The sequence below is a fragment of the Sphingobacterium nematocida genome (genome assembly GCF_900168125.1).
Taxonomy (GTDB): Bacteria; Bacteroidota; Bacteroidia; order Sphingobacteriales; family Sphingobacteriaceae; genus Sphingobacterium; species Sphingobacterium nematocida.
The window spans coordinates 115,344-173,014 of the sequence record NZ_FUZF01000009.1 but is presented as its reverse complement, the minus strand read 5'-3'; the positions used below and the strand labels follow the sequence as shown (position 1 = coordinate 173,014).

56 protein-coding genes, 1 tRNA gene and 1 other RNA gene (2 of these 58 cut by a window edge) are annotated in these 57,671 nt (G+C 39.5%); 26 read left to right on the top strand and 32 right to left on the bottom strand.

Going from position 1 to position 57,671, the window contains the following annotated elements:
- Positions 1 to 36 carry part of the coding region annotated (locus tag B5X76_RS11460) for a transposase (RefSeq protein ID WP_139375283.1) on the top strand (this coding region is incomplete at its 5' end). Its footprint begins 258 nt before the window's first position, so 36 of the 294 annotated nt are shown.
- A 246-nt stretch (positions 37 to 282) separates the two neighbouring features.
- On the opposite strand, the gene B5X76_RS11455 is transcribed toward B5X76_RS11460, so the two are convergent.
- Positions 283 to 2,124 carry a carbon starvation CstA family protein gene (locus B5X76_RS11455; protein WP_176141046.1) on the bottom strand — a complete coding sequence of 614 codons (1,842 nt, stop codon included), beginning with the start codon at positions 2,122 to 2,124 and terminating at the stop codon, positions 283 to 285.
- A gap of 193 nt (positions 2,125 to 2,317) precedes the next feature.
- Between B5X76_RS11455 and B5X76_RS11450 the strand changes: the two genes are divergently transcribed.
- Together B5X76_RS11450 and B5X76_RS11445 are read left to right on the top strand one after the other, a co-directional pair.
- Positions 2,318 to 4,096, top strand: coding sequence for an AMP-dependent synthetase/ligase (locus B5X76_RS11450; protein WP_079643250.1), 1,779 nt, complete (start codon positions 2,318 to 2,320; stop codon positions 4,094 to 4,096).
- Between the two features lie 10 nt (positions 4,097 to 4,106).
- Entirely contained in the window at positions 4,107 to 4,472 is a 366-nt protein-coding gene (locus B5X76_RS11445; protein ID WP_079643249.1) for a diacylglycerol kinase family protein, read from the top strand.
- Positions 4,473 to 4,562: 90 nt separating this feature from the next.
- On the opposite strand, the gene B5X76_RS11440 is transcribed toward B5X76_RS11445, so the two are convergent.
- On the bottom strand, positions 4,563 to 5,276 hold the full coding sequence (locus B5X76_RS11440) for a DsbA family oxidoreductase (RefSeq protein ID WP_217699650.1): 714 nt from the start codon (positions 5,274 to 5,276) through the stop codon (positions 4,563 to 4,565).
- Positions 5,277 to 5,499: 223 nt separating this feature from the next.
- Between B5X76_RS11440 and B5X76_RS11435 the strand changes: the two genes are divergently transcribed.
- From B5X76_RS11435 to B5X76_RS21975, 3 genes are read left to right on the top strand one after another with little or no spacing between them, the layout of a single operon-like run.
- The gene (locus B5X76_RS11435; RefSeq protein ID WP_079643248.1) at positions 5,500 to 6,909 is read left to right on the top strand and encodes an MBL fold metallo-hydrolase; all 1,410 of its coding nucleotides are present in this window, start codon (positions 5,500 to 5,502) and stop codon (positions 6,907 to 6,909) included.
- Positions 6,910 to 6,914: 5 nt separating this feature from the next.
- Positions 6,915 to 7,511, top strand: a complete 597-nt coding sequence (locus tag B5X76_RS11430) for a methyltransferase domain-containing protein (RefSeq protein WP_079643247.1) — start codon at positions 6,915 to 6,917, stop codon at positions 7,509 to 7,511.
- Entirely contained in the window at positions 7,508 to 7,699 is a 192-nt protein-coding gene (locus tag B5X76_RS21975; RefSeq protein ID WP_176141045.1) for a hypothetical protein, read from the top strand. The genes B5X76_RS11430 and B5X76_RS21975 overlap by 4 nt, the downstream gene beginning before the upstream one ends.
- 103 nt (positions 7,700 to 7,802) lie before the next feature.
- On the opposite strand, the gene B5X76_RS11425 is transcribed toward B5X76_RS21975, so the two are convergent.
- The 5 genes from B5X76_RS11425 to B5X76_RS11405 form a co-directional block, all read right to left on the bottom strand.
- Positions 7,803 to 8,180 carry a hypothetical protein gene (locus B5X76_RS11425; RefSeq protein WP_079643246.1) on the bottom strand — a complete coding sequence of 126 codons (378 nt, stop codon included), beginning with the start codon at positions 8,178 to 8,180 and terminating at the stop codon, positions 7,803 to 7,805.
- A gap of 4 nt (positions 8,181 to 8,184) precedes the next feature.
- Positions 8,185 to 9,774 (bottom strand): SusD/RagB family nutrient-binding outer membrane lipoprotein, encoded by a 1,590-nt coding sequence (locus B5X76_RS11420; protein ID WP_079643245.1) that lies wholly within the window; start codon positions 9,772 to 9,774, stop codon positions 8,185 to 8,187.
- Positions 9,775 to 9,788: 14 nt separating this feature from the next.
- Positions 9,789 to 13,076, bottom strand: a complete 3,288-nt coding sequence (locus B5X76_RS11415; protein ID WP_245801027.1) for a SusC/RagA family TonB-linked outer membrane protein — start codon at positions 13,074 to 13,076, stop codon at positions 9,789 to 9,791.
- A 173-nt stretch (positions 13,077 to 13,249) separates the two neighbouring features.
- Complete coding sequence (locus B5X76_RS11410) at positions 13,250 to 14,344, bottom strand: FecR family protein (RefSeq protein ID WP_079643244.1); 1,095 nt, start codon at positions 14,342 to 14,344, stop codon at positions 13,250 to 13,252.
- 93 nt (positions 14,345 to 14,437) lie between these two features.
- The gene (locus tag B5X76_RS11405) at positions 14,438 to 14,995 is read right to left on the bottom strand and encodes an RNA polymerase sigma factor (protein WP_079643243.1); all 558 of its coding nucleotides are present in this window, start codon (positions 14,993 to 14,995) and stop codon (positions 14,438 to 14,440) included.
- Between the two features lie 361 nt (positions 14,996 to 15,356).
- On the opposite strand from B5X76_RS11405, the gene B5X76_RS11400 reads away from it, so the two are divergent.
- The 3 genes from B5X76_RS11400 (at position 15,357) to B5X76_RS11395 (ending at position 16,733) form a co-directional block, all read left to right on the top strand.
- Positions 15,357 to 15,842 (top strand): thermonuclease family protein, encoded by a 486-nt coding sequence (locus B5X76_RS11400; RefSeq protein ID WP_079643242.1) that lies wholly within the window; start codon positions 15,357 to 15,359, stop codon positions 15,840 to 15,842.
- A gap of 75 nt (positions 15,843 to 15,917) precedes the next feature.
- Complete coding sequence (locus B5X76_RS21685) at positions 15,918 to 16,118, top strand: hypothetical protein (RefSeq protein ID WP_139375282.1); 201 nt, start codon at positions 15,918 to 15,920, stop codon at positions 16,116 to 16,118.
- A 228-nt stretch (positions 16,119 to 16,346) separates the two neighbouring features.
- Positions 16,347 to 16,733, top strand: a complete 387-nt coding sequence (locus tag B5X76_RS11395) for an HU family DNA-binding protein (protein ID WP_079643241.1) — start codon at positions 16,347 to 16,349, stop codon at positions 16,731 to 16,733.
- A 226-nt stretch (positions 16,734 to 16,959) separates the two neighbouring features.
- Here B5X76_RS11395 and mnmE read toward each other — a convergent pair whose 3' ends face one another.
- Positions 16,960 to 18,339 carry a tRNA uridine-5-carboxymethylaminomethyl(34) synthesis GTPase MnmE gene (gene mnmE, locus B5X76_RS11390; RefSeq protein ID WP_079643240.1) on the bottom strand — a complete coding sequence of 460 codons (1,380 nt, stop codon included), beginning with the start codon at positions 18,337 to 18,339 and terminating at the stop codon, positions 16,960 to 16,962.
- Positions 18,340 to 18,576: 237 nt separating this feature from the next.
- Here mnmE and B5X76_RS11385 point away from each other — a divergent pair, with 237 nt between their 5' ends.
- On the top strand, positions 18,577 to 21,075 hold the full coding sequence (locus B5X76_RS11385) for a hypothetical protein (protein WP_079643239.1): 2,499 nt from the start codon (positions 18,577 to 18,579) through the stop codon (positions 21,073 to 21,075).
- A 70-nt stretch (positions 21,076 to 21,145) separates the two neighbouring features.
- On the opposite strand, the gene B5X76_RS11380 is transcribed toward B5X76_RS11385, so the two are convergent.
- Positions 21,146 to 22,006 (bottom strand): aminotransferase class IV, encoded by an 861-nt coding sequence (locus B5X76_RS11380; protein ID WP_079643238.1) that lies wholly within the window; start codon positions 22,004 to 22,006, stop codon positions 21,146 to 21,148.
- Between the two features lie 43 nt (positions 22,007 to 22,049).
- Positions 22,050 to 23,087: an RluA family pseudouridine synthase gene (locus tag B5X76_RS11375; protein ID WP_079643237.1), complete on the bottom strand. Its 1,038-nt coding sequence runs from the start codon at positions 23,085 to 23,087 to the stop codon at positions 22,050 to 22,052.
- A gap of 91 nt (positions 23,088 to 23,178) precedes the next feature.
- Between B5X76_RS11375 and B5X76_RS11370 the strand changes: the two genes are divergently transcribed.
- Positions 23,179 to 24,054, top strand: coding sequence for a 1-aminocyclopropane-1-carboxylate deaminase/D-cysteine desulfhydrase (locus B5X76_RS11370; protein WP_079643236.1), 876 nt, complete (start codon positions 23,179 to 23,181; stop codon positions 24,052 to 24,054).
- A 48-nt stretch (positions 24,055 to 24,102) separates the two neighbouring features.
- Here the strand turns inward: B5X76_RS11370 and B5X76_RS11365 are convergent, their stop codons facing one another.
- A complete protein-coding gene (locus tag B5X76_RS11365; protein WP_079643235.1) occupies positions 24,103 to 24,846 on the bottom strand; it encodes a hypothetical protein in 744 nt (247 codons plus the stop codon).
- A gap of 64 nt (positions 24,847 to 24,910) precedes the next feature.
- Complete coding sequence (locus B5X76_RS11360) at positions 24,911 to 25,192, bottom strand: GNAT family N-acetyltransferase (protein ID WP_079643234.1); 282 nt, start codon at positions 25,190 to 25,192, stop codon at positions 24,911 to 24,913.
- Between the two features lie 172 nt (positions 25,193 to 25,364).
- Here B5X76_RS11360 and B5X76_RS11355 point away from each other — a divergent pair, with 172 nt between their 5' ends.
- Together B5X76_RS11355 and B5X76_RS11350 are read left to right on the top strand one after the other, a co-directional pair.
- Complete coding sequence (locus B5X76_RS11355) at positions 25,365 to 26,657, top strand: BamA/TamA family outer membrane protein (RefSeq protein ID WP_079643233.1); 1,293 nt, start codon at positions 25,365 to 25,367, stop codon at positions 26,655 to 26,657.
- On the top strand, positions 26,644 to 28,719 hold the full coding sequence (locus B5X76_RS11350; RefSeq protein WP_079643232.1) for a TonB-dependent receptor: 2,076 nt from the start codon (positions 26,644 to 26,646) through the stop codon (positions 28,717 to 28,719). The genes B5X76_RS11355 and B5X76_RS11350 overlap by 14 nt, the downstream gene beginning before the upstream one ends.
- Here the strand turns inward: B5X76_RS11350 and B5X76_RS11345 are convergent.
- Genes B5X76_RS11345 through B5X76_RS11335 form a run of 3 tightly spaced genes read right to left on the bottom strand, consistent with a single transcriptional unit; the run spans position 28,709 to position 29,926 of the window.
- On the bottom strand, positions 28,709 to 29,059 hold the full coding sequence (locus B5X76_RS11345) for a hypothetical protein (RefSeq protein WP_079643231.1): 351 nt from the start codon (positions 29,057 to 29,059) through the stop codon (positions 28,709 to 28,711). The genes B5X76_RS11350 and B5X76_RS11345 overlap by 11 nt on opposite strands.
- Complete coding sequence (locus tag B5X76_RS11340) at positions 29,049 to 29,600, bottom strand: RNA polymerase sigma factor (RefSeq protein WP_079643230.1); 552 nt, start codon at positions 29,598 to 29,600, stop codon at positions 29,049 to 29,051. Before B5X76_RS11340 ends, B5X76_RS11345 begins: the two co-directional genes overlap by 11 nt.
- Before the next feature lie 2 nt (positions 29,601 to 29,602).
- On the bottom strand, positions 29,603 to 29,926 hold the full coding sequence (locus tag B5X76_RS11335) for a hypothetical protein (RefSeq protein ID WP_139375281.1): 324 nt from the start codon (positions 29,924 to 29,926) through the stop codon (positions 29,603 to 29,605).
- A gap of 115 nt (positions 29,927 to 30,041) precedes the next feature.
- On the opposite strand from B5X76_RS11335, the gene B5X76_RS11330 reads away from it, so the two are divergent.
- Genes B5X76_RS11330 through B5X76_RS11315 form a run of 4 tightly spaced genes read left to right on the top strand, consistent with a single transcriptional unit; the run spans position 30,042 to position 34,549 of the window.
- A complete protein-coding gene (locus tag B5X76_RS11330; protein WP_079643228.1) occupies positions 30,042 to 30,824 on the top strand; it encodes an N-formylglutamate amidohydrolase in 783 nt (260 codons plus the stop codon).
- Complete coding sequence (locus tag B5X76_RS11325; protein ID WP_079643227.1) at positions 30,814 to 32,643, top strand: flavohemoglobin expression-modulating QEGLA motif protein; 1,830 nt, start codon at positions 30,814 to 30,816, stop codon at positions 32,641 to 32,643. The genes B5X76_RS11330 and B5X76_RS11325 overlap by 11 nt, the downstream gene beginning before the upstream one ends.
- A gap of 12 nt (positions 32,644 to 32,655) precedes the next feature.
- On the top strand, positions 32,656 to 33,660 hold the full coding sequence (locus B5X76_RS11320) for an ATP-grasp domain-containing protein (protein WP_079643226.1): 1,005 nt from the start codon (positions 32,656 to 32,658) through the stop codon (positions 33,658 to 33,660).
- A 55-nt stretch (positions 33,661 to 33,715) separates the two neighbouring features.
- A complete protein-coding gene (locus B5X76_RS11315; protein ID WP_079643225.1) occupies positions 33,716 to 34,549 on the top strand; it encodes an MBL fold metallo-hydrolase in 834 nt (277 codons plus the stop codon).
- Between the two features lie 75 nt (positions 34,550 to 34,624).
- Here the strand turns inward: B5X76_RS11315 and B5X76_RS11310 are convergent, their stop codons facing one another.
- Genes B5X76_RS11310 through B5X76_RS11300 form a run of 3 tightly spaced genes read right to left on the bottom strand, consistent with a single transcriptional unit; the run spans position 34,625 to position 36,823 of the window.
- Entirely contained in the window at positions 34,625 to 35,059 is a 435-nt protein-coding gene (locus B5X76_RS11310; protein ID WP_079643224.1) for an FKBP-type peptidyl-prolyl cis-trans isomerase, read from the bottom strand.
- Position 35,060: 1 nt separating this feature from the next.
- Positions 35,061 to 36,059 (bottom strand): tetratricopeptide repeat protein, encoded by a 999-nt coding sequence (locus B5X76_RS11305; RefSeq protein ID WP_079643223.1) that lies wholly within the window; start codon positions 36,057 to 36,059, stop codon positions 35,061 to 35,063.
- A 17-nt stretch (positions 36,060 to 36,076) separates the two neighbouring features.
- Positions 36,077 to 36,823 carry a C40 family peptidase gene (locus tag B5X76_RS11300; protein ID WP_079643222.1) on the bottom strand — a complete coding sequence of 249 codons (747 nt, stop codon included), beginning with the start codon at positions 36,821 to 36,823 and terminating at the stop codon, positions 36,077 to 36,079.
- 79 nt (positions 36,824 to 36,902) lie between these two features.
- Here B5X76_RS11300 and B5X76_RS11295 point away from each other — a divergent pair, with 79 nt between their 5' ends.
- Complete coding sequence (locus B5X76_RS11295) at positions 36,903 to 37,370, top strand: universal stress protein (RefSeq protein WP_079643221.1); 468 nt, start codon at positions 36,903 to 36,905, stop codon at positions 37,368 to 37,370.
- 14 nt (positions 37,371 to 37,384) lie between these two features.
- On the opposite strand, the gene B5X76_RS11290 is transcribed toward B5X76_RS11295, so the two are convergent.
- The 3 genes from B5X76_RS11290 to guaA are packed head-to-tail and all read right to left on the bottom strand — an operon-like array spanning position 37,385 to position 41,393.
- Positions 37,385 to 38,566: an RsmB/NOP family class I SAM-dependent RNA methyltransferase gene (locus B5X76_RS11290; protein ID WP_079643220.1), complete on the bottom strand. Its 1,182-nt coding sequence runs from the start codon at positions 38,564 to 38,566 to the stop codon at positions 37,385 to 37,387.
- A 6-nt stretch (positions 38,567 to 38,572) separates the two neighbouring features.
- Positions 38,573 to 39,838, bottom strand: coding sequence for an ABC transporter substrate-binding protein (locus B5X76_RS11285; RefSeq protein WP_079643256.1), 1,266 nt, complete (start codon positions 39,836 to 39,838; stop codon positions 38,573 to 38,575).
- Positions 39,839 to 39,842: 4 nt separating this feature from the next.
- Positions 39,843 to 41,393 carry a glutamine-hydrolyzing GMP synthase gene (gene guaA, locus B5X76_RS11280; RefSeq protein WP_079643219.1) on the bottom strand — a complete coding sequence of 517 codons (1,551 nt, stop codon included), beginning with the start codon at positions 41,391 to 41,393 and terminating at the stop codon, positions 39,843 to 39,845.
- A 168-nt stretch (positions 41,394 to 41,561) separates the two neighbouring features.
- Here guaA and B5X76_RS11275 point away from each other — a divergent pair, with 168 nt between their 5' ends.
- Positions 41,562 to 44,054, top strand: a complete 2,493-nt coding sequence (locus B5X76_RS11275) for a DUF5686 and carboxypeptidase regulatory-like domain-containing protein (protein ID WP_079643218.1) — start codon at positions 41,562 to 41,564, stop codon at positions 44,052 to 44,054.
- Between the two features lies 1 nt (position 44,055).
- On the opposite strand, the gene B5X76_RS11270 is transcribed toward B5X76_RS11275, so the two are convergent.
- Entirely contained in the window at positions 44,056 to 44,862 is an 807-nt protein-coding gene (locus B5X76_RS11270; protein ID WP_079643255.1) for a S1/P1 nuclease, read from the bottom strand.
- Between the two features lie 10 nt (positions 44,863 to 44,872).
- On the bottom strand, positions 44,873 to 45,334 hold the full coding sequence (locus tag B5X76_RS11265; protein ID WP_079643217.1) for a DUF4268 domain-containing protein: 462 nt from the start codon (positions 45,332 to 45,334) through the stop codon (positions 44,873 to 44,875).
- A gap of 69 nt (positions 45,335 to 45,403) precedes the next feature.
- Between B5X76_RS11265 and B5X76_RS11260 the strand changes: the two genes are divergently transcribed.
- Positions 45,404 to 45,937, top strand: a complete 534-nt coding sequence (locus tag B5X76_RS11260) for a lipocalin family protein (protein WP_079643216.1) — start codon at positions 45,404 to 45,406, stop codon at positions 45,935 to 45,937.
- An 18-nt stretch (positions 45,938 to 45,955) separates the two neighbouring features.
- On the opposite strand, the gene B5X76_RS11255 is transcribed toward B5X76_RS11260, so the two are convergent.
- Positions 45,956 to 46,258, bottom strand: a complete 303-nt coding sequence (locus B5X76_RS11255) for a hypothetical protein (RefSeq protein WP_079643215.1) — start codon at positions 46,256 to 46,258, stop codon at positions 45,956 to 45,958.
- Positions 46,259 to 46,381: 123 nt separating this feature from the next.
- On the bottom strand, positions 46,382 to 47,647 hold the full coding sequence (locus B5X76_RS11250) for an OmpA family protein (RefSeq protein ID WP_079643214.1): 1,266 nt from the start codon (positions 47,645 to 47,647) through the stop codon (positions 46,382 to 46,384).
- Between the two features lie 138 nt (positions 47,648 to 47,785).
- On the opposite strand from B5X76_RS11250, the gene B5X76_RS11245 reads away from it, so the two are divergent.
- The gene (locus tag B5X76_RS11245) at positions 47,786 to 49,195 is read left to right on the top strand and encodes an alkaline phosphatase (RefSeq protein WP_079643213.1); all 1,410 of its coding nucleotides are present in this window, start codon (positions 47,786 to 47,788) and stop codon (positions 49,193 to 49,195) included.
- A 61-nt stretch (positions 49,196 to 49,256) separates the two neighbouring features.
- On the opposite strand, the gene B5X76_RS11240 is transcribed toward B5X76_RS11245, so the two are convergent.
- The gene (locus tag B5X76_RS11240) at positions 49,257 to 49,652 is read right to left on the bottom strand and encodes a single-stranded DNA-binding protein (RefSeq protein WP_139375280.1); all 396 of its coding nucleotides are present in this window, start codon (positions 49,650 to 49,652) and stop codon (positions 49,257 to 49,259) included.
- Positions 49,653 to 49,831: 179 nt separating this feature from the next.
- Here B5X76_RS11240 and B5X76_RS11235 point away from each other — a divergent pair, with 179 nt between their 5' ends.
- Positions 49,832 to 50,194, top strand: coding sequence for a hypothetical protein (locus tag B5X76_RS11235; RefSeq protein ID WP_079643211.1), 363 nt, complete (start codon positions 49,832 to 49,834; stop codon positions 50,192 to 50,194).
- An 11-nt stretch (positions 50,195 to 50,205) separates the two neighbouring features.
- Here the strand turns inward: B5X76_RS11235 and B5X76_RS11230 are convergent, their stop codons facing one another.
- The 3 genes from B5X76_RS11230 to B5X76_RS11220 all read right to left on the bottom strand — a co-directional run bounded on the left by B5X76_RS11230 (position 50,206) and on the right by B5X76_RS11220 (position 52,075).
- On the bottom strand, positions 50,206 to 50,892 hold the full coding sequence (locus B5X76_RS11230) for a hypothetical protein (RefSeq protein ID WP_079643254.1): 687 nt from the start codon (positions 50,890 to 50,892) through the stop codon (positions 50,206 to 50,208).
- Between the two features lie 200 nt (positions 50,893 to 51,092).
- On the bottom strand, positions 51,093 to 51,902 hold the full coding sequence (locus B5X76_RS11225; RefSeq protein WP_079643210.1) for a hypothetical protein: 810 nt from the start codon (positions 51,900 to 51,902) through the stop codon (positions 51,093 to 51,095).
- A gap of 99 nt (positions 51,903 to 52,001) precedes the next feature.
- A tRNA-Pro gene (locus tag B5X76_RS11220) sits at positions 52,002 to 52,075 on the bottom strand.
- A gap of 337 nt (positions 52,076 to 52,412) precedes the next feature.
- On the opposite strand from B5X76_RS11220, the gene B5X76_RS11215 reads away from it, so the two are divergent.
- Entirely contained in the window at positions 52,413 to 53,411 is a 999-nt protein-coding gene (locus B5X76_RS11215) for a beta-ketoacyl-ACP synthase III (protein ID WP_079643209.1), read from the top strand.
- A 45-nt stretch (positions 53,412 to 53,456) separates the two neighbouring features.
- On the opposite strand, the gene B5X76_RS11210 is transcribed toward B5X76_RS11215, so the two are convergent.
- Entirely contained in the window at positions 53,457 to 54,518 is a 1,062-nt protein-coding gene (locus B5X76_RS11210) for an endonuclease/exonuclease/phosphatase family protein (RefSeq protein ID WP_079643208.1), read from the bottom strand.
- Between the two features lie 149 nt (positions 54,519 to 54,667).
- Here B5X76_RS11210 and B5X76_RS11205 point away from each other — a divergent pair, with 149 nt between their 5' ends.
- On the top strand, positions 54,668 to 55,255 hold the full coding sequence (locus tag B5X76_RS11205) for an LOG family protein (protein WP_079643253.1): 588 nt from the start codon (positions 54,668 to 54,670) through the stop codon (positions 55,253 to 55,255).
- A gap of 68 nt (positions 55,256 to 55,323) precedes the next feature.
- Positions 55,324 to 55,533: a DUF6965 family protein gene (locus B5X76_RS11200; protein ID WP_079643207.1), complete on the top strand. Its 210-nt coding sequence runs from the start codon at positions 55,324 to 55,326 to the stop codon at positions 55,531 to 55,533.
- Between the two features lie 267 nt (positions 55,534 to 55,800).
- Here the strand turns inward: B5X76_RS11200 and B5X76_RS11195 are convergent, their stop codons facing one another.
- Entirely contained in the window at positions 55,801 to 56,871 is a 1,071-nt protein-coding gene (locus B5X76_RS11195; RefSeq protein ID WP_079643206.1) for a hypothetical protein, read from the bottom strand.
- A 136-nt stretch (positions 56,872 to 57,007) separates the two neighbouring features.
- Between B5X76_RS11195 and ssrA the strand changes: the two genes are divergently transcribed.
- Positions 57,008 to 57,375: a transfer-messenger RNA gene (ssrA, locus tag B5X76_RS11190) on the top strand.
- 79 nt (positions 57,376 to 57,454) lie between these two features.
- Here the strand turns inward: ssrA and B5X76_RS11185 are convergent.
- Positions 57,455 to 57,671, bottom strand: partial view of a DUF2911 domain-containing protein gene (locus B5X76_RS11185; protein WP_079643205.1) — the final stretch only. 296 nt of this gene lie beyond the right edge of the window; 217 of the gene's 513 nt are visible here — the last part of the coding sequence; the start codon falls outside the window, past its right edge; the stop codon is at positions 57,455 to 57,457.

The following is a 57,671-nucleotide window of genomic DNA, read 5'->3' as shown; positions in this document are numbered from 1 at the left end:
TTTGGGGATAGGCTCAAACTTGATAGAGGCTTTTAGATTTTGGTTAATTATCCAATGACACAGTTTGAGTTACACTCCCAAATATGTAGAAATATAACTACACAGATAGGTCTTTTAGTGTTATTTTGCTGTGTTTCAGTCTTGTTGTCGTTAGTGATGTAATCTTTTGGCACAAGTTTTGATTATCTAATATTAGATTGTAAAATACATTTTATTAATCACTTATAATTACAATATACTTCCTAAGCCCAATAATATGTGCGATATTATTGGGCTTTTCCTTTATCTATCTACGATTTCTTTTACCTTTTCGTTATAAAAATCGGTGTAATTAGCGGGTATCCTGAGCAATTTGTACCACTTTACGAATGCTCCTACAAATACAATTAGCATAAGAACCATCGCAAATACAGCTAATCCAGCCAACAAGTATTGCATATTGGGTAAATAAGTATTAAAAACTTGTTCATAGCCCGCCCAGAACGTAATAACTGCCATAAATATTCCCGGTATAGCTGTACATAATGCATACTTCCCCCTATCCATGCGGATGAGCATTGTTGTACAGACGATAAGACCACATGCGGCCAAAAGTTGATTACTAATGCCGAATAGCGGCCAAATACTACTTACATTTCCTGTATACACCAGATACCCCCAAGCAAAAGTGAATAAAAAGCTACTGATAAGGATTCCCGGTATCCAATTCTTGTCCTTAAATTGTGGCATAACATTTCCTAGCATCTCTTGAAGAAAAAAACGCCCGACACGTGTTCCGGCATCTATTGCCGTCAGAATAAAAACAGCCTCAAACATAATAGCAAAGTTGTACCAGTACGCCATTACATCGTCCATAAAAGGAATATTGTCAAAAATATGAGCCATACCAACCGCTAGTGACACCGCTCCCCCTGTTCGGCCATGTAGATCCACACCAATTTTCTCTATAAAATGATCCAGGTCTACGGTTATTAATTCAGGATGCTGTGTGATAAAACTTTCGTAAGCAGCAATAGGCGTATTTATTGCAAAATAGTCTCCGGGCATCAGCGTACACGCAGCGATTAACGCCATTAATGCGACAAAACCTTCGACAAGCATGGCTCCATATCCCACAAAAAGAATTTCTCGTTCATTTGCCAGCATTTTGGGGGTCGTTCCGGTAGCAATAACCGCATGAAAGCCAGAAATAGCTCCACAAGCAATTACAATAAAAATAAAGGGCAATACAGGGCCGCCGATGATTGGTCCCCCTCCAAACACAAAATCTGTGATAGCAGGCATCTGTAGGGTCGGCTGTACAAATACTATCCCTACTGCAAGCATTAATATGGTTCCGATTTTTAAATAGGTAGATAGATAATCTCTGGGGACCAATAATAACCACATAGGGAGTACCGAGGCTAGAAATCCATATACAGCAATAGCTATCGATATGGTATTAATATTCCAATGAAATAGATTACTTATCTGTTCATATTGCATTAAGTTATGTCCGCCGATGATACCAACAATCAGCAATAGGCCCCCAATTATGCTTGCCAGCGTTACAGAATCTTTACGATATCTCATAATTAAGCCCATTAAAATTGCAATTGGCATAGTGATGATTACTGTAAAAAGTGACCAAGATGCTTCGTGCATCGCACTTATACAAGCTAAAGAAAGACCTGCAAGTGTCAGTATGAGGATGAATAGCACAGCGATTCCTGTAATGGTTCCTGTTGTTTTGCCAATTTCCTTGTAGGCTATAGAAGCTAAACTCTCTCCCTTGTGTCTTATGGAGGCAAAAAGAACGATCATGTCGTGTACACCTCCTGCTAAAACGCAACCAATTAAAATCCAAAGCGTCCCAGGTAAATAGCCAAACTGAGCCGCTAAAACGGGCCCCACTAGTGGACCAGCGGCTGCTATAGCGGCAAAATGATGGCCAAATAGTACATTTCTGTTGGTAGAAACATAATCTTGACCGTCGGCAAATTCATGCGCTGGGGTAATATTTTTGTTGTTTAAGCGTAGTACTTTATTAGCCATAAAAATACCATAAAAGCGATATGCTATAGCGAATATTAGTAACGAAACGAAAATTAAGGTCAAGGCATTTATGCCATTTAGAAAGTCCATAGATTTAATATTTGATTACGATAGGGTAAAAATATAAATTAAATCAAAATCAAGATAATAATTATTAAAATAAATTAAAAATGTTTTTATTTCATTTTTGTTTGTGGAGCTGTCTATTTATTAACTTTGCTACACAATAATAAATTCAATGTGCATTAGTATTTTTTGTCTTGCGACATATGCTATTTAAAGTATGATAGAAAAACAGAATTTAAGACTATTTGATCTGGCTAGACGTCAGATTGAGTTGTATCCCAATTTGCCCATGTTTGGACACAAACATGACGGTCAGTGGCACTATCTCAGTACGCAAGATTTTTTGATCGAAGTGGATAAATTATCACTGGGATTGTTAGAGCTCGGTGTTGTAGCCGGAGAAAAAGTAGGACTCATTGCGGATAGTAGTGTGGAGTGGCACATGATGGATTTTGCTATACAGCAGATAGGTGCTGTTGTGGTGGCGATGTATCCCAATATCACCGACACAGATTATCAGTATATATTCAATGATGCTGAGGTTAAGCTTTGTGTAGTCGGAAATAAAGCATTATATAATCGGATTAGCAATCTAAAAACAAGTATTTACAGCTTAAAGTATATCTTTTGTATTGCCGAAGCTCCAGATGTTAGAAACTGGGCCGAGTTAAAAGGATTAGGTTTGCATAAAGACGTCAATCTTCTGGATAGCTATCGAGATCAGATTTTACCGACAGATTTAGCGACTTTGATTTATACCTCTGGTACGACTGGGAAGCCCAAAGGTGTAATGTTGTCTCACGATAATATTATCTTCAATGTTTTGTCAGCTAGAGATATTACACCTTGTCAGGCCTTTGATCGTGGTCTTACTTTTCTTCCTCCCTGTCATGCCTATGAGCGGATGGTTATTTACACCTATATGTATATTGGTATTACAATTCATATTGCTGAGTCGTTAGAAAAAATAGGACAAAATCTTGGCGAAGTGAAGCCTCACATTATGACCGCTGTACCTCGTATATTGGAAAAGGTTTATGAGAAAATAATGAGGACAGGTCATGAGCTGTCTGGAATCAAACGTAAAATATTTGACTGGGCAGTAGATATTGCTGATATGTACGACCCGAATCCGGCCAAGAGAAGCTCTATTTATAATTTTAAGTTATCCCTAGCGCGCAAACTAGTATTAAGCAAATGGTATGATGCCTTGGGTGGGCATCTCATCACTGTAGCATCTGGATCCGCTTCTTTGCATAACAAACTCGCACGCATGTTTTTGGCCGCTGGCATCCCTATATACGAAGGTTACGGAATGACCGAAGCCTCTCCTCTTATTGCGGTGAATCATTATATTAATGGCATACGGATTGGAACCGTCGGACTTCCTGTAAAGTATGTTGAGGTAAAGTTAGCGGCAGATGGCGAAATACTCGTCAAAGGGCCTAATGTGATGATGGGGTATTACAAAGATCCAGAAGAGACCAGTAAGACGATTGTAGATGGATGGCTGCACACCGGAGATATTGCAGTTCTAGAAGAGGGACGATTCATCAAGATTATCGACCGTAAGAAAGAGATGTTCAAGATATCAGGAGGCAAGTATGTGACACCACAGCCCATCGAAAAGCGCCTCGTCGAGTCGCCCTTTATCGAACAGGCAATGGTAATTGGTGATGGGCAGAAGTTTGCATCGGCATATATCGTTCCCAATTATTCCAATTTATTAGAATGGAGCCGAAACAATGCTCCAGATATAGCGAACCTTCCCAGAGAAGAATTTCTTAAACATGAGGTTGTTTTGAAGAAAATAAATAATGAAATTCGTGTGGCCAATCAACATTTTGGAAATTGGGAACAGATTAAGAAGCCTATAGTTTTGATGGAAGAGTTTACCATCGAAAGCGGAGAGCTAACTCCAACTCTCAAAATGAAACGTAAGGTGATTCTAGAAAAGTATAAAAACTTGTTTGACGATTTGTACCGTTCTGCCTAAATGAAATACCATGTCGGGAATCAAGAAAAGAATAGATAGTTTTAAGTTTGCACTTAATGGACTCAAAATCCTGTTTAAGGAAGAGGTGAATGCTAAAGTACACCTTGTATCTGCAGTTTTCGTTTTGATTTTAGGCTTTTTGTTTGATATCAGTCAAAACGAATGGATGGCGATTCTGTTGGTTATAGCGATGGTAATAAGTGCTGAGTTGGTAAATACTGCTATAGAGTGCCTTTGCGATTTTGTATCTCCCGAAAAAAGAACCGTTATCAAGAAAGTGAAGGATCTAGCAGCAGCAGCGGTTCTCGTTGTAGCTATCGTCGCACTAGTTATTGGAATAATCGTATTCGGACCGAAGATTTTGGCTCTGATTTAATTGAGGTTGTCTTAGAACTGACCTTGTGTCCTTATCCTGAAATTCGGATAAGAACTTGAGAAAACGTTTTGAGACAACCTCTATCTTTTATTAGTCACAGCCTTGTGGACCACAACTTGGCGCATTCTGATCCGCAACAAGCTGAATCGTATTGTTATCAGACCATTCAGAGAGCGCTTTGATCAAGGTTTGCTCAAATAATTCCTGGGGTTGAGCACCCGATATAGCGTACTTACGGTCATAGACGAAGAAAGGGACTCCCTTGACTCCTATCTGTCTCGCTTCATGAATGTCCATCTTTACTTCATCCTCGAAATCCCCACGTTCCAAAGCTGCAGCCATATCATCTTTATCCAACTCCAATTTTATAGCCAGTTCTTTCAAGGTCTCTAGATCATCAACATTCTTACCATCTGTAAAATAGCTTTGGAATAATAACTCTTCAGCTTCCAATTGTTTACCCTGTTTTTTTGCGTAATGGGCAAACATATGGGCGCGAAAAGAGTTTGCTACCACAGATTTGTCCATGTTATATTCCAAGCCTTCAATAGCAGCCATCTCAGTCACCTGCTTGTTTAGCTGTCTGGCCTGTTCTATGCTCATCCCCTTGTGTTTCGCTAGATAATCATTAATACTGATGGTTGTGTCGGTTTGTAGGTCTGGATTTAACTGATAGCTCTTCCACTCTATTTCGATCCGATCCTTATTCGGTAGTGTTTCTAATGATTTTTCCAGTTTCCTCTTCCCGATATAACAGAATGGACACATTATATCACTCCATATTTCGATTTTCATTTGCTCCATAGCTTGATATTTTAGTAATACAAAGATAAAGATATTGCTTGGCCTAAAATCGAGTTCAAAACAAATATGACAGCAAGCAAACACGAAATATAATGTAACATAAGTCACGTTGCGAGCTACATAATCGTTGTAACTTTACAGTAGGAAAGACGGATTAACGAACCATAATTATTATCTTTCCACGGATTGGAAATTTATTTTTAAGTTTTAAAGGTATTGAAATATGAAAGTAGAGCAGATTTATACAGGATGTTTAGCGCAGGGTGCTTACTATATAGTCGCTAACGGTGAGGCCGCTATTATTGATCCTTTGCGGGAGACCAAACCTTATTTGGATCTGCTTGCAAAGGATGCGGTAAAGCTCAAATATATTTTTGAGACGCATTTTCATGCAGATTTCGTTAGCGGTCATGTTGATCTGGCCCGACAGACAGGAGCTAAGATTGTCTACGGTCCTACTGCCAATCCATCTTTCGATGCCATCATTGCAGAGGACAATGAGATTTTTGAGATCGGTGATGCCAAGATTAAAGTACTCCATACACCAGGACATACTTTAGAAAGCTCTTCTTATCTTTTAATCGATGCCAATGGTGCTGAGATAGCTCTTTTTAGTGGCGATACACTTTTCTTAGGCGATGTGGGGCGGCCAGATTTAGCACAGAAGGCAGCTAGTATGACACAAGAAGATCTTGCTGGTATGCTGTATGAAAGTCTTTACAATAAGATACTCCCTTTACCGGATTCGATTATGGTTTATCCCGCCCATGGTGCAGGATCTGCATGTGGCAAAAACATGATGAAAGAAACTATGGATAGTTTGGGAAATCAAAAGAAAGTCAACTATGCATTGAATCAACCTTCAAAAGAAGCCTTTATTAAAGCTGTCACAGACGGCTTGCTTCCTCCTCCAGCCTATTTTGGAATGAATGTATCGATGAATAAGCAAGGCTATAATAGTTTTGAAAAAGTGTTAGCGCAGGGATTACGCGGATTATCTCCTTCAGAGTTTGAAACAATGGCCGAAAACACGGGTTCATTGGTCTTAGATACACGACCTAGCGGAGAATTTGCGCAAGGATTTATCCCAAAATCAATCAATATCGGACTTAAGGGCGATTTTGCGCCATGGGTCGGAGCTATGATAGTTGATGTGAATCAACCAATTTTATTGGTGGCAGATCCGGGTACCGAAGAAGAAGCGGTAACTCGGTTGAGTCGTGTAGGATTCGATAATGTTGTTGGCTACCTTTTTGGTGGGTTTGAAGCTTGGAAGGGTGATGAAAGAGAGATTGATAATGTCCATCGAATCACTGCCCAACAATTCGCTATTGAAGCTCTAAGCAATGGTGATAAAATTGTCGATGTCCGGAAAGAGAGCGAATACGCTGCGGAGCATGTTGATCAAGCCTATAGCAAGCCTTTGGCCTATCTTAATGATTGGATAAAAGATATAAACCCCGAAGAACACTTTTATCTACATTGTGCCGGTGGGTATAGAAGCATGATTGCGGCTAGCATTCTGCATGCGCGGGGATACCGTAATTTTAGCGAAGTCGAAGGTGGTTACAATGCGATTAAAGAAACTGAGGTTCCGCGCACATATTTCGTCTGTCAGAGTAAAATATTGTAACGCGTATGCGAGAACTAATTACTGGACTTGAAGGATCCTATTGGGAGCGTAGGTGGCAAGATAAACAGACAAGGTGGGACATCGGATACGCCTCACCCCCTATTGTACAGTACGTAGAAAATTACTCCAATAAAGATGCCGCTATCCTTATTCCAGGTTGTGGCAACGCTTATGAAGCAGCATGGCTGATAGATCACGGCTTTAGCAATGTGACGGTGCTCGACATCTCCCCTACGGCGATCGCGAATGCGCGGCAAGTGGTCGAAAAACAAGATCGGATACAATTTGTCTGTGCTGATTTTTTTAACTATCAAGGACAGTTTGAATTAATTCTCGAACAAACTTTTTTTTGTGCGATCCCCGTTTCAAGACGTCGTGATTATAGCGAAAAGGTAAGCAGTTTACTTCAAGAAAAAGGACGGTTAGTAGGAGTTTTATTCGATCGTGAATTTGAACATGAAGGACCTCCATTTGGTGGTAGTCGGTTAGCGTACCAGTCTTTGTTTGAAGATAATTTTGATTTTGATCACTTTGAAAGCTGCTATAATAGTATATCCGCTCGAGCTGGTACCGAGTTATTCATTAATTTAATAAAGAAATGAAAGAATTGTTTTTAAGAAACTGGACCTTTATGCGCTTATTTAGGATAGCATTGGGGGGGATGGTTGCGGCTCAAGGTTGGTATAGCAATCAATGGATATTTGTGGGATTAGGTTTAGTTTTTGCAGTTATATCGTTTTTGAATCTCGGCTGCTCAGCTTATGGGAGTAGTTGTAGCCATAGACGATAGTATAAAAAAGGTAGACCTGCCATTACAGCAGGCCTACCCCTATAAACTATCTTATTCTTATATATTTTTCAGTGATATACTGTTTGACACCTAGTTCGGGCAGTTATTCCATTCCTTCCTGTACTAGCGTATCTCCTCTCAAAGATATTGTAAATTTAAACTGTTTACCTTCCCAAGGTCTGTAGCTACAGAAATCTAGATTTTCAGTGTAGTTATCACCCTCCAATAAATAGGTGCCTCCACCACTCACAAATAGCGCAGTACTGTCTTTACCTTGATTTTTGTCGTGATTAAAGAAAGAGAAATGTGTTGTATTAATCATCTTAATCATTTCTGTCTTGGTACTGTCTACTAGTAAGCGAATCGTATCCTTACCTTTTATGGTTGTACTTTCAAGAAGTCTGTAATTCCCTATTAGGCTACTGTCCGATTTTTGGCAAGACATCATACATATTCCAGCCATTAATATATAAAAACGCATAATTTTATTGTTTATCCCACCATACTCTACCACTCAAATTATCTCCTCCTGGCACAGCAGCGGCAGCAGCTTTGTAGTATGCACTATTAGTTCCCGCTTCCTCAGCCGTTGGGTAAGGCAATCTTCTAGGTATAGTACCGTTTGTCGCATTTCCCGGATAGACCACAGGTGTCAGTGCAGGATATCCGGTTCTTCTCCAGTTAAACCATGACTCGTAGAAGTTTAATGCGGTGTTATGGTGTATCCAATATTGCGTACTAATCTGTTTAAGCCCGTCAACCAATGGATTTGCCGCTACGAAGGTATTGGCATCGCTTTCTGAAATAGCCAATTTGGGGTCATATTGTCCTAAGAATGTAATTCCAGCCTTCACACCATTAGCATAGTGAGTAGCAGCAGATCCACCTATACCCCATCGTTGTGCCGCTTCCGCCAGTAATAGTTCACTTTCGGCATAGGTCAATATGAAGGTTATACCATCAGGTTTAATCATCGCCGGATGCGGTGAAGAATAGTCTGGAAAAGACGTATAGGATGGATGCGAAGATATAGCATAAAGTGGATTATTGTTCAAATCCTTTCCATTAGGCATTCCTTTTTGCTTAGTCGGATCGGTTACAAAATTAGGGTTGATGTTCTTATAGCCTTTCACTCCCACATCGGGCCATACCTGAGTTGCGGCCACTTTGATCCTTGGGTCATTCGTGCTTTTTAAGGCGTTAATGAACGTGTCAGACCATTTGACATAGTAATGTTCAGAACCACCATCACCGACTAATACTTGACTGTTACGGTTTTGTGTGACACGTGCACCACTTTCGTCATGTTGGACAAAAGCATTATCAGCATTACTGGCTAAGGTCTTCCCTATTACTTTCGTCGCATAGGTCTTTGCCGTATTTTCATCTACTTTTGTCAATCGCATAGCGAGACGTAGTATTAAAGAATTGCCAAACCGTTTCCATTTATCAAGATCTCCATTATAGATTATGTCTCCTGTGATTTTATCCGCTGCAGGATCCAACGCATTGGTAGCTTCTTCAACCTCTTTCAGCAGATCCATATAGATATCCTGTTGTTTGTCGTACTTCGTAGACAGCTTCTTACTATAGTATCCCATCCCTGCTTCCGAGTAAGGGACATCACCGTACAGGTCAGTGATTCTTGCGAATATAAGCGCCTTCCAAATACGTGCTACCTGATGTACATTTTTATATTTATCATTGCCGCGTGTAAATTCGACAATATCAACAGCTGGCTTAACTTGCTCATCGTAGGCTCTCTCCCAATACGAAGAGGTATACCATGGTGTTAATAAGTATTTGTCACCTGCCCAATAGCTAATCACCGTAGACAATCCCTGCATCATCGTACCCGAGTAGATGAGGTTGGTACGCCAAGTTTCGTAAGCAAAATCTATACTTCCAGTATACGTCAGTTGTGCTGTTGATAATACGAAGTTCGGATCAAAGTTTGTAGCTCCATAAGCAATAGGGTCTGTGTTAATTGCTACGAAATCCTTTGTGCAACTTGTATTGCTAAGCATCCCAGTCAATAATAGGAACGCTAATATATTGAGTTTTTTAATTTTCATGAGGCCTGTTAGATTTAGAATTTAACATTAAGATTGAAACCAAATGTACGCGCCGGAGGAAGTCCACCTAGCTCTAATCCCACTAATGTGGCGTTATAGCTCGATTCCGGATCAATGTTTTCGGTCTTCTTCATCAATATAAATAAATTACGTGCTACGAAATTTAAACTTAACCCATTGATCTTATTCTTGAAAGCTTTAGCAGGAAAGTTGTAACCAAATGTCAGCTGTCTGAATTTGATAAAGCTGGCATCATTTACAAAACGGTAAGAGGTGTTGTTTGCGGTGTTCTCATAGAATTTTGGTGCAGTGTTACCAAGTGCTTCTCTATCTACTAGCGTCTCCTTATGCAACCCTTTGATATATCCATAATAGTCTGTTCCTGAAAACAACTTTCCACCAAACTTACCATCAATTAGAAATCCAAGGTTAAAGTTTTTATAGCTGAAATCATTATTCCAGCCTGCAAACCATTTGTTCTGAGAGTCTCCGAAGCTTTTTAATTCACCGCGGTCTGGCGAACCATCAGCCAATTTTACAATCTGCCCTTGGTCATCATATTTGTAATCGTAAGCAAAAATTTGGCCCATTGATTTACCAGGAACGTGTTTCAAAAAGCCCACTCCTGAGCGCGAAGTTGCGTGCAACATTTCCTCCATGCCGTCAGCTAGCGATAGCACCTTGTTATCGTTGTATGTAGCATTGATAGAAGATACCCAACTGAAATTTCCGTTTTTAATAGGCGTACCTGTCAATAACATTTCCACCCCTTTATTACGTAAAGACCCTGTGTTCAAGACCGCACTAGTATAGCCTGTAGTCGAAGGGATTGCAACTTGCAAAATTTCGTTTTTCGAGTTCTTGTTATACCAAGCGATATCCAAGCTGACTCGATCATTTAAGAAACGAAGTTCCGTACCTATCTCTAATTCTGTAGCGGTGGATGCAAATAATCCTGAATTTGGGACTGCTGTATTTGCTATTTGCCCTAATGCATTACCGTTGATGCTCTGACTCATAAAGCTGTATGCAAGCGCTGTTTGGTAAGGGCTCGTTGCCTGTCCAACCTGCGCATAACCGGCACGTAATTTACCAAAATTCAATATAGAAGAATTCAGAAACTCAGAGAATACAAATGAACCACTTACTCCTGGATATACAGAGTATAATTTATTGTCTATCCCTGGTGTCGCCAAAGTGGAGAACCAATCTGAACGTAAGCTACCTGTTAAGTATAAAATATCGCGATAGGCGTACTCTAAAGTTCCATAGAGTGATTGCATCTCTTCTTCCGATTTAATCTGGGAAAGCATTTTGTTCTTTAACCCCACAATTGTATAGACCCCTGGCACTAAAAATTCGGTTCCTTGATTGATTAAAAGGTCATTTTTTGTATTTCTATAAGCCGCTCCCACATTAGGCGTTAGCGTCATGTCATCCGTTAGAGAAAATGTCTTACCTACTAAAATGTCTGCATTTAAGTCGTTAAATTTGGCCGATTGTAAGGCCATATTAAACGGTGGCGCATAGGCTAGTCCACCTGGAAACACGCTTGTAAATTCGTTAGTATAATAATCTTGACCCGCACGTCCTTGTACAAAAATACCGTTATCAAAGGAATACCGAGCCGTCAATGAACTTATAAGTCTATTTCTTTTGGTATTATTCTGAATTTCATAGGCCGCATACCAAGGATTCGTATCCCAAGGGTTTCCTGAATTATATGCTATCTCCTTTCCATTTGCATCAACCCATGGTTTTAGGTTCCGAACATCAATGCTTGTAGGCAAGAAAATCGTATTAAAGTTGGCGCTACCAGCTCCATCAGAAAGCATCGGCCTGTTCTTAGCATTTTCGATGATGTAGTTTGCCCGAGCATCTATAGACAACCGCTTTACAGGTTCAAAAGCAGCTCCCAAATAAAAGGATTGTCTATCTAGACCAGAATTTGGCATAATAGATTTATTCGTAAGATCAGTTACAGAGAAACGTAATGTACCACTTTCAAAAGATTTGTTGAATGCCAAAGAGTTCGTCCAGGTGTGTCCACTTCTGTAGAAATTTTCGATATTATTCTTTTGTGCCACGTAGGGACGTTCGACTCCATCAAACTGAACCACATTAGAACCATCCAGTTTCGCACCCCAGCTTGATGCTCCCACTTGCTTAGCCGCAGCGGCGGTAGCAGGTTTAACACCGTTTGTACCTTGTCCGTACACATCCTGCCAGTTGGTACGGTCCATCACCTGTTCAACGACATAGTTAGAGCTAAAATCGATACCATTTCCTTTACCCGATTTGGTCGTGATCAAAATAACACCAGCTTTTGCACGAGATCCATACAATGCTGATGCAGCAGCTCCTTTCAATACCGATACACTTTCGATATCATCAGGGTTAAGATTACTGATCGCATCCCCCATATCCGGTGCATTATCCCATTGACTACCCTTGTTACCATTTGGATTTGTGGATCCTCCTGTAGCTACACCCACCGTTTTATTTTCCATAGGCATACCATTGATAACATAAAGCGGCTGATTGGTTTGGCCTAAACTAGAGGTACCTCGTATCACGACAGAGCTTGATGAACCTACACCGCCTGACGTGGAGGAGACATCCAAACCGGCAACCTTACCCACTAAAGAGTTGACCACGTTATTCTCCCTCGCTTTGGTTAAGGATTCCCCATCTACTTGGGTTACGGAGTATCCCAAGGCACGACGCTCTTTCTTAACACCTAAAGCCGTTACTACCACTTCACTTAACATTTGATCGTCGCGTTCCAAAGTGATCGTCAACGGTCCTCCCTTTTGTAGCGTTACTTCTTTGGAAAGGTATCCTGTAAAAGACACTATTAATGTAGTTCCTGCAGGTACTTCCATTTCGAATTTTCCATTCAAATCTGTCGCTTTGCCCACGGCGCTTCCTTTCACACGGACAGTAGCTCCGGACAATTTGTCGCCATGTTCGTCGGTTACCAGTCCATTTATATTTAGCGTCTGTTGTTCAGTCACAACAACCAGACCCTCACCAGAAACGGAATACTGTAAGCCGTTCTTAGCTAGTAATCGAGGCAAAAGGTCAACTACTTTCGTATTATCGACTTTTAGTGAAAGCTCCTTGTTCAGGTTTTCATTTGTCGCACTATATACAAAGTAATAGTCGCTATTGTCCTCAATCAACTTGAGAATTTTGCTCAACTTCGTCTTTCGGACGTCCAAGGAGACTTTTTGTTGCGAATATACATTTGCAGTAACGTTTGCAAATGCAAAGACAATCATAATTAAGGTTAGTTTCATCCGGATAATGAATCTAGAGTGCAAAAGATAATACAAATGCACTTGCATTAAGCCATTTTTAATCATACTTTAGTGTTGGTTAAAGTTTATAATAGGCTGCGTATGGGTTCGAAGCTTACGCATGCCAGGTTAAATCATTCCGTTAAAGGATGGCAATTTTTTGCTATCCTTTTTTATTTCTCATAAATGGTCACGTTTTTTTCATATATCTCATAATTAAAGGGTTTTACTTTTTGTAAGGCTTTTAGTACTTGCTCAATGGATTCCTCTCTAAACGTAGCCGTAAATCGGTAATTGCCAATGGCATCTCCTTTTAAGGTTATGTTGACATCATACCAGCGTTCGAGTACAGATTTCAGTTCATTAAAATCTTGATCAACCATAGCCAGCCTGTTTTCTTTCCAAGCAATATCCGATACTTCATTGTCTGCGTTACTCACTACATCCTGAATGGCTATCTCTTTTACATCTGCCTTTACTTTTATAGCTTTGCTTGTCGGTTTTGGTGCGACTGTTGCCAGCTCATTTTTATAGATGGTTACTTTTTGATTGGGTTTTATAATAATAGAATTCTCATTTCTGCCCTTGCTTTTCAGTTCTATCAAGCCTTCGATAAGTAAGGCTTCGGAGGCCAGTTCATCCGGATAAGATTTTACATTAAATGAAGTTCCTAAAACCCGGATATCGAATTCGTTGGTGTGCAATATAAAAGGCTTATCCGTATCTTTCTTAACATCCAGATAAGCTTCACCTTCTAAAAATACTTGTCGGTTAGATTTTCCAAAATCTTTATCAATTTGAAGCTTGCTCGCCGAATTTAGTGTTACCAAAGTTCCATCCATTAGGGCAAATGTCTTTTTCTCTCCCTTTACCGTTTGATATACTTCTTGCACCGCTACCATTTCGATATCCTGAGGTAAGGTATTTGCGTTTTTAGTATACCATAAATATGCAAAGCCACATATAGCCAGTCCAGCTGCAATCTGTATATAGGTGGTAGGCTTGTTCCAGCGCGTTCCCTTTTCAGAAATATTCTTGTTGCTGATTACATCGCGTAATTTATCTATTTGATAATTTATAGGTTTCTTATGTCCAGACAATATTTGGAATAGACGTTGTGCACGTGCTATCGTTTCTTCCTGTTCGGGGTGTTGTAATCTATATTGCTCCCAATATTGGATACATTGTTCGTTTTCCTGTGAACAAAATTGTTGGAAAGTATCGTCAATTAGAAAGTCTTCTACTTCTTTGTAGTCTTTGTGGCTCATTATTTAAGCGGTTTTATACTATAGTGCACGAAACCGGGATTATTGCCTAAAAGAAAAATCAGAAAAGAATCAATGTTGTTGATTTATAGCTATTTAAATTTCGCTTAATTCTTGTCTAAGAATTTTGAGGGCATCATAAAGGGTGTTATAAGCCGTCTTTACAGTCATATGGGTGGTTTCTGCTATTTTCTCATACGTATAGCCTTCAAAGAACTTTAGATGAATCATTTGCTTTTGTCTGAAAGTCAATTTTTCAAGGGCTTCTTTAAGTCTTAACTGGACGATTTCATTTGTCTGTACACGAATTATAAATTCATCATAGGGCATTTCAGTCCAATCCTCTTCTGCCTTTAGGTGCTGGAGAGCAGTATTGATTTTAGTTTGCTTTTCGAGTAGTCTTAAAATTTTTCTTTTTAGGAATGTCAATAGATAGGATTGTACGTTTTCTACACGATCTAGGTTAGGTATCTTTTCCCATATAGAGGAAAAGACCTGATCGACAGCTTCGCTGCTAATATCCGAATTGCCACAGGTACGGATACCAAAATTAACCAAGTCACTATAAAGTGCTGAATATAGGTCGAAGAAAGCACTTTCATCCCCTCCTCTTATTCGTTCCCACAACAACCTATATCCCAATGATCCCTTCATAGTCATTTGTTAACTCTTATTATAATTGATTTATTTGCGTAGTACAAAAGCGAAGATGTTTATTTTTTTAGATATTTTCAAAAAAAGTTCAACTAATTTTCAAGTATAAATCCACCTGTTAAAATATGTTAAACCGTAATTTTAAGGTACTAAGCTTCTTATATCTTCGTTTATACAGTATAATTTCATAATTAGGTTAATAATTGGTTTGGTAAAATCCTGAAGTTCCCCACTTCAGGATTTTTTTTTTTCTGGACGTAGCTGGCGGGTCATGAAATTTTATTGGATTTACTGTCTTCTACTTAAGGATTCATGCTTCTCTTTATCTGATTAATGTTAACGTTTCTTCTATCTTTGCCGCATGAAGAAAATGGTCTTGATTGGGCTCTTATTGTTGGTAGTTTTTGAGGGTGTTGCGCAAAAATATATAAGCGGCCGAGTGATAAAAGTTGCAGATGGAGATACATTTACTATCGTAGACAAGTTTCAAAAGAAAACAAAAATCAGATTGCATGGGATAGATTGCCCAGAAAAGGGCCAAGATTATTTTCAGGTGGCAAAAAGCTTCACCAATAATCTTGTCTTTGATAAATTTATCAATATTGAGGTAAAGAACAAAGATAGATACGGTCGTATTGTAGGAGTCGCGTGGTTGGAAAATAAAGCTAATCTGAATCTTATGCTTATTCAGGCTGGTTTGGCCTGGGATTATCCAAGTTATAGTAAGAGTACTGCCTATCAGGATGCCGAGCTACAAGCTAGAAAAAACAAAAACAATATTTGGTCGCATTATGAACCGATGGCGCCATGGGACTTTAGAAAGATCAAGAAAGTTAAAAAGGTTTAAATCAGCAATATATATTGGATATTATATTTATATGTTTTATATTCGGATTGAATTATGATTGATTTTTAAATAGATATGAAGTCACCATTACAACGATTAACGGTTTATCCTTCTGATCTTCAAAAGATCACTGGACGTAGCGAACGTACGTGTCAACGTCTTATCAATAAGATTCGTGATATGTTTGGTTTGGGGCGACAACAACTTGTCACGGTACATCAGGCGTCTGAATACCTAGGAATTCCAATGATTGAAATGTATAGCTTTATACGATAGTATCTTTATCACCACATCTTTTCTTTTTTTATTTCTATTGATACTAATCTCGTTTATCAAGAGGCATTTCTAGTATCCATATACGACAAATCCGTCATTTGCGTCAATACCGACAAAAACGACACCGCTATTTTTGTTTCAGATTACCTTTACAATGTCGATCGGAACGTGGTACCCTCCGAAGGCAGGATGTATTAATTAATTTATAAAAATTTAAAAGGTAAAAAAATGGCAATTAAGTTTAATGTTAGAGAAATCGGAAAACCAGGTGATCTTAATGCACCTAAGAAATTTTACGCTCGCCCGATACATAGCGGTGAGATTACACTAGAAGAGCTTTCTGCGGATATTTCACATTCTTCATCAATCACGCAATCAGATGTATATGCAGTTTTGCAAAGTTTGATCAGAGAGATTCCTCGCAATATATCCAGAGGATATATTGTAAGATTAGGCGATATGGGCTCCTTTAGACTGGCAGCTAAAAGTGTGGGATTCGAACTTGAAGAAGATGTTAATAGCAGTAGTATTACTAACGCTAAGCTATTATTTCATGCAGGAAAGCAGATTCGCGACATCATGCAGAGGTTAACTTTTAAGAAAAATGGATCTTAAAGTTTTCTATTTCTAGGGCTAAGCCGGCATTTCCTGTGAAATGCCGGCTTTTTTCAGGTGTTTTTTTCGAAAAAAGAACAGGTTAACTTTTAGAAAAGACTTCGATGAGTTTGCAAAAAGACTTCGATAAGTTTAAAAACTTATCAAAGTCTTTTTTATTTAGGTGCCAGCTAACTGAAAAATGTAAAACATTGTTCTATAAGCGAAATTTATTTTCTTCGAATAATTACTTCCCGATACAGAACTTCGAAAATATATTCTCTAACAAATCGTCCGTAGTCACCGTTCCGGTTATCTCTCCCAAATGATGCAAAGACTGTCGGATGTCCATTGCCAAGAAATCGGAAGTGACTGGATTATCGATACCAAATAACACGCGTTCTAAGGCTACTTGCGTATGTTGTAGCGCTTCGACATGACGTATATTGGTGACCATTACATCATCTGTGTTGATATTTGAGAGATTTACCTGATTCAATAATTCAGTTTTAAGTTCTTCTATACCAGTCTGTTCTTTGGCTGATATATATAATGGATTTAAGATGGCGTATTCCAGTTTGTCCTCATCAGACAATAGATCACTTTTATTAATAATGACTACGAATGGTATGTTTAGATCTTTCACCTCGGCGATCTGCTGTTGAACAGTTTCGATACGATCTTGTATAGGGTCGAACAAATAGATAATTAATCGGGCCTGTTTCATCTTTTCCCGTGTACGCTCTACTCCTTTTGCTTCAATAACGTCTTCAGTATCTCTAATCCCCGCTGTATCAATGAACCGGAAAGTAACTCCATGAATATTTATTTCATCTTCTATGGTGTCACGAGTAGTACCCGCTATATCTGAAACAATTGCACGCTCTTCGTTCAATAAAGCATTCAATAGTGTGGATTTACCCACATTGGGCTTTCCTGCGATGACGACAGGAACACCATTTTTTAATACATTGCCTTGCTCAAAGGACTGGATTAGTTTGGTGATAACACTATAGATCTGTTGAACCAATCCTTTAAGTTGATCACGGTTGGCAAACTCGACATCCTCCTCCGAAAAATCCAACTCTAATTCTATCAATGAAGCAAAATGAACTAAATCTTCTCGTAGTTTTCTCAATTGATTAGAAAAACCACCGCGCATTTGCTGCATGGCCACTTGATGAGAAGCTGCTGAATTGGATGCAATCAAATCTGCCACTGCTTCCGCCTGGGATAAATCAAGGCCTCCATTCAGAAAGGCTCGTAACGTAAACTCTCCGGCACGAGCAGCACGTGCGCCCCTTTTTATCAGTAAATTGATGACTCGTTCTATGATATACTTTGAGTTGTGCGTCGAAATCTCTACGGCATTCTCTTTAGTATACGAGTTGGGAGCTACAAACAACGAAACGAGGACTTCATCCAGGACTTCTTCTCCATCCCGGATTGTGCCAAAATGTATGGTGTGCGATTCCTGCTTGATCAGATCTTTTCCTTTAAAGACATCGTTTACAATAGTAATAGCTTCATTTCCTGAAACGCGAATTACAGCGATAGCACCTTGGGCACCGGGAGACGTAGCCAAAGCTACGATAGTATCTTGAGAGATTAATCCGTTTGTAGACATTGGACAAACCTACATAAATTCGCCTTTACAAGCAATATAATTGCGTCGAAATATAAAAGCGAATTTTGTAGTTCTCCTCATCCATTTAAATCCTTTTATAAAGGAAATCTATAAAGTAAAAAGACAACCTTGTCTTCACGGTGTGTATTTTTATACAATCGATTGTGTAATCTTGTTGTTTGGGAGGCTTTAGATACAGATTCTATTTATATTTGTTATTGTAAAACCTATAAACTTATGTATACCTATAAAAGAGTTCTTTTCAGAGTGGCTTTTGCCACGATGAGTTTGCCTGTTCTGGGGTTTGCCCAGTCTGATCTGACTGTACAATTGAATGATCGAAATGTCACGATTAATAGTAAAGGACAATTTACCTATATAGGGGAAAGAAATAAAGTCAATAACCTTTTGTTGACCGATTCTATTTCCTCATTGTTACGTATCAAGCGGTTTGGACAAGCACATAGTGAAAATCCCAAAAAATTAAGTTGGGTAGACAAGGGAAAAAGTACAGTTTTAAATTTCGATTTTAAAGATGTAAAGGTAGAGGTTTTGCTCACTAAGCATCCAGATTATCTAAAATTTGAGGTATTAAATGTACAGTATGAAGACAAAGTAGAATTGTTGCAATGGGGACAGATTTACACCCTACTCGATGATAATGTGGGACAATCTCTAGGAGCTGTATATAACTCGAGCGATGCTGTAGGTCTCATGGGGCTTAACATCAAGAGCACAGGAGGATTTGAGATCGATCATCGCGAACGGTTTGGTAATGCTGCTCAAAGACTCGTTAAAGGGTCGGTAATTCAGGGTTTTACGCGAAATCGATCTAAACAAAGACAAGATGACAATTTCATTCAAGAACTGACCGAAGCTGTCCCGGTATTGGGGGATGATGCGAGGCTTAAAGGTTCTGCATTTGCGTTTTACACAACCGATGCAGCGTCTCTGCCTCGCGTTATCGAAGGTATTGAGCAGCAGGAAGGACTGCCTCACCTCACCCATTCTGGCGAATGGATCAAAAGGTCGCTGTATTCAACATCCTCCAAGTTTATTATTTCCTTCACGGAACAGAACATTGATCAATGTCTTGACATTGCACAGCGGGCAGGGATCACCAATGTATATCATCCTGGTATTTTTAAAACATGGGGAACCTACCAACTGGATACCAAGGCTTTTCCAAATGGAACCAAATCCCTGGCTTTATGTAGTGATAAAGCAAAGCAACGCAAGATGAATCTAGGTGCTCACACGTTGACTAATTTTATTACGACAGACGACCCTTTGGTCAGTCCTAAGCCTCATCCGGGATTACAGCTCGCTGCAGTGACTGTGCTACATAAGTCAATCGAACCTGGGGACAATATTGTTATTTTAAAAAATAGCAACTTAATCAAAGCCTATAAAAAAGATGATCTACTCCCTTCTAAAACAGATAATAATGTCAATCAAAATCGCGAAATATTTGCGATTCGAATTGGAGACGAAATCATTGAATATACCGAGGCTAAAGTCTCCAATAGCTTGATAGAATTAAGCGGATGTAAAAGAGGTGCCTTTGGGACTGTGGTTTCTGCACACGAAAAGAATCAACAGGTAGGACGTCTTGCATCTCATGCCTATAAAGTTTTCTTTGCTGATATCAATTTACAAGACAGCGTAGCTATTAATCTAGCACGTTTTTTTAATGAAGGTAAGTTGGAACGTATCAGCTTTGATGGTGTAGAAGGTGGTGTAGCTACTGGACATAATCGCTACGGGGGCGAACGATTTGTAGATGTGTTTTTTAAACATTTAGACAATAAAAATATTGTTGCCAATTCCAGTGATGTTATGCACTATGCATGGCACTACTTTTCGAATGAAAGTTGGGGAGAGCCCTGGTGGGCCAAGAGCTTCCGTGAGTCACAATTAGATCATCGATTGGGAGTACAGAAAGCGTTGAAAGAAGATCTGTTACCTCGAAAGATGGGGCAATTTAGTATCAAAGAGAATACTACATTAAAAGATATAAATTGGATTATGGGGCTTTGTGCAGGTTTCGATAATGGTGTAGATTTCTATGTATCCCCTGCTATTATAAAGGCTAACCCTGAAGGGGAACAGATCTTAACCGCTATTAAGAGATGGGAGACAGTACGCATGATGAAGACACTTTCGGAAGAACAGAAAGAACAGCTGCGTAATGTATTTACATTGTACGAGTTGACTGGAGACTTGAACAAGCCAGGTTTACGTCGTATTGAAACATGGGCGCCCGAAGGCGGACAATTGCAAAAGGAAAATGACAGAGTGACCCTTCCTGCCCATCTGTTGGAAAGAAAGGACAACACAGTGATTACCTTTGACTATAAACACCATAGCCAAGTTACTGAACCTGGAAAGCCTACGCACTCGGAAGTGGTATTTAATTCCGCTGGAGAAAATCAACCTATACGATTTGTTATACGCGTGTCTTCGACATCAAAGGAAAAAGTTGAAGGGCTTCATCTCAAATCGGGAATAAATCAATTGGATATACCTTTTGTGCTTAACCCCGGAGATTACGTGATCTTAGATAAAGACAGACGATTGAAACGGTTTGACCAAAGCGGTGTTCTACTGGACAGTATTCTGCCTAAAGACGTGTTTAATATCAACAAAGGGCAAAATGTCATTCTCATTGATTACAAAGCCTTGCGCGATAAATCAGGGCCAGAGATAATTCTCAACATTGCTTTTGATAAATAAAGTATTGCTTTACCATTCTTGCTTGTCCCTGAATTATCAGAGCAAGCCAGAATGGTGAAGCAGCTTAATTTTAGCTCCCTTCTTTATCGTAGTTCCAAGTACTCAACTTGTCTTGCAATATGCGGGATATCTTGTTGAAGTACCGTTTTTGCTTGTAGCCCATTACCCACTGTATACCTTGTATCGCATTGGTACAGAATATCTCATCAGCCTTTTTCATAATCTCAGGACTGATCTGAGCCTCAACCACAGGGATTCCTTCGGATTCGGCAATATCCATCACCACACGACGCATTACCCCCGCGATACAGCCTTGATTTATGGCGGGAGTGTATAGTGTCTTCTCAAAGTAGACAAAGATATTAGAGCTGAGCGCTTCGCATAGAAAGCCTTCCTGATTCAGGATGAGTACATCGTCATAGTCAAACTTCTTTTTGTATAGACCAGCCAAAACATAGATTAGCGAGTTGTTGGATTTCAGATCAGATAAATCTCCAAAAGCCTTCTTGTTTTCGGTATACAGATCGATGATTAATCCCGTTTTTTTATCCTTGACAGGCTCTTTGAGGCTTTGTATCTGGAAGATAAAGCCAGTCGTATTTGTGTCTGGAGTGTATAGACCATCCCCCTCTCTAAAGACAACTAGGCGTACACGGACACGCTGTCCGAGCATGTTGTTCTTTCTGATAAGCTCATCCGCAGCTGCTTTTATAAAATAGGTGTCAAATTTGCCTGCTGTGTCCAGGCTAAGCCTTTGCATGCTGCGTTGTAGTCGCTCGATATGAAAGCTTAAAAAACGTATCTCGCCATCTTTATAGAGCATGGTCTCGAAGATTCCATCTCCATAGCGAAAAGCACGGCTACTGGCTGTAAATATAGTATGTTCCTCTGGTACTAGTGTACCATTGTAGTTCATGTAGTGTGTAGGCATAAAAATGCAATAAAATTTAATCGTCTCCGCTAATACAGGCGTTCTACAGAAGTTCCTTCTCTGTAGCGTATCCACGCCATTTTTCTAATGCTAAACGAAAATCTTCAGGTAATGGTACTTCAAAGTTCAACATTTTTTTTGTTTTAGGATGTTGAAAACCTAAAGATCTAGCATGAAGAGCTTGTCGAGGTATTACCTCAAAACAATTGTCTACAAATTGTTTATACTTGGAAAATACAGTCCCTTTAAGTATCCGATCGCCACCATAACTCGCATCGTTGAATAATGGATGGCCTATTGATTTCATATGCGCACGTATCTGATGTGTTCTTCCTGTTTCCAGTTGACATTCAATTAGTGTGACAAATCCAAATCGCTCCTTAACCTTATAGTGTGTTACTGACCATTTTCCTTTCTCAGGATCATCATACATAGTCATGATCCTGCGGTCTTTCAGATCTCTACCGATATATCCGCTTACAGAACCATCCGTTACGATATCGCCCCAAACTAAGGCCACATAACGGCGTTCTATGCTGTGCTCAAAAAACTGCTTAGCCAAAAAAGTCATCGCCCATTCGTTCTTAGCAATAACGAGTAGCCCCGATGTGTCTTTATCGATCCGATGTACTAGTCCTGGACGCCCTGTATTACCCGGTAGTGTGGGTAGTTGACTTAAGTGGTACGTCAACGCGTTGACAAGCGTGCCCGTATAGTTATTGAAGCCTGGGTGTACCACCATCCCCGCTTTCTTATTGACCATTAGTAGGTCATCGTCTTCATATTCAATATCTAATGGAATGTTTTCTGCATAAACCTCTGTATCCCGAGGTGGGTCTGGGAGGACTAACGTAATGACGTCCAAAGGTTTCACTTTGTAACTAGCTTTTATGACTTTGTCGTTGACCAACACTGAGCCAGCATCGATAGCATTCTGAATACGGTTGCGCGAGGTATTTTCGACCCTATTCATCAAAAACTTGTCAATACGAAGCAAGGCCTGCCCTTTATCAGCAACTATCCGTATATGTTCATACAACTCCTGCTCGTCCTGTTCCTGTATATCTAAGTCTTCATTCATTCCACAAAAGTAAGTGAATTAGACCGAAAAATGCTAACTTTAGCGCATACTTACTTCAATACACTGAATATTAATTACTCCTATTTTAGCAATGCTCATCTTTAGTCCCGAACAGCCGCTTCTCCACCCGCTTTATACCGAAAAATATGCTGAAGTTTACATCAAAAGAGATGATATGATTCATCCTTTTATCTCCGGGAATAAATGGAGAAAGCTTAAATATAACCTGTTAAAAGCTAGTAGCCTAGGAAAAGATACTTTAATTACTTTTGGAGGAGCTTGGTCGAATCATGTTCTAGCACTAGCCTGTGCTGCGGCATCGCAGGGATTTCACGCTGTAGCCTTCATCCGTGGTGAGCAAGTTGCTAATCCAGTACTGGATATGTGTAGGTTGTTTGGTATGCAATTGATTTTTGTCTCTAGAGAAGATTATAAAGACAAAAAGAGGCTTTTCGAATCGTTCGAGGGCAATAAAAAAGCTTTTATGATTGACGAAGGAGGTTCTGGTCCTGAAGGGGCACAGGGCTGCGCCGAATTGCTGAGCGAGTTAGAGCGAGAGTACGATCACATTTTTGTTGCCGCCGGGACAGGAACGACAGCTGCTGGGCTCTCCATGGGACTGACAGAACACAACTTAAGTACAATGCTACAGGTTGTCCCCGTCTTAAAAGGAGGTCTGTTTATCAAAGACGAAATGAACGCATTGGGGGCCTCAACCGCTAATTGCGAATTTCACATCGATTATCATTTTGGAGGTTATGCAAAAGTCAAGCCCGACCTTATCCGTTTTGTACAGGACTTTGTCCGCCAAACAGGAATTATGATCGAACCAACTTACACCGGCAAAGCCCTATTCGCATTACACGATCTTTTGGAGCAAGACCGATTTAAAAAGGGAAGTCGTATCCTATTCATACATACAGGAGGTCTCACCGGACTATTGGGCCAATTGGAACACTTTAAATGAGAGCATACGAGAGAAGATAAAAATTAGAAAAGGTTTGTTGCAATATACTTAAAAAGTAAATCCGACTTTTAAACCAAAGGCAGTTGATCCTAGATCGGGATACAGGTTAAAGTCATCGTTATCGTTATCGGATTTACGGTCAAAAGCATCTAGCACCAAACCAAAACGAACTTGACCTGTTTTCATTTTCTTTGCAAAGCCAAATGACAAATTGAACATAGCTCCTCCATCGTAGGTATCTTTCGTCGAAAATCCATAGCCTAAAGCGGTTTCTAAATAAGGGCTTACGGGTTTATTCTTAAAGTTAACTCTAAACTGTCCGTACAACGGAACATAGGTGTCATCAAAACTATAAGAACGTACACCTGCTCCTATCCCTAATGCTATAAATGGATTAAGTTGACAATTTGCTGTGATTTGAGCCTGAGTTAATACATATTTTTTATCATTATCCGATTTAGTTACTACTGGCGCTACGATTAACGACGGTTCTATATAAACTCCTGCTTTCAAACCATTAGTTTGGTTTGGGTCCGTAGATTCGGCCTCACGAACATTACGACCTTTTTTCTCTTCCCCCTCTTTCGTTATCTTTTCAATTTCCGTAAAGTTAAATACAAAAATATTTTTATCTTTTGTTTGAATCTTGAGGCTTTGATTGGGGACCTGTTCCACTATAATCCCCCTAATAATAGACCCATTTTTTAGATATACGACATCTTGTAGGGATTGCCCGTAAGATAGCGTGGCAAAAGCCACAAAGGCAAAAGCAAGTATGATTTTCCTCTTCATAATTTAAAATTTCACAATTATACGAGCAATTTTCAAAACTTACTACAAGTACTCAGAAATATACTTATGCCAGCACATCTCTGATATCTATATCCTTATCAAACATAGCTTTTGCAAATGGGCATAAGGGTATGATTTTAATGTTGTTATCTCTAGCATTCTCAACAATTTTTTGAAGTAATATTTTGCCTACACTTTTTCCTTTTTGCTCAGGGTCTACTTCTGTATGATCGATTATTATTTTGTCCGCCCCTGCAATAGAGTAGCTCATCTCACCGATCTTTTTATTTTCTTCGTAAGCAACAAAGGCACCTTTGCTACCTGATTCTTCTTTTTTAATCAACATAACGATTCGTTTTAAGCTTGTCAATGATATTTTATCTTTAGAACAGTTAAATACTGCTGCGATACCAAAATAACAAATATTGCTCAGAAAGTGTTTTAATCTTTGCAAATTCTGTATGAATGCCGAAACTTATATTTACTTTCGTACTACTTAACGCACAATAAGAAACCGTATGAAAAACCTGCTAGTCTTGCTATTTGTTAATCTTTTCACGGTAATGTGCTACGCACAAATCGAAGATCAGCGGAATACCGATAGCCTTTTTGTACGAAAAAATAAGGATGTATACCTAGCGCCCGATAGTCTTTATGATGTAGTCGACCTGTTTCAGGATATCAATCCTTTTAAGAAAAAGAAAAAAGACAGTATTCCCCAAAAAAGATCTGGTATATCCTATTTACCCAACATTAACTACAATCCAAGCATTGGCTTTCAAATTGGCGTTAAGGCTGTCGGCGGGATACATTTTGGAGATAAAAAAAACACCAGTATGTCTGTATTTGCTACAGCCTTGAATTATACAACGCGCGGCATTATTGTAGGTTATTTATTTCATGATATCTATACCAAAGAAAACAAATGGAATCTTAAAGGAAGTCTACATATCGCAAAGATGGTCGGTCTGGACTACGGTATGGGGATCGGTAATCAATTACCTAATCCTACAGAGGAAGAATTGATATTGAATAACCCAAATCGGGACCGTTTTGTAAATAAGTATACTGTATATGGGTTTAATGAACGTGTTTACAAAAAGTTGAGCCCAGGACTTTTTGTAGGAGCAGGCGTGTATTTTGAACTCAAACGTAATATCAATACATTAACAGATATCGATCCCTCCCCTGTTGAGATTTACAGCAAGTGGAATGGTTTCGATCCCGCAAGCAATAACAATAACGGGCTGATGTTCAATTTACAATATATGACAAGGGATAATCCGAATAGTGCTTACAAAGGTATCTATAGCGATGTGGTATTTCGAGTGAACCAAACCTGGATGGGGAGTTCACAAAATGCGGTCCAACTCCTTACGGATTTTCGTAAATACATACAGTTGTCTACCGAAAGACCGAATCATGTATTGGCATTTTGGTATTACGGTTCTTATAATCTGAGCGGCAAGCTAGCCTACCTTGATTTGCCAGGCACAGGCAAAGATCCTTATTCCAAAAGCGGTCGAGGATATACAAACGGTTATTTCAAAGGCAACTCTTATGCATATGGTGAGGTAGAATACCGGTTTCCTATACTGCGTAATCGTTTTTTGAGCGGTGTTGTCTTTGGAAACGTACAGACAGTAGACGATCAGATGGGCACAAAGTTGTTCCGTCATTGGCAGCCCTCAGGTGGTGCTGGTCTACGGGTTTTGTTTAATAAAATGACACGTACCAATCTTTGTATTGACTATGCTATTGGAAGATTTGGTCAAAAAGGTTTATTTTTAGGACTTAATGAAGCATTTTAATTCGATTTTCCCATTATTAGCCGTATTATCGCTATCCAACGTACATGCACAAATTAAGAGAGACAGTACTAAAATAGATTTACAGCCTGTTGACGTTAAGGTTTATTTCGCCAAACAGTCCTTACTAGAGGTGACATCGGCGACACATACCCTATCTGCAGAGGCCCTCTCCCGACAATCGACCACATCATTGGTGTCTGCAATGAATACCGTACCCGGTATCCGGATGGAAGAAAGGTCTCCTGGCTCCTATCGTATAGCTATGCGAGGCAGTTTGATTCGTTCGCCATTTGGTGTACGCAATACCAAAGTCTATATCGACGAATTTCCCTTGACGGATGCTGGGGGAAATACGTATGTCAACTTGTTAGCTCCCATAGGCATCGAGGCTATTCAAATCATTAAAGGGCCTGATGGCTCTCTTTTTGGAGCAAACTCCGGCGGAGTTTTGCAGATTAGACCTAAAGGATTTGAGGCGACGGAGAATAAGCGCGAAGTTGATTTAACCGCTGGGGCCTACGGTTTGTTTCAACAGACTTTGTCACTTCAACAAAACGTAAATCCTACATATCAATTTTCTTTGGACCAGACTTTTGTTCGTTCTGACGGTTACAGAGAGCAATCTGCATTAAACAAAAAGACTGTGCAGACTGCTCATCAGTGGCAGTACCATAAGCATGCACAATTGCGTGTATTTGCGCTTTATACTGATATGGATTACCAAACACCTGGAGGTTTAAATGCAACGCAATATGAAGCTGACCCCAGGGCATCTCGTCCTGCTGCAGGGCCAAATCCTAGTGCAAAAGAACAACAGGCTGCTATATACAACAGAACAGGATTTGTGGGGGTATCGAATCGATTGCAACTGACAAAAGATCTTTCTTATCTGCTCGCCCTGTTTGGTTCCTATACCGATTTTGAAAATCCTTTCATCACAAATTACGAAATGCGTATTGAGAAAAACTGGGGTTTGCGGAGTTATTTGTCGTTAGATGGGAAGGATGCTACCCTACCTTGGCAAATGCAACTCGGTTTTGAAGGCATAAAAGGGACTAGCAATATAGATAATTACGACAACAACAAGGGGGTTGCCGGAACTATGCAGGCAGAGGATGATATGTCGAACTCGCAATGGAGTATCTTCTATCGAGGGCAGATAGCGTTGTTAAAAAATTGGAATGTAGAGGGGTCAATAGGTCTGAACGGAAGCAATATCAGTTATGATCGAAAATTTCCTGCGTCTGTTCCCGCTCAGGGAAGTATATCATTTCATACCCAATGGATGCCAAGAATAGCAACATCCTATATTTTAAATGATATGATGTCATGGCGTATGTCTGTAGCAAAGGGATATTCGACTCCGACTTTGGCCGAAGTACGTTCTTCAGACAATAGAATTAATACGCAAATTCAAGCAGAATCCGGGACCAACTATGAAATTGGCTATAAAGTGAAAGCTAAAAACAACAGGTTAATAATCGATCTGGCAGCCTATACTTATCAAATGAAAAATGGTATAGTACGCAGCCTGAATGATTCCGGAGCGGAGTATTATCAGAATGCCGGAGAAATGAAGCAAAAAGGATTGGAGATTTCCTTTTGGGGAACAATACCACTAGCAACAAATGCTGCCATATTACGTGGTTTAAGCTGGCATTCGGCCTTAAGCTATAATGATTATCATTTTGGGGATTATAAAGTTGCCGATAAAGATTACAGTGGAAATCGTATAACTGCAGTGCCAAAGTGGGTGTGGACGAATAGCTTGCAGATTGAACTGCCCTCTAGATTAGAGCTTAATCTATACCACAATTATACAGGATCTATGCCATTGGATGACGGCAATACGGTGTTTGCGGAAAAGTATCACCTGATACAGGGAAAAATAAGTCACGTCCTCCCCCTGCCGAAGAATAAACGCCTACAGGTATTTGTTGGAGTAGACAATTTGTTGAATCAAAAGTATAGTCTAGGCAATGATATTAACGCGTTTGGCGGACGTTACTTCAACGCTGCTGCCAAACGCAATTTTTACGGCGGATCTAAGTTTAGTTTTTAACAGTTGCGCGTTTGCTTATTTTGAATAGTTTCCAGAGTTTGTCGCTGAAAAGTACAATCAAAATAACATAAATCATCTGCGAGAAGAATGATAGTTTATCTTGCAAGCTTTGTGAAAGCCCATAGGACATTAAGAATAAGCTAGCAACATAATTGAACATCATCCCAAAGACAGTGCCTATTAGGAAGAATAGAATTGCCATTTTTTTACTTTTAGTCATTTCCTCTTTCGATCGTTCGTAGTGGAGGATATTTTCCATTACTTTATCTTCGAAATCGGCAAATGGCATTTCGAGCTTACTGCTCTTTAACAACGTGTATAGTTCGTCTTTATGTTCCATAATATTCTTCTTTCATTAATCGGCACAATGCGCTATAGAGATGTTTGCGCGCTCTGAATAAGATTACCTTTGCATTAGAATCTGTCCAACCGGTGATATCGCAGACCTCTTGTATGGCTAACTCTTCTAGGTAGTAAAGGCGTAATGCCAAGGCTTCATTGGCTGGGATCAGAACCAGTGCCTCTTGAATAACCTGTTCCCGTTCTTTCTTTACAAGCTTATCAAACGCATTTTCACCCCAAGCGAAGTCATGTTCTTGAAGGTCAAAAGTCACAGATTCAGGTTTCAACCTACGCGCGGTAGTGAATGCACAGTTTACAACAATACGGTAGAACCAAGTGCTGAATTTGGATTGCTGTTTGAACTTTGCCAAAGACTGATAGCAGCGCATAAATGCATCTTGAACGACTTCTTCGGCAAGATGCTCTTGCTTTACAATAGAATGCGCTACAGAATAGGCCATATGCTTGTAAGTAGTCAGAAAATACCTAAAAGCATATGGATCTCCAGCTAAAACCTTATCAATATAGATTTGGTCCATCTTTAATCTTTAGGCTCTTGCCTTTTGTCCAATTTATTCGCCACAATCATAGAAATACCGGCACATATCGTAATGATCCCCATCGGGATTGAATCTTCCGAATGAAAATAGTTAAATTCCCTAAGAATTCCGACAATGAAAATTCCGGTACCTATTCCCAATACCACAATTCCAGGTTTCTGCCAATCATAGGGTTCTCTCTTGACGTTCTGAATGCCGTTATTCTCTATGCGAACGGCCCTAAATCTCATAATGAAATAAATTGATAATGTTATCGCTGCGAAAAGTCCTATAGACATAACTGCTAGCATTGTTTCTTTTTCCATATTTAAATGTTCTTTTAGCATTAGTCGTCTACAATTTCAAAAGGGTTACACCTTTTGTAAAAAAAAACTTTTTGTACCTCCTACTGTTCTATTAGTAAGATTTAAGCTTCAGCCTATGTCATTGCAAATTAGTTATCATATTCAGACTGTCGATAGCCCCTTTTGGTCTTTTGCCATACATGATGGACATCATATAGATGATGATCTATTGCCCTATTTATTATTGAATAGTAAGCAGCGTTTACGAGAAGAAGACCCTTATACCGCGTTGATAGCAGAGTTGCCGATCAATCAGTTTGTAGTAGGTACCTCGCGGTTTCAGCTGGACCTGAACCGTGATATTGAACAGTCCGTATACCTCCGTCCCGAACTAGCTTGGGGCCTAGATGTTTGGGAAGAAAATCTTCCCTCCACTTTTTTGGAGATCCTCTACAAGAAGCATCGCGATGTGTACCGTATTATCGAGCGACATATCCAGACTACTATACAAAAATATGGCTTTTTTGTTGTTCTCGACGTGCATAGTTACAACGCTAAGCGAACGTCTGCTAGAGAGGAAGTTGATAAAGAAGCCAATCCACAGATAAACCTCGGTACCTATTACAACACGCCGAAATGGCGTCTCTTGACAGATAATTTTGTAGCAGCTATTCAGGGGCAAAAGTTATACGGCGAACCCATAGATATTCGAGAGAATGTCAAATTTAAAGGGGGCTATTTGAGCCAGTTTATTAATGCAAATTTTGGTGAGAAGGGATGTGTATTGGCTATAGAGTTTCGTAAAGACTTTATGAATGAATGGACAGGAGAGCCGGATGTACAGCGGATCGCAGCATGTAAACAATTGCTGATAAATACAGTACAGACCTTAAAAGATTATTTTGTGTATGAGCGATGAGAGACGTTTAAACTTTATATGGAGTGCTATAAAGGCAAAAGAACCTTTTCATGTTCAGATTCCCAATATTGGAAAATTGGTCTTTAGAAAAATTGTACCCTGTGTATTTATTTATAGGCACCCAATTGGATCAAAAGATAAAATGTTATCCAATTTGGCGAAGTCACAGTTGGCCAGTATCATTATCCAACGGGATAGTGCCGATGTCGAAATCTTACTGCGAAAGATAGCGGTTGGTATCCAAGAGCAATTTGGTTCCTGTCTATTGGTAGAGGTGTGGAGCGGATTACCGGACCAATCTACAGATGTAAGTATCTTGGTCGGTCAGAAGGGCATTTTACCATTGGCAGAGTATATGCACAAAAATCTCCAAACAGAAGCCCAGGATATTGTTTCTGAAATTCAAAAATTGAAAGAGTTGCCATGCCCACCGGATTGCGACCGTATTTTTAGTCTAAAAGAATCGCTTGAAAAGAGCATTTATATCATTGGGATGTCAGTTCGTAAGAGCTATCAGTTGAGTAATGGCGATTACCTCCCTATTTTATTACGACATTATCGAGAATCACTGGGCAAGATTTTGTTACGCGTATTTTTTGAATATGTACGTTTGTTTACAGATCAAAATCCAGCCACGTTTCGGTTTAATCTTCGTAAGGAAATTACATCCAATGTATTTGAGATTGATCGGGCGCTTACAGCAGAGAGCCAACGTTTTGACTTTCTGTTATTGGTGACACCTGTTAATGTTCCTGAGGCTTGGGAGTCCTTCAAAAAATCGAGATTTAGCAAAATGCCCGTGTTTCAATATAGGCCCATGCCTATCGATCCCGATTTGGTCAAACGTAATCTGTATAATCTTCGTATTGAAGATATTTATGATCCGACAATTGCTTACTTATTTCGGGACAAGCGTCGGGAACTGGACGAGATGATGAGTATGCTGGCCGATCGGAATACGGAAGATTTCATGCATGGTAGTCTGCAAATATTTGGTAATGTAAGCGATAAGCTATTACAAATCGCACAATCTATATTGACGGTTATCGCTCATAATACTATGCCAACATCCCGAGCAGAGAAAAAACTCAATGCCCGGGAGTTCGCTCAACTGGCCAGAGAGGAAATAGCATATCTGAGTAGTCAAGCCCCGGATTTTCATACTACTGTCCGCGTGCGCTCAGACATATCCGGCGTGATGGTCAATAGAGGCGTTCTGAATATTGGAGCCGATTATCAAATATCGCCAGAGCGTGCTCCAGCATTGATCCAACATGAGGTTGGTACACATATCGCCACTTACTTTAATGGAAAGGCGCAGCCCTTACAGCTGTTTAGTCTGGGGGTGCCAGGCTACGAACAATTACAGGAAGGATTGGCCGTGCTCTCCGAGTACTTGATAGGCGGATTGTCCAATCAGCGGTTACGTATATTGGCAGGTCGTGTTATAGCCGTGCGCAATATGTTGATGGGCCATAGCTTTATGGATACATTTGCTCTTTTGATGGAAGATTACCAATTCAGCGACGAAATGTCGTTTAATATAACGATGCGTGTATATCGTGGCGGTGGTTTGACGAAGGATGCGCTATATCTCCAAGGGTTGATAGAACTCATCTCCTATATTAAAAACGGTCAGGATCTGAAGCTACTTACTGTGGGAAAGATACGAGAAGACTACATTCCCATTATTCAGGATCTGATTCAGCGTGGTTATATGAATATGCCCGTTATCACGCCTCGGTATCTAAGCGGCACTTATGACGAACAATTGGATTTTATTAAAAACGAAGGAAGTATATTTAAATTAATACAATAGTAATTCCCCCCTATGAATATAGCATTTTTGATTAACCAGACACACAAAGAAGAGAATGGTTTTACAACAACGCTTCTTGCCTATAATGCGTTACAACGAGGACATTCTATCATCTATATAGGGCTCGCTGATTTTGTTTATGTAGACGATAAACATATTGAAGCTCATGCTCGGGTTATAGAACAAAATAGTCAGATAGCTTCAAAAGAAGAGATGCTCGCCGAGCTCAGAAGCACAGCCAAGGTTCGTTATCATATGAAAGATATCGATGTGCTCTGGCTTCGCTTTGACCCTGTATTAGATATGTACAACAGACCTTGGGCTGCAGCAATGGGCTTGCAATTTGCGCAACTAATAAAGAAAATGGGACGTCTTGTTATTAATGACCCAGACCAACTGATACAAGCGAGCAATAAATTGTATTTAGAAAATTTCCCAAAGGTTGTGCGTCCGAAGACGCTGGTAACCCGTTTTTACTCGGATGTATTAGATTTTATGGAATCCCAAAATGATAAAATAATATTGAAGCCTGTAAAAGGTTCCGGAGGAAAGAACGTGTTCTTAATCACACCGGATGAACAGCATAACCTCAAGCAAACCGTTGAAGTGATAGCCCGTGATGGTTATGTGATCGCGCAGGAGTATTTGCCAGAAGCGACCAAAGGTGATCTTCGTTTTTTTGTGCTGGATGGCCAACCTATAATTCTGGACGGTGAGTATGCGGCTGTACAGCGTGTGCAGCAAGATGGCGAGATCCGAAGTAATATACATCAAGGAGCTAAAGCGGTAAAAGCTATGATCGATGCAACGGTGCTTCATCTGGTAAATGAGGTTAGCGCCAAAATACGAGAAGATGGTATGTACTTTGTTGGCTTGGATATCGTGGGAGATAAGATAATGGAAATTAATGTTTTTAGCCCAGGAGCGTTGGGATTGGCAGCACATCTGAGCGGAAGAGATTTTGTAGGCCATATCATTCAACATTTAGAGGCCAAAGTCAGCACATTTTATAGGTGATCCTCGCGAATATCTTGCATTTTATGTAGGTTTGTTGAAACCAAAAAACAAGAAGATGAAGTTGTACAGTATAGATACGGGGTATTTTAAATTGGATGGCGGTGCTATGTTTGGCGTAGTTCCAAAATCGATATGGCAACGTACTAATCCAGCCGACGCCAACAATCTATGTACCTGGGCCAATCGTTTGTTGCTTATCGAAGATGGAAAGAGACTTACACTCGTTGACACTGCCTTAGGTGATAAGCAGGACGATAAGTTTTTTAGTCATTATTACCTGCATGGGGATGATACACTGGATAAGTCCTTGGCAAAGTATGGTTTTCACCGAAACGATATTACAGACGTGTTTCTTACTCACCTTCATTTTGATCATTGTGGCGGAGCTATAATGCGTGATGGTAATAAACTTGTTCCTGCGTTCAAGAATGCACATTTCTGGTCTAATGAGCGACAGTGGGATTGGGCCATAAATCCCAATCCGCGCGAAAAGGCTTCTTTTTTAAAGGAGAATATACTTCCTATCCAGGAGAGTGGTCAATTGAATTTCCTTAAGGAAGGAGATGCCTATGATAAAAATATTGATGTACGCTATGCCTTCGGACATACAGAAGCGATGATGCTTCCTCAAATTAATTATAAGGGCAAGACGATACTCTATATGGCAGACTTACTACCTTCAGTAGGTCATATACCCCTGCCGTATGTCATGAGCTATGACGTGCGACCACTGACTACAATGGAAGAGCGTCAGTCTTATTGGCAAGAAATTGTTGACAAAGAGTATATTCTCTTCTTCGAGCATGATGCAGCGAACGAATGTTGTACATTGCAACATACAGAAAAAGGAGTAAGAGTTAAGGATATCTTTAAACTGTCGGAAATTTAGGCTTTATCAGTAATAGTTAGTTATACCAATAGCGCTGTACTCCTCGTTGACAAACAACGTTATTGGTATAATATGTTATAAAATGGCAATCAATTCAATATCAAATATTAAGGTGCAATTGCCCCCGCTCTCTTTGGTTATCGATTCAAATCCATAAGCCAGGCGGGGATGGATGTATAGTTTCCATTTGCTACCCAAAGGCATTAACAACAATGCTTGTTGCCAACCGCGTATTAATTCCTTTATCAGCAGCGCTTCTGGACGCTTTCGCTGATAGGAACTATCAAAAATAAAACCATTCAATAGTTGTCCCTGATAGTGGCATAATACTTTTGATTTGGAAGAAGGAATCTCTCCATTTCCCAGAACAATGATCTCGTATTGTAAATCATTATTTAAGCTGACGACACCTTCCCTATTTTTGTTTTGACTTAAAAAAGCTTCGCCTTCTTCCAGGTTTTTAGCAGCTAGATCTTTTATCCGCTTCAGGTGAGCGTTTGGCTTTCCCATTTTATTCCTGTTCTAAATCTTCAAATGTGTTAAAATCTCGGGCTGCGCCATCCTCATCTCCTATTTTTTGCTTTAACGTGCCTCTGTATTGGTACAAATCTGAATAGTGCGGATTCAAACGAATTGCTTCATCGTAGTCAGCAATAGCCTCTTGCCAATCTTCTACCCTTTCGTATGCATCTGCGCGCAATACATAACAATAAAAATCTGTTGGATTACGTGATATAACTTGATTATAATCGGCAATAGCCGCCCGCCAATCTTCTATCCGTTCATAATAGCTGGCTCTTTCTTCGAATATTTCTATATTATCGGGTGCTAATTGTAATGCCTGCTCAAAGTCCGCTAATGCTGCATCATCTTCTCGTACAGCAACAAATAATTTTGCTCTATATAGGAAAGCCATATGTAGCTTTGGGTCCAGGCCAATAGCTGCGTTTAAATCCATTAGTGCCATGTCATAACGTAGCATACGCATAAAAACTGCAGCTCTGGATATGCGTACCTCGGGATTGTCGGCGATAGCGAGAGCTAAACTGTAATCATCAATGGCTTGTTCGTAATCAAAATGCTGTACCCAAAGCATTGCTCTATTGATAAAGGATTGAGACGAAGAATCGTTTTGTTTCATTTCCTCATTAAGCTCTTCAAGTTCTGGAGCCAAGTGCATCGCACCTGTATTCTCTTGCCACTCTAAAAAATTATGGTAGTTAAAATCCAGTTTCTTCGCTATCTGATAATCATAAAAGGCGCCTTCCTCATCTCCCAAATGCGTGTTTAAAAGACTTCTGCAGGCATAAAAGAAAGGGAGTTGCGGGTGTTTTTCGATTGTTGTCGAGTATAAATCTAAGGCATCGGCGGTATGCCCAGCTTCTACCAGTGCTAATGCCTCCTGTGCAATCGCGAGTAGATCGGTATCCCTTCTATCAGTTTGTATAGACGCTGTAAACGGGAATAGTTGCGAACTCGCTAAGTAGAAATATGGATTGTTGTCTTTCAAAATAAGTGTTAAGAGAATTAAAAATAACGTTTGACAATACGTAATTTATGGGTGTATTTGTTTAGATCTGCATTGAAAATACCTTCATTGTCCATTTTATCGATCCGAACCCGACCGGCAGCATGAATGATTGTTTCATTATCTATCATCACCCCTACATGCGTGATCCGACCGGCTTCGTTGTCAAAAAAAGCTAAGTCTCCGGGTTTTATTTCTGTCAGAAAATCGACAATACTACCTGATTCGGCCTGTTGCCAGGCATCTCTTTTGAGGTGGATACCAAAGTGTTTATATACAACCTGACTAAAGCCTGAGCAATCGATACCCATTGTAGATCGCCCTCCCCACATATAAGGGCTGTTGTTGTAAAAAGAAATTAACTTAGGAAACTCCGAGTGGAAATCACTAAGTACAGCTTGACGTAGATCCCCATTTATCTGGAAATTCTCTTCTCCTATCCGAATTTCATTGCTCAGAATGGAAGTGCCATGGATCAAATGAACGGTATGTTTGTCGGAGACAGCGGTAGCTCCCGATAAGTCTACTATCCGATTCGACTGCGCCTGATTATTAGTAGTTGCCGATTGATTTTTTTGAATCCAGCCTTCATAACATGTCTCGACCAGACGTATACGGTCAAAGTCTATTCCCTCTTCAAGGGTTTCAAAAACCTCCCCAAAAAGGACCTGTGTAACCATCTCACTACGATGTGATCCTTCGGCACGAAGCGGTACTATACTCAGATTACAAGCTGAAAAACTCATTTTCCTTTTATTTTTTAAAACAATAATTACGTGTTCTTGTTCTTAAAGAACGAATATACTTCTAAAAAACTAAAAAATTATGGGATTTTCCAAATTTCAAAGGATACTATTGGCAGTAGATGATAGCCCTTGTTCACATAAAGTATTAGATTATGCCAAAGCTATGTTGGAAGGAGAAAATGCTGCACTAGCTTTAGTGACAGTAGTACCGCCTACTTCACCGGCATCTTATGGTGCAGATCCACTGTTAGGGCAGCAGCCTATTATTGTTGCAGAAGTGGCCGAAATTCAACAACAGGCGGCTCAAGAGTATCTAGAGCGGCTTGCCAGTGAGTTTACATCGACTCAGGAAATTTTCACCTTTACCCGTATTGGTAATATACGGGAAGAAATACTTACTGCCGCGCATGAATGGGCGGCAGATTTATTGATCCTAGGAACAAATGGAAGGACGGGATTTGAACATTTTATATCGGGCAGCGTTTCAGAATCCGTCATCCGCAAGGCCGAATGTCCTGTATTAGTAATTCCTAGTAAATGTGATTAAAGCTTATGGTATTGTTAAGCTTTGATTAGGCGGGCGGCAAACATGCTGTCCGCTTTGTTGTCATAGCCTTTTATGAACTCCATCTTTTCCAATCGCATTGCAAAGTGGCTTAGTATATAGTTTATTATATCTTCATTTTCAGCTCTATATACCGAACATGTGATGTAAACTAAGGGTTTACCTACCTTTAAGAAAGGGATAACCTGTGTGACAATCTGTTTTTGTAAGGTCGTAAAGCTTTCCAGTTTTTTAACATCAAAAGATTGCATCATTTCTGGTGTTCGTCCCCAGGTTCCGGAACCCGAGCAAGGTGCATCAACCACAATACCATCAAATTGTTCATCCTGTATTATTGCTTTCACATTGCTGGCATCTGTTAGATCGATTACCTTTTTTCGGTACGATTGCTTTATCCCCGCTTGTTGAAAACGTTCATCCAAATTACGTAATATGGATAGACGGATATCCGACACTAACAATTTTATTGTAGGCTGATTGTCCAGTAGCATTAATGACTTTCCTCCTGATGCGGCACAGGTATCCCACCAATTTTCACCGGGATCAGACGCCATGAAGTTTAGTGTATACTGCGATGAAAGGTCCTGTACTTCGTAAAGGCCATTCAAACCTTTTATATTCTGAAGCTTTGTGCCATTCGCTAGCGCTAAAGTCTGAGCAGTGATGGTTTCAGCATAGATACCTTCGTTTTGGAGTATATCCTGTACCCGAGATTCCTGACCTCTTCTTATCCGGATAAATAGATTGGGCTGTATAAAATGACTGGCAAGGAAAGTATCTTTATCGACGTCTTTTGATAAGGTGTCGGTAATTGGAAATAAACGATCCAGATCAAAATCTTTTTGGGAGCTAGCTATGTTCAATTTTTCGGAAAGCGGTAAATGAATAGAATCGGCCAGCTGCTTGTTTTGAAGTCCAACAAGATCCGAATGTTGTTCGCATAAGAACTCGGCGATTACAAGTCGCTCTACAAGATCTGATTGCGGGTAGGCGTTGCCTAATCGGAAATAGTTGTAGCAAAAACGAGAGGTCATCCTTCTATCAGATGACCCCATTTGCTTATTTTCTTTGAAAAAACGAGTTAGGTATCTTGCCAACGGCTCCTTATTATCATACCCTGTCAGGGCCCGTTCAAAATTTCTTACCTGTTGAAGAACTCTTCGCTCATTAATTTCCATAAATATCTATTGTAGTTGAAATGAGCCAGAACGGTAGCTTCTAAAAGAAACCGACTCGTTGGCATAGCCCCAAGTTTCGTTGTGTCTGAATTTGTACGAACTGAACAAGCCGTTGTAGGGCTCTATTGTCAACTTCTCTTTCAGTCTATCGACACCGTACTTATTGATCATTCCTCCAAAATAGAGGGCTGAGTCGTATCCTTTATAGGACTGATCAGAAGGGTTAACGCCGTAGAGACTATAGTATTTATCTTTAAAGGCCTTTACCGCGTTTGACCAAGGTTTTAGGTTGCTCTCACTTGTGATCGTTGGATTCAAATCTGAGAAGTTGGAATACATATTAAAATCGTAACGATCCCAAAGTGGATGTCCAAATAAATGGAAAGCATACGCATTTTCCGTGTACTTCTTGGTGAGATTATTTAATAACGTCTTCAGTTGAAGCTTGTCTGTCGTTCCTGTCACAATCAGGTTTGTCCCTGTCAATGAAAGATTATCATTGAGCTGGCTTACCGAAGATACAGAGATTACATTTACGCTGCCTTTAGCTTGTTTGATCGCCGTTGACATCCCGTTTAGAAATTGCTTTCCGTCCGAATCTGTGGTATTATAAATAATGATCACATCACCGGCACTGTGCTCACGAGCCACTCTTGCCGCAATAGCGTTGCTATGTGCCTTTATTGGTGGTGTCAGTGATACTAGATTCGGTAGATTAAACTCTGTTGGCATAGATGCAGCCAATGGATTGATCTGCAAAGTTTCTTTGTCCTCTAGATTGCTCCCGAATGCTTTTATTTCCTGTGGATAGACCGGACCAATGATCAGAGACGATCCTTGTATCTCAGAAGAAAGTGCTAAAGTACTACTGTGATTTGCATTGTCACGCGAGTCTAAAACATTTAGGTTAAAGTTTGCTCCACTTTTTGCTAATTCCTCTAGACCTAACTGAAAGCCTTGGTAGTAATCCAATGCTAGAGCGGATCGCTTTATGTCTTTGTCTGTAAGCGTGCTTTCAGAAATCAGATCCAGTTGGAAAGGTAAGACCAATGATATATTACGGCCTATAAATTTTTTTGCGACATTGTCTTTTTTAGAACCTGCCGTCTCTTTGTCTTTCGATGTCGAGTTTGAAGATTCTCCAGACTCTGTACCGGTGTTACTCCCCACATTTCCCTTGTAATCTGGAGATCGCAGTACACCAACTTTAGGTGTACACGACGATACACCTAAAGCTAATGTAAGAGCTACTAATATGCTTGAATTTCTCAATTTTTTATTCCCACTCGATAGTTGCTGGTGGTTTTGAACTGATGTCGTAAACAACTCTGTTGATTCCTTTAACATGATTGATTATTTCATTCGATATCTTAGCCAGTAACTCATAAGGTAAGTGAATCCAATCTGCTGTCATACCATCCAATGATCCCACTGCACGTAGCGCTACAACATGTTCGTAGGTACGCTCATCGCCCATTACTCCTACAGATTGAACAGGAAGGAATATAGTTCCAGCCTGCCATACCTTATCATACCAACCTGATTCTTTTAAGTTACGTATATAGATGTCATCTGCTTCCTGCAAAATCCGTACCTTTTCTTCATTAATATCTCCTAAAATCCGAATTCCTAAGCCTGGACCTGGGAATGGATGTCTATTTAAGATGTTAGGATCTACATCTAGCGTTTTACCGACACGACGCACCTCGTCTTTAAATAAAGTTTTTAAAGGCTCTATTACTTTGAGTTTCATGTAATCAGGAAGTCCACCTACATTATGGTGCGATTTTATAGTTGCCGAGGGGCCTTTTACAGAGATTGACTCAATAATATCAGGATAAATGGTTCCTTGACCTAACCATTTTGCTTCACTTCCTTCTGGTAGCTCACTTTGTATATCTTTCGACGCTTGATCAAAAACATCGATAAAGGCTCCGCCGATTATCTTTCTCTTTTGCTCTGGCTCAGTTACACCAGCAAGTTTACCGAAGAATAATTCTTTAGCATTAACACCTTTAATATTAAGACCCATGTTTTTATAAGAATCCAACACTTGTTCGAATTCGTCTTTGCGTAGCAAGCCATGGTCTACAAAAAAACAATGTAATCTATCGCCAATAGCCCGCTGTAATAATACTGCTGCTACTGTCGAGTCCACACCTCCTGATAATGCCATGATTACGTGATCCGTACCAAGATCTTTCTTTAGATCTTCAATGGTACTCTCTACGAATGATTCTGAGGTCCAGTCTTGAGCACAACCACAAATATCAATTACAAAATTCTTAATCAATACTTGACCATCAGTACTGTGTGTGACTTCTGGGTGAAACTGAATTCCGTACGTATTGGTTCCTTCAACTTGGTAAGCCGCAACACGTACTTTGTCTGTACTTGCAATAATTTTAAAATTTGCAGGAACTTCCTTGATGGTGTCACCATGAGACATCCATACCTGGGATTGCGCAGGTACACCCTTTAATAATGCGTTATCATTGTCTACAAATTGTAGGTTAGCTCTGCCATATTCTCTGATTTCTGAAGGTAACACCTCACCACCAGACTGTTGGGCCAGGTACTGGGCGCCATAGCAAACCCCTAATAGCGGAAATTTTTCCTGAATACTTTTGTAATCAATTTGAGGTGCATCTTCCTGACGAACAGAGTATGGACTGCCTGAAAAGATAACCCCTTTCACGGTATCATCTAACTCAGGAACTTTATTAAAAGGATGGATTTCACAGTACACACTTAATTCGCGAACACGGCGCGCAATTAACTGCGTATATTGAGAGCCAAAATCAAGGATTATTATTTTTTCAGACATAGCGCAAAGGTACGATTTACCGATGAAAACAGACAAGCAAAAATTCTAGAATTTGCACACAAAACTGATAAAAAGTTTGTGTCAATCAATTTAACATAAAAATAACGCTTTAAACTGTTGGATTATTTACCTTTGGAAGGCCAATGCGACACTCTTAATTTAGGTTTTATGCGATCGTTTCCAACCTGTTTATTCCTCTTTTTGTTCTTTTCAATTGCTACGCTTACGCATGCACAGATTCGTGGTACTATTACACAGACTACGGGACTTCCCTTAGGTGCCGTTACGATTAGTATTCAGGGAACATATAACGCTACTTCAAGCAATAGTAAGGGGCAATATGAACTCAAAACTCCAACGAAATCATCGAAAGTGGTTGTATTTCAAAGGCTCGGATTTAAAACAAAGACTGTGACGCTGGTAAGTAGTGAGCAGCCAATTGACTTAAATGTGGTGCTAGAAGAAGAGTCCTATTCGATTGAAGAGGTGGTAATTCGGACTGTTGGAAACCCCGTTGATAATCTGATACAGAAGACTATTGCCCATAGAAATACAAACGCTAAAGCGAGAGATAAATATGAAGCTGATTTCTATTCTAAAGGTTCTCTATCGGCAATCAACCTTCCGAAGAAAATACTCGGCGCAAAATTGGAAGATGACAAACAACTTTTGGATAGCACAGGTTCTGGGATATTATATCTTTCCGAGACGATATCTCGTATACTCGTAGATAGACCCAATAAGATGAAAGAGACGATTTTAGCTTCAAAGGTCAGCGGAGAAAATCAAGGTTTTAGTTTCAACAGGGCTCAGGGGACGGATTTTGATCTGTACACCAACTATCTAGATTTAGGAGGTACGAAGATTATTTCTCCAATATCGGATCAAGCGTTTTCTTACTATCGGTACAGATTATTAGGTTCACTTGATCAGGAGGGACAGCTTATTTATAAAATAGCTGTTCAGGCCAAACGTAAATCGGAACCGGTCGTTGAAGGTGTGCTTTACATTGTGGAAGGTACATGGGAAGTATACGGTTTGGATTTCACGTTATTGGGCTCTAGCATAAATCAACCAGTGCTAGATACCTTGGTTCTGACGCAACAATATACCTACAATATAGACGATAAAATATGGTCCAAGCAACTTCAGACGCTGGACTTCAAAGCCGGAATTATGGGGCTGCGTTTCAAGGGGCATTTTACCCATAGTTTTACAAATTACAAATATGTAGACACATTTGACAAGACAACCTTCGGACGTATTAATTCTGAGTTTAAAGAAAATGCAAATTTGCAAGACGAAACCTACTGGACTAAGAACAGAAAAGTTCCGTTAGCAACAGATGAGATCACCGATTACTACCGCAGAGATAGTATTGCTGCTATTACAAATTCATCCCATTATATTGATTCTATCGACCAGGTGCGGAGTGCATTTAGAATACAGGATATTCTTTTCGGATACCGCTATCAAAACACGCCTAAAAAGTTGGCTATAGGGTATCAATCTCCCCTATCTTTATTTAGAACGGCGTTCAATACAGTGCAAGGGTTCAATTTCAAAACATCATTTTCTGCGACAGTGGGTGATGCGGATCTGGGGTCTAGATACAGCGCTGCTGTTCATTTCAATTATGGATTAGCAGATAAGCGATTGTATACTCAAGGTGACTTTAAGGTTCGATTTAATACCATAACCTATGCAACATTAGCCCTATCGGCTGGATCGACACTGAATCAGTTTAATACAGACAATCCAATATCTCCATTTTTCAATTCAGTATACAGTTTGGTTCTGGGAGATAACTATATGAAATTGTATCAATCTCAATTTGGCCAAGCCACCTATCAACAGTACTTGGTCCCTAATCTGCAAGTAAAAGCATCCTTGGGTTACTTTAGACGAAGTAATGTGTTTAATAATACAAGTTATACTTTTTCTTCTTCCAATGGACCGTATACCTCAAATAATCCATTAGCAGAGTCTGATTTTGATCTCCCATCCTTTCAAGATCATAGTCTATGGAAAGCCGCTTTAAATATGACAATTCACCTAAAGACATCGGTAGACAAGAAACCTAATAGACTCGATTTTACACATGACAAATCTTACCCGACTATTGATATTGGATTTAGTAACGCATTCGCTTCATCGGTGAAGTCGTATAGTTTTCAGGAGCTTATGGTTCGTGTTAGACAGCAAGTTTCGGTGGGAAATAAAGGATTGTTAGCCTATGCCGTATCTACAGGGACGTATTTCAATGCTAAAGATATTGCTTTTACCGATTATAGGCATTTTAATGGTAACCAAACACATCTTGGAACTTCAAATCAATATATTAATAGCTTTTTGACGCTCCCTTATTATAGTCATAGTACGAATAAAGCTTATCTTGAACTACATTCGGAACACAATTTTAAGGGTTATTTGTTAAATAAGGTTCCACTTATTAATCGATTGCAGTTGCAAACTGTAGTCGGTTATCATCTTCTGAGTACGGCAAACAGAAAGCCCTACCAAGAATTCTCAGTAGGGCTTGACAATATCGGATGGGGTAAATACCGTCTATTTCGCGTCGACTATGTGCGTGAGCTCAATGGCATAGGCGCTCCCCATGCGATCGTGGTCGGTGCGAAGTTTCTGAATATTATACGGTAGATTAACCGTATATCTCATTAAGTTCGTTTGCAAGTCGTATTCCTGCTTTAAGTAGGCATTCCTCCATGATGTATTTGTAATCATAGATGTATTTATAGCTCAAGTTTGCGTTGTATTCTGCATCCTTATATATTCTATTTGCCAGTTCGTGCGATTCGTACAGTGCTTGCTCGAATGTACTCTGATACTTGTCGTAGTATTTTTTGTTAAATACATCTAGTACTTGAGCATACTCGATGAAACTGTATTTTTCGTTGTCTACCAGCTCCGAATCCCATACACGATGAATATTCGTCTTGCGTCCAAAAAAAGAAACCTCGATCTTATTTCCTCCTTGATCTACCGCTCTACTCACATGCATAGGCTGATGTGCATCCGCAAATAAATGGATGATGTAGTAAAGATTGTGTTGTTTTTGCAAGAGCGACGTATCCTTATTTTCCTTACTCTCTTTTTTGATACGCAGGTATGCTTTGTAAAGATTGTCTTCGGGCGATGCCTTTAATGCAGTCTCAAAGGCCTCAAAACTTAAATTTGCATCTGTATTGACAAAATGCCAGGATCCTGTTTTATTTAGTGCGGGATCGGGGTCAGACTTTATAAAATCAGCCCAGTTGGACCAATATGATATCTTCTGCTTCCCTATTATCTTCTCAATATTCTTCTTTGTCTTTTTAGTCAGATGTGATTCAGCTATCTCCGCAATTACACGATGTCCTGTCATTCCCCAACCATAGACCTGCTGCTGTTGTCCCAAAGAAAATAAGACCAGTAGTAAAGCGATAAGACTTAGTTTATTTGTTTTCATCCTTATATAATTATTTAAAAATATCAAAAGCATACTTAGCGGTGGACCAAAATTCATCCAAAGCTATTAAACGTGGTTTAAGAAAGGAAATTAAATGAGGCCAATCCTCTTTCTTGAAAATAGATATCTGCGCTATCGATGTACTGATTCTAGCGGTTTTTTTGCCATAATCGTCATAGTATTCAGAAGACCAATCCCAATTTTCTGCCAGTGCATCATGCAGAAGTGCTTGTAATTCTTGGAATTGCTCAAACATCAACGCGCGAATCCCATCATCGGGATGCGTGATCTCAATCATAATGGTTGCTGATTTGTTGGTTGCATCCATACGGAAAAACAGATGTTTTACACCGGTCTTGTAGTTGACCCAATTTATTTTTTCCATGTCAGCAGACGGTACAGGTGACATGAACTGTCCAAAGCTAGTCCAGAATTCTTCTTTTAACTTTTTTACTTCTTCTCTCGAATACAAACCTTATTTTTTTTGCAAAATTAGAAAAATGATTAAACTTTTACTAAACAGGACTGTTATTAATACGATATGGATAAAAAGAAATCACTTTTATTGTTAGCAGGAGCAGCTGCAGGAGCAGTTGTCTACAATATATGGAAGCCTGTAAAAAACAAACTTCCTGTAGTTCATGATTTCGACTTGGAACGCTATTTAGGAGTATGGTATGAGATCGCTCGTATGGATTTTTATTGGGAGAAGAATTTAAAAAATGTAACAGCTGAATATAGCTTAAATAAGGATGGTAGTATAAAGGTGGTTAACAAAGGGATTAACATAAGAACGCATAAGACCAAACAGTCCGTAGGGAAAGCCAAATTTGCTGCAGACAAAAACCAAGGAGCTTTAAAGGTTTCGTTCTTTGGACCCTTCTATTCGGGCTACCATATTATGCATGTTGACGACAACTACGACTACGCTTTAGTATTCGGAGACAATCTAGATTATATGTGGATACTATCACGCACCAAGACATTGGGTACAGAAATAAGAGATAAGTACTTGAGGTATGCTGAACAATCAGGATATGCCCTGAAAGATCTGGTTTGGACCTTTCAAGAATAAATTGTTTGAAGGGTTATATTAAAAAAGGCGTTGGACTACTAGGAAATCGATAGAAGAGTCCTCAACTATTGCTTTTGCTATTATTTGAAGATGCTCTTCGGTGATGCGATTGCCAATTCCTTTATTGTATAAAGTCGTTAGGTGGTAAGAGGCTTCAGGTTTGTCCACAGCATCGATCGATTTATTATTGATATAATAGTTTAGTAGTGTTGTCGCAAATGTTCCGAAATCTTCTATTGAGAATCGTTTGAATTCGGTGTAGAAACTATACATGTACGATTCAAATGCTTCTTCGAGTTTTTTCTTTAGCAGTATATCCATTCTTGAGTTTAATAGAAGAAGATAATTTCTTACCATCTTCGTTCAAAAATAGGGAAAGTTTTTTAAAAGGTGTCCTTCAAAAGGACACCTTTTAAAAAATAGAAAAACCTCTTTAAGTTATTCTTATTTCCTTATACTGATAGCTACGCGTCTATCTTTTGCTCTTTCTTTGTCTGATGCGTCCCAAGCTACCGCTGCAAATTCCGAACCATAACCCTCTGCTCCTACTACTTGGCTACTGAGTCCTTGGCTGTCCAAATAACTTTTGACAGCATCAGCACGTTGTTGAGATAGTTGTTTGTTAAGAGCCTCATCTCCCCTTTTGTCTGTGTACCCGCCTATCTTGATTTTTACATCGGGAAATAGTTTTAATATTCTGCCTATATTTTCCAATTGCCCCTTACTTTCGGGGCTTACATTGGCGGTGCCTGTTTCAAAATTAAGATTATCAAAATCAAACCATTTTGCTTTTAACTGATCGTCTGTCCAACTCTTATAATCAGACTGCAAGAATTGAACAAGCTGATTTTCAATTCCTGAAGCATATGCTTTTATTGAATTTCCGTCAGGCAGAGCGACATCGACAAGGGTTGTTCCACCCGAAAGGCTATCTCCATTCGTAAGATTACTGTCTAAACCAGTGCCTGTTATATTGCTATCCGAATCGGTCTTACTACCACAACTTTTGCCGAATAAAAACCATAGCGCAAGGGCAATGACGGGAATTAGTACCCACCAAAAACCTGCGCCTTTTTTCGCGTTGTCTACCGTCTCTTTGGAGTGAACCATGGTAGGAGCTTCTGTTATGGGGCGACTAGGATCAGGACTACGGAGTTCTTTGGCTGCATCCGCGGTAGCGAACATAGTCCCGAAAGCACCTAACCCTAGTCCTGGTGGAATAGCCGAGGCTATTGCAGAGCGACAACTGTTTAGTTGTTGAGAAATCTCTTTCACATCCCAGTGACCACCTTTACTCGTGATACCGGATATCACAGCGGGTATTGATGCGCCGAACAATCCACTAACAGATTGTGTACTCATGCCTAAGTATTTGCTGACAGACTGTAGGATACCCTCTAGTTTGTCGCCAAAGATTGCACCTGTGAGGTTATCATTCTCGAAGTGGGCGCGTTCGCCCTGATCATCTTTGGAGAAGTATTTTCCTAAAGTGTCGTGAAGATCGAATCCGCTGAATAAGTGCTTTGCAGATTGTAAAATACTTGATAGTCCTTCTTGGTTCCGGCCCTGTAATCCCAATAATAGAGAAGGGATAGCGATATCGACACCTTTGTGGATTTGCTCTTTATCTTCTCCTAGATGATTAGCTAACTTATTTATTACATCATCGGTGAAGTAGGCCTTGATATTTTGCAAAAGGTTATTTTCCATGGCTTTACAATTTTGTTGGTTATATTTATAAAGTTTAACAAAACTGTAACGTTTTTGTTTGATTACAACTTTTTGTTTTGTTTAACAATTACTTTATATTCCAGTGTTATATTTGACCTAATTTATTTCAATTTAATCATGCAATTAAAAAAGATTCACCTACTCCTTCTCTCCTTTATTATTAGTGTTCAGGCTTTTGGACAACAGCCAAAATATATCTTCTACCTAATCGGTGATGGTATGGGGTTAAACCAAGTAAATTTAGCAGAGATTCATCAAGCAGAGCTGAATGGTAAAAATGGCGTAGTTCCTTTATCTTTCACACAGTTTCCCTACGTAGGTTTTGCTTCTACATATTCACTCTCCCATGCTGTTACAGATTCTGGTGCAGGTGGTACTGCATTAGCAGTAGGTAAAAAAACCAAAAATGGTGTCATTGGTATGGATAGCACAGGCACTATTCCATACAAGAGTATCGCTTATGCTGCGAAGCAAAAAGGATTAAAGGTTGGTATCACCACCAGTGTCAGTATCGACCATGCTACTCCAGCTTCTTTTTATGCAAATCAAGCGGACAGAGACATGTATTATGAAATTGGTAAGGATATTATAAAATCTAACTTTGATTTCTTTGGAGGATCCGGTTTTCTTAAACCCAATACTTCATTTGACAAAAAAAATATGCCTGAATTATTACCTCAATTGGAGCAGGCAGGTTATAAAATTGTAAAGGGTAAAGCAGCTTTTGACAAGGAAAAAAATAAAACTCAGAAAATTGTCTTGATGAATGTAGATGGTACAGACCCCAGCTCGCTAAAATTTGCTATTGATCAAAATCAAGCTGATTTCAAATTGGCTGATATTGCACAGGCAGCTATTACTTCATTGAGTAAAGACAATAAAGCCGGTTTCTTTTTGATGGTAGAAGGAGGCAAAATCGATTGGTCTGCTCATGCCAATGATGCTGCTACGACAATTAAAGAAGTTTTGGATTTTAACGAAACCGTAAAACTAGCGTATGATTTTTACAAAAAATACCCTAACGAAACGTTGATCGTTGTTACTGCCGATCATGAAACTGGAGGTTTGGGTATTGGCAATGGGAGTTCAACACTTAATACTAAAGTACTGGGACATCAAAAAGTGTCTCAAGGAACATTATCCGCTAAGATTGGTGACCTACGGAAGGCAAATCCTAATGCGAGCTGGGACGAGGTAAAGAAGTTATTGAGTGAAAACCTTGGACTGTGGTCGGCCGTAAAAGTATCAGAAAAAGCAGAACAGTCTATTTATGAAGCTTACAAAAAAAGCTTTGTGGATCATCACAATGAAACCGAAAAGAGTTTGTATGCCAGTGATGATAAAATAGCGACATTGAGTATCGAATTATTGAACAAACTAGGAAGTATAGCTTGGTCTTCAAAAAATCATTCGGCAGCTTATGTGCCCGTATACGCAATCGGTCAAGGAGCAGAATCTTTTCATCAAAAACTAGACAATACGGATATCCCTAAAAAGATAGCTGAGGTCGCAGGTTTTGACTTTTAATACAAATTTAGTTTTTATGTGAGCGAAGGGATGTTTTACATCCCTTCGCTTTTTTATTTCTTTAGAAAGGTAACTCTTCCTCGTTAATTTCCGCAGCGACGGTATCCGTATTAGTTTCAGATCTAGAGCTGTCAAGCACTAAAATTTGACTGACTTTTATTTCAGCGACATTTCGTTTTATACCGTGTGTATCTGTGTACTCATGATATTGCAGTGCCCCGGATAGCATGAAAAGGTTGCCCTTGTGCCCAAAGCGTTCCACTATTTTAGTAAGGTCTCCCCAAACAACACAACTGTGCCATTGGGTTACTTCGCGCCATTGTCCGTTATTTAACTTCATGCGTTCATTCGTAGCTACTCTAAAATTAGACACTCTTGCCCCTTGGCTTGTTGTTTTGATTTCCGCATCAGCACCTAGTCGTCCAATGAGTTGGACCTGATTCATTAAAGCATTCATTCTTCTAAAATTTAAATTATCAAAAAATATAAGTATTTTCGCCTGCGGCAATAATAGCTTGATTGCCAGAGGTAGAACCAAAATTATAAACTAGCTTAACTGATAGTCGGTTGTTAAACGCTTATATCCGAATATATCCGTTTATATTCGGATATATTCGGGTAAAGGGAAATAGAATTATGGAAAATAAAAGGTGCCTAGAATGTTTAAACCCTATTAAAGGACGTTCTGACAAACGTTTTTGCAACGATTCTTGTCGTGGTAGTTACAATAATCGTCTTAAAACGGATAACAGTAATATTGTTCGAAAGATCAATAAACAGTTATACAAAAACAGAAAAATCCTCTCCGATCTTCTCCGGGAGGATAAGATGATCAAAGTAAATGAGGATCGCCTGATAACAAAGGGCTTTGATTTGGAGTACCGAACACATGAATTATCGACATCCAAAGGACAGACTTATTTCTTTGTTTATGAGTATGGCTATCTACCTTTAGAAAACCAACAGTATTTAATTGTAAAAAATAAAAACCTGATTTGAAGAAGTATTAGTTAGTTAAGTCTAGTAGAGGTATATTTCTTAAATAAATCGTAATCAAATGGGATGCGTAAAGTAAGGTCACGGGCTTCCCACTGCTCTCCGTCTGATGGTTGGTAAAAATCGTAGGCAGTCTTTAAGAAATTATCACCATCTGGTGCCTCTACCCAGTCCTTTTTTTCTCTATTATACAGTAAAATCATGCAGCTTACACAGCTGAAATTATCGTCCTTTTGGGGATTCTCATAGCATTTCCCAACTTTAATATTGATTTTTTGTTGGATGATGACATCTGTCAATTTCCGATCTGTAAAGCGAATTAATGCAATCTGTGCGTCTTCGTTATCAGGTGCTTTTTTTGCAACGATAAGCGATTCAAAATCAGCTTTGTTTAATTTCTCCAGCTCTTCCTTTTTGAATTCTTCGGGTACTTTATTAATATCTACGGGGTATATATCGTATTTATCTGGTGCAGCTGAGACCTCGGTTACTCCGGAACCATCCGTTGGATTTTCGGCTAAGATTCGTTGATTTGTTCGGTAGTTTTCCCAATCTTCTTTACTATAAGTTAGTTGTTGTTGGATCTTATATAAGAGTGTTTCATTTTTACTAACGTAGATATAATTTGCTGCGATTAGAAAAATAAACAGGAGAGCAACTACCGTCCCTAGAATTAACATTGTTTTTTTTGTCTTAGACATATTGGAGTTTTGCATGAATAGTTTTTATTGAATCTTTTAAAGGAATAATACACTGCAAGCATTGCTTGTCTTAACGATTACTACGATGGCAATCATCATATTCCTTGTGTTTTAAAGTTTAATGGCCTCAGCTTCTTTGAATCGATTTGTAATAAGGGGCTTCTTGATTATATATGTTTTATAGCTGCCAGTTTTACAGATTAGATATCCAGTATTTCAAAGTAAGTACGTTCATCGCAGTTGTCTAGGCTGTATATCTTGTTACCTTTCCATTTGCTGGTGGTTGTCTTTGGTTTGGAAGGGGTGTCATCAAACATATTGTACCCCGTAGTTTGTTCCATTTTACCTGTTGAAAAGTTAATACTCGTACTGCTCTGCTCGCCAGAAGAACAATGAAACTCCGAATGATCAAAACCTATCAGAACCATTTTTTGGTTTTGATAACGAAATTTATAATCGACATTATTAACATACCAAGATCCACAGCTAAGCCAATATTGAAGTCCAATAGTCAATATGCCTTTTTGAATGGTTATTCCACCTTCAGTCATTAAGGGGTCAGCGAGACAGGTAGACTCTTCATCATTTTCTGAAGGAATAAAGGTGTCCCCACTCTGAGCTACTAATGTATATCCGTCGCTTTTTTCTTTGAAAAATACCATCAGAGTTCTTGGATTTATGTTGAGTGTATCTTGTCCAAGTTTATCATTTGTCTTAACATTCTCAGGCTTCGTGTCTTCTATGACAATCACATGGTCATCTATACCGTCATTATTAAGGTCGCCACTCTCATGTAATATGGTTTTCCAGCCTTTAGGAATGAAGTCTTCTATCAACGGTCTGGCATTAGGGTTTGGTACGACTGAATCTATACCTTCTTTGTCAAAAGTAGTCGTTACAATTTCATTATTATTTTGTTCTTGGGTCGAAGATGACGTTTTTCGATCGGTAGTTCCAGAGCAGGAAGCACATAAGACGATAGTGATGATGATTAAAAAGTACCCTTTCATTGTTTTAATATTAAGTTTACCCCTCCCATTCGTATGCACTGATATATTATCCTTTAAAAACAAAAAACTCAACAGTAGTTGAGCTTTCATTTTTCTCAGTCGGGATGGCCGGATTTGAACCGACGACCTCCAGCACCCCATGCTGGCGCGATACCGGGCTACGCTACATCCCGAAAAGGAACCCAAATGTAAAGCATTCTGTTATTATTTACAAGCAGAATTCAATCTTTGAGCGATGCCATTTAAAATTCGTAATATGGTCGCTTGATTGGAATAAAATTTGGTGAACTGAATACCCTTCCGTACATTAGTAAACTTTATGATTAGAAAGATTCTAAATAGACAGTTTTTCGGTAAACATTATGTAAAAATCCCTCCTCATCTCTTCATACAGTGGAATAAAAGTCTATTTTTACGCCTCTTAATGAGCAAAGAACTATAAACCCATTAAGTGACATAACAAAAATAATTTGCTGATTGCTGAGAAGCGTTTACTGTGATTACTAATATATGAGTGCAAGTGTACCGAATAGGCTTTATGCAGCTATAACTGGTGTAGGTGGATATATACCGCAGAACACAAGATCGAACTATGATCTAGAAAAGCTCTGCGACACCTCCGACGAGTGGATAATGAAGCGTACGGGAATCAAGGAAAGAAGGATTTTGGAAGAGGAGCTGGCAACATCAGATATGGCTGTACGTGCTATTCAGGACCTCGCCGAAAGATATAATAAAGATCTTAAGGATATAGATGCTTTGCTCGTAGCGACATCTACCCCCGATATGCCGATGCCTGCGACGGCCAATATTATCGCGGATAAATTAGGCCTAGACAATGTGTGGGCGTTTGATATGAATGCAGCCTGCTCAGGCTTTTTGTATGCCTTAGATTTGGGTGCTTCATTGATAGAGACACGACGCTATAAGAATGTATTGGTTGTAGGTGCCGATAATATCAGTACTTATGTCAATATTCGCGACCGCTCTACAAATATATTATTCGGCGACGGTGCAGGCGTTGTCTGGTTAGAACCTTCTATAGAAGGTGGGATAATGGATGCCTACCTGCGTAGTAATGGTTCAGGACGTTCTTTCCTTAATATTGAGGGTGGAGGCTCCTTATACCCTATGGATGCCGAGGATGCTATCGCTGATATGCGTTTTTTAAAGCAAGACGGTAAAACTGTTTTTAAGCATGCAGTACAATCTATGAGTGATGCTTGCTTTAAGGTCTTAGAACGCAATAATTTGACCGTTGACGATGTCGACTGGTTGATACCGCACCAAGCCAATCAACGTATTATCGATGCAGTAGGACGTACCTTGGATATCCCTGAAGGTCGTGCACTGAGCAATATCGAATATTTAGGCAACACGATTGCTGCCACTATTCCGTTGTGTATCTGGCAGAACTTGAAACAGATTAAAACAGGAGATTTGGTGATGCTCACTGCTTTTGGGGCGGGCTTTTCCTGGGGCGCAAGTCTTTTTAAGTGGATGATATAAAGTAACAAAAAAGAAAGATCGGGCAAATCACCCTATCTTTCTTTTTTATTGCACTGTAAAGGTTGCTAAGAGGGCCTTGTGATCTGTAGGCCAAGTTTTCTTAGGTACTAAAAACCTATCCTTACTGTCTTTTGCTTTGACCGCACCGCGGACAATGGTTTCTTCCGGTCCCACAACCTTAATCCCCTTCAATCGGATAGATCCGATCGGTTTGAAGTAGATATAGTCGATTCGGTCTCTTTCATCGGCTGTCGGAGCCCATGTCAGTTTGTTGATCTCCATAGCTGGATTAGCGGATGGAAATGTAAATCCCGGATGAGTCACAGGGTTAGGGTACTTCGTTCGGAAAGCATCTTTAAATCCGGCGTGCTGCAATAATATAGAACAATCCCAGGGCACTATTGCTCCCCGATGATCAAATAAATCTTTTGTCTCGTTGGTCCAATCCAAATGCGAGGGCTCGTTAAAATCTCCGGCTACTATGATAAATTGTTCTTTGTTTTCAGTGTCTATGTCTTTTATCAAATCTTCAATGGCTTCATCTCTCCTTCCTTTTCTATTTGCCATGCTAATGGCATTCGCGTCTGTAATGGGTGTATCCAGCTTTTTCCAGGTCACTCCATCGTAGCCGCGAGGGAGGTAACATGCATAGTTAGTGTAGTCCAGATGTACCGAATAAAAGAGAAAATCCTTATTATGGATGTTGATCTTTGTTTTTAGTATGCTGCCCATTTTGGTATCCTTAGTCTTGTACATCGGTTCTTGGTCAGCTATAGGAAACTTAGCGATCAATGCCACGTCTAGTGAAGGTTCGCTAGACTCTCCATGATATATTTCCCCCTTTTCTTTTAAAGACTCAAGTACACGCTTCACAAAATCGGTATTGTTATAATTACGTACCTCGCTGAATACAACCACATCGGCGTCTTTGTCAATGATCTCATCGATGATAGCGTCAAATCCATTAGGGACTATGGTTCCCTCCTGCCAGACATTGATCTGGAATACCTTAACATCCTTAGCTTTTTGCGCCATTGCTTCAGGTGTCAATACGAATAAGATGAAGAAAGCAATTAGTGATTTAAATAATGTGGTCTTTTTTAACATAAATACTTAATATGGCTATAAATGTAATGAAGAAAAGCGAATCTCATCTTATAACAAGAGTGATTATGAAAATTTTATTATCTTGTTTGCTATTGAATTAATGGGCTAATTAGTCCTTATTATTATAAAGTAAAAAAATGTCGGGGTTTATGACACTAAAGAGTTTAACAGTTTTTTGTGGATCCAGCGCTGGAACGGATAAGAAATTTGAATTAGAGGCTTATAGGCTTGGAAAAACAATGGCCGATGAGAAGATCGAATTGATATACGGTGGTGCGATTGTAGGACTGATGGGTGCTGTGGCTAATGGAGTAATGGAAAATGGCGGCAAGGCGATAGGTGTATTACCATATTTTCTAAGAGATAAAGAGATTGCGCACAATAATCTAACAGAACTCATAATGGTGGATACCATGCATGAAAGGAAGACGAAAATGAATGAACTATCTGACGGTGTGATTGCCTTACCAGGTGGTTTTGGTACACTGGAAGAATTATTCGAAATGCTGACATGGGCACAGCTCGGTCTTCATAGAAAGCCTATTGCCCTTCTAAATACGAATGGTTTTTATGATGAGCTTCTCTCCCTCTTGCAAAATATGGTTGACAAAGGGTTTCTAAAACCAATAAACAAAGAGATGCTACTAGTGAGTGACGATGTAGAGCGGCTAATACTCCTAATGAAAGAGTACAATGCTCCATTGGTAGAAAAATGGATCGAAAAAGATAAAGTCTGATTTTAGATAAGTATGGATTTATTAGATTGATCTATCGATTATCGTATATTAAGAAGTATATTTGCTGTATGACAGTGGAAGATTTGAAAAACGAGCTATTGGGCAAGACTTACCCTGAGGGAATTATGGTAGGTCCACATCAAAAGGTAATAGATGTAGACAAGTTTCTAGAGGTACAATTTTATGAATGTGAGGTTTGGAAAAAGAAGGATATCACGAAATGTCCTGGTCATTATAGACTCATGCAGTTTTACGAGGCTACTAAGAACTTGGAATAGATTTATTGAAGAATAATCACCCCTTACGGGGTAGAAATTTATAATTGATTTTAGCCTCTGGTCTCTCGCGATGTCAGAGGCTTTTCTTATTTTATCAGTATGGCAATCTGCTGTTTTTCTTGAAAACTAGATTAAGGACTTCTTACATCTGTACCTTACTTCTAGGATATCTACGACGTAAAACATAGCAGGGGTTAATTCTGGATACTGTAGGAACGAGAACAAACCCCTGATAGTTTTACTTTTATGCTGATAGTTTTTATAAAGCTATTTCTTTTTGTTATTTTTCTTTTGCTGTTTCATTACCTTCTTATAAAAATCTTTGATTACAGCTTTTAACTTGGTCAGTGCTTCTTTTTTCTTCTTTTCTTTTTTATTTTCCGACTTTTTCGAATCTTTTTTTGCTTTTGACGCTACATTAGACTTTTTATCCTTTTTGTTGTCTTTTGAAGCTTTACTATCTTTCGACTTAGATTTTTTAGTGTCCTTTTTCTTATCTTTTTTCACCCCTTCTGCCTTAGAATCCTTTTTCTTGATGTCGTTTTTGGCTTTATTATCCTTATCCCCTTTCTCTTCTTTTTTAACAACTATCTTTTCTGTCTTCAGTTTATCTATTTTTTCCTCTTTCTTTTGGGATGCAACCTTCTCTGATGTTACAATTGCTGGAGTGTCTTTTGGTTTTACAGTAACAGCGGGCTTCGTTGTAGTCTTCTTTGCTATAGCACTTGCACCGTTTGAATCTGCTACGGTTACTTTTGCAGGTGCTGCCGAAACTGTCGGTTTTGTGGTACGTGAAGATTTAGGAGTTACTACTGTAGCTGGTTTACTTGTCGCTGTTGCTTGTTTGACTGGCGCAGTTTCTTTAGCAGTACTAGCTTTTGTCGTACCGGTAGATTTAGGAGTGACTGTAGCTGGTTTACTTGTCGCCGCTGCTTGTTTGGCGGGGGCAGTTTCTTTAGCGGTATTCGCTTTTGTTGTACCAGTAGATTTTGCGGCAGTTGGTACCGTGCTGCTAGCTATTGCTTGCTTGGTCGGAGCAGTCTTTGTAGCAGTAGTAGCTTTTGGAGCTACTGCTTGCTGTGCGGCGGTAGTCTTCGCTGCCACAGCAGACTTGACAGAGGTTGACTTAGCTGGTGCAGGTTTTGCAGGACTAGCTTTAGCTTTTACTGCCGTAGTTTTAGTTGAACTGCCCACAGCAGCTTTTGGTGAGGCTGCCTTCACAGGAGCCTTTTTTGCGGTCGAAGTTGCCGCTTTCGGTGTTGTTGGAGCTTTTGCTGGCTCCTTCGTTGTTTCCTGTTTGTTTTCGGCAACAGTACCCGCTTGGCTTTCTACTGACATATTTCTCTTATATTTAAATAACTAATTAATAAGTATCACAACACAATATAATCAAAATTGTTTGCAATTGAAAAGATTTACCGCTTTTACTGCGTTAGATTCGGATAATATATGTAAATTTGTGGCTCATAACTAAGGGGTCGACCGGAATTGACAGGGTAGCGATGGTTATGTAAGCATGCAGTGCATTGTGAGTCTAGCACTTTAATCTGAACTTTCACAATTTTAACTGGCGAAGAAAACTACGCCTTAGCTGCTTAAGTTAGACTTAACATAGCTATTTGTCCCGTTAGATCCTGTTCTTTGGTTTAACATTAGGGGCATCGAACAATAGAACTGGCCGGTGTGATTTTGCTAAGCACTGGTAAGACATAGCAGATACGGAGAAAGGTATAGGTAAGCGACTCACCTTCCCTCTCCCGACAATTAAAGAGAAGCTAAGCATGTAGAAAGCGTAAATCATACTACGTTTGGACGAGGGTTCGAATCCCTCCGGCTCCACAAACAAAAAGCTCAACGAAAGTTGAGCTTTTTGTTGTTAAGAAATATCAGAACTCAATAAAAGGGTTCTTGCTACTAGTTCTTAATTGGCTTTGATCTGGGACTGTAACTCAAAAGTACCCCATGCCAGCGTAAAAAGACCAGTTTTATCTACATCGATCTTAAATTGCTCTTGAAAATTAGAACCATGTATCGTAGGTACTTCAACTCTTAAGACATCATTGGCCTCATTGTACTTTGTCCCCCACTGATTCCAATCTTTATTCAATATGAGCGTGCTGGTTTGTTCTCCTGGAATT

Coding starts and splice junctions, on each gene's coding strand:
- B5X76_RS11455 (WP_176141046.1), bottom strand. CDS start 2,124: ATGGACTTTCTAAATGGCATAAATGCCTTGACCTTAATTTTCGTTTCG.
- B5X76_RS11450 (WP_079643250.1), top strand. CDS start 2,318: ATGATAGAAAAACAGAATTTAAGACTATTTGATCTGGCTAGACGTCAG.
- B5X76_RS11445 (WP_079643249.1), top strand. CDS start 4,107: ATGTCGGGAATCAAGAAAAGAATAGATAGTTTTAAGTTTGCACTTAAT.
- B5X76_RS11440 (WP_217699650.1), bottom strand. CDS start 5,276: ATGGAGCAAATGAAAATCGAAATATGGAGTGATATAATGTGTCCATTC.
- B5X76_RS11435 (WP_079643248.1), top strand. CDS start 5,500: ATGAAAGTAGAGCAGATTTATACAGGATGTTTAGCGCAGGGTGCTTAC.
- B5X76_RS11430 (WP_079643247.1), top strand. CDS start 6,915: ATGCGAGAACTAATTACTGGACTTGAAGGATCCTATTGGGAGCGTAGG.
- B5X76_RS21975 (WP_176141045.1), top strand. CDS start 7,508: ATGAAAGAATTGTTTTTAAGAAACTGGACCTTTATGCGCTTATTTAGG.
- B5X76_RS11425 (WP_079643246.1), bottom strand. CDS start 8,180: ATGCGTTTTTATATATTAATGGCTGGAATATGTATGATGTCTTGCCAA.
- B5X76_RS11420 (WP_079643245.1), bottom strand. CDS start 9,774: ATGAAAATTAAAAAACTCAATATATTAGCGTTCCTATTATTGACTGGG.
- B5X76_RS11415 (WP_245801027.1), bottom strand. CDS start 13,076: ATGAAACTAACCTTAATTATGATTGTCTTTGCATTTGCAAACGTTACT.
- B5X76_RS11410 (WP_079643244.1), bottom strand. CDS start 14,344: ATGAGCCACAAAGACTACAAAGAAGTAGAAGACTTTCTAATTGACGAT.
- B5X76_RS11405 (WP_079643243.1), bottom strand. CDS start 14,995: ATGAAGGGATCATTGGGATATAGGTTGTTGTGGGAACGAATAAGAGGA.
- B5X76_RS11400 (WP_079643242.1), top strand. CDS start 15,357: ATGAAGAAAATGGTCTTGATTGGGCTCTTATTGTTGGTAGTTTTTGAG.
- B5X76_RS21685 (WP_139375282.1), top strand. CDS start 15,918: ATGAAGTCACCATTACAACGATTAACGGTTTATCCTTCTGATCTTCAA.
- B5X76_RS11395 (WP_079643241.1), top strand. CDS start 16,347: ATGGCAATTAAGTTTAATGTTAGAGAAATCGGAAAACCAGGTGATCTT.
- mnmE (WP_079643240.1), bottom strand. CDS start 18,339: ATGTCTACAAACGGATTAATCTCTCAAGATACTATCGTAGCTTTGGCT.
- B5X76_RS11385 (WP_079643239.1), top strand. CDS start 18,577: ATGTATACCTATAAAAGAGTTCTTTTCAGAGTGGCTTTTGCCACGATG.
- B5X76_RS11380 (WP_079643238.1), bottom strand. CDS start 22,006: ATGCCTACACACTACATGAACTACAATGGTACACTAGTACCAGAGGAA.
- B5X76_RS11375 (WP_079643237.1), bottom strand. CDS start 23,087: ATGAATGAAGACTTAGATATACAGGAACAGGACGAGCAGGAGTTGTAT.
- B5X76_RS11370 (WP_079643236.1), top strand. CDS start 23,179: ATGCTCATCTTTAGTCCCGAACAGCCGCTTCTCCACCCGCTTTATACC.
- B5X76_RS11365 (WP_079643235.1), bottom strand. CDS start 24,846: ATGAAGAGGAAAATCATACTTGCTTTTGCCTTTGTGGCTTTTGCCACG.
- B5X76_RS11360 (WP_079643234.1), bottom strand. CDS start 25,192: ATGTTGATTAAAAAAGAAGAATCAGGTAGCAAAGGTGCCTTTGTTGCT.
- B5X76_RS11355 (WP_079643233.1), top strand. CDS start 25,365: ATGAAAAACCTGCTAGTCTTGCTATTTGTTAATCTTTTCACGGTAATG.
- B5X76_RS11350 (WP_079643232.1), top strand. CDS start 26,644: ATGAAGCATTTTAATTCGATTTTCCCATTATTAGCCGTATTATCGCTA.
- B5X76_RS11345 (WP_079643231.1), bottom strand. CDS start 29,059: ATGGAACATAAAGACGAACTATACACGTTGTTAAAGAGCAGTAAGCTC.
- B5X76_RS11340 (WP_079643230.1), bottom strand. CDS start 29,600: ATGGACCAAATCTATATTGATAAGGTTTTAGCTGGAGATCCATATGCT.
- B5X76_RS11335 (WP_139375281.1), bottom strand. CDS start 29,926: ATGGAAAAAGAAACAATGCTAGCAGTTATGTCTATAGGACTTTTCGCA.
- B5X76_RS11330 (WP_079643228.1), top strand. CDS start 30,042: ATGTCATTGCAAATTAGTTATCATATTCAGACTGTCGATAGCCCCTTT.
- B5X76_RS11325 (WP_079643227.1), top strand. CDS start 30,814: ATGAGCGATGAGAGACGTTTAAACTTTATATGGAGTGCTATAAAGGCA.
- B5X76_RS11320 (WP_079643226.1), top strand. CDS start 32,656: ATGAATATAGCATTTTTGATTAACCAGACACACAAAGAAGAGAATGGT.
- B5X76_RS11315 (WP_079643225.1), top strand. CDS start 33,716: ATGAAGTTGTACAGTATAGATACGGGGTATTTTAAATTGGATGGCGGT.
- B5X76_RS11310 (WP_079643224.1), bottom strand. CDS start 35,059: ATGGGAAAGCCAAACGCTCACCTGAAGCGGATAAAAGATCTAGCTGCT.
- B5X76_RS11300 (WP_079643222.1), bottom strand. CDS start 36,823: ATGAGTTTTTCAGCTTGTAATCTGAGTATAGTACCGCTTCGTGCCGAA.
- B5X76_RS11295 (WP_079643221.1), top strand. CDS start 36,903: ATGGGATTTTCCAAATTTCAAAGGATACTATTGGCAGTAGATGATAGC.
- B5X76_RS11290 (WP_079643220.1), bottom strand. CDS start 38,566: ATGGAAATTAATGAGCGAAGAGTTCTTCAACAGGTAAGAAATTTTGAA.
- guaA (WP_079643219.1), bottom strand. CDS start 41,393: ATGTCTGAAAAAATAATAATCCTTGATTTTGGCTCTCAATATACGCAG.
- B5X76_RS11275 (WP_079643218.1), top strand. CDS start 41,562: ATGCGATCGTTTCCAACCTGTTTATTCCTCTTTTTGTTCTTTTCAATT.
- B5X76_RS11270 (WP_079643255.1), bottom strand. CDS start 44,862: ATGAAAACAAATAAACTAAGTCTTATCGCTTTACTACTGGTCTTATTT.
- B5X76_RS11260 (WP_079643216.1), top strand. CDS start 45,404: ATGGATAAAAAGAAATCACTTTTATTGTTAGCAGGAGCAGCTGCAGGA.
- B5X76_RS11255 (WP_079643215.1), bottom strand. CDS start 46,258: ATGGATATACTGCTAAAGAAAAAACTCGAAGAAGCATTTGAATCGTAC.
- B5X76_RS11250 (WP_079643214.1), bottom strand. CDS start 47,647: ATGGAAAATAACCTTTTGCAAAATATCAAGGCCTACTTCACCGATGAT.
- B5X76_RS11245 (WP_079643213.1), top strand. CDS start 47,786: ATGCAATTAAAAAAGATTCACCTACTCCTTCTCTCCTTTATTATTAGT.
- B5X76_RS11240 (WP_139375280.1), bottom strand. CDS start 49,652: ATGAATGCTTTAATGAATCAGGTCCAACTCATTGGACGACTAGGTGCT.
- B5X76_RS11235 (WP_079643211.1), top strand. CDS start 49,832: ATGGAAAATAAAAGGTGCCTAGAATGTTTAAACCCTATTAAAGGACGT.
- B5X76_RS11230 (WP_079643254.1), bottom strand. CDS start 50,892: ATGTCTAAGACAAAAAAAACAATGTTAATTCTAGGGACGGTAGTTGCT.
- B5X76_RS11225 (WP_079643210.1), bottom strand. CDS start 51,902: ATGAAAGGGTACTTTTTAATCATCATCACTATCGTCTTATGTGCTTCC.
- B5X76_RS11215 (WP_079643209.1), top strand. CDS start 52,413: ATGAGTGCAAGTGTACCGAATAGGCTTTATGCAGCTATAACTGGTGTA.
- B5X76_RS11210 (WP_079643208.1), bottom strand. CDS start 54,518: ATGTTAAAAAAGACCACATTATTTAAATCACTAATTGCTTTCTTCATC.
- B5X76_RS11205 (WP_079643253.1), top strand. CDS start 54,668: ATGACACTAAAGAGTTTAACAGTTTTTTGTGGATCCAGCGCTGGAACG.
- B5X76_RS11200 (WP_079643207.1), top strand. CDS start 55,324: ATGACAGTGGAAGATTTGAAAAACGAGCTATTGGGCAAGACTTACCCT.
- B5X76_RS11195 (WP_079643206.1), bottom strand. CDS start 56,871: ATGTCAGTAGAAAGCCAAGCGGGTACTGTTGCCGAAAACAAACAGGAA.